We start from the raw sequence: 57,671 nt of genomic DNA on the forward strand, positions 1-57,671 counted from the left end.
GTGAGGGCATTGGGATCGATGGCTTTATTGAAAAACCAGTTAATCAGTCAACCTTGTTTGATATGCTGCAAACTTGTTTGAACTTAGATGTCAAACGCAGTGAATTGATGGAAATGACTTGGTCGGGCGATGAGACCATAGATTTGTCGAATGTCAGCGTCTTGTTAGTTGAAGACAATAAACTCAACCGCCAAGTGGCCGTTGGATTTTTGAAAGAAGCAAATGTCCAAATAGATATCGCTGAAAATGGCATTGAGGCAATTGATAAGGTCATGCGGAATAATTACGACCTTGTATTAATGGATATTCAAATGCCAGAAATGGACGGATTAACTGCCACGCGAGAAATCAGAAGTTTAGATAAATTCAAAAATTTACCTATCATTGCAATGACAGCTCACGCTATGGCGGGAGATTCGAAAAAGAGCCTTAACGCTGGTATGAATGACCATCTTACCAAACCTGTCGATCCAGACGAGCTTTATCGGGTCATATATAAGTGGGTAGATAACGCTAAAGTTAAACCAGCTGCCGTTAGTGAAGAAACTACGCCCGAACTTTCTGAATTACAGTCGTTGAGTTTGTTAAATGTGACAAAAGCGCTTAAGCAAATGCAAGGGAGAACAGCGCTTTATTTAGACTTAATTAAGACCTTTGTTGAAGAAAATAATACGACAGCACAAACACTTGAACATGCTAGTTCAGCTGAAGATAGAGATGAGTTGTATTTAAAAGTTCACTCGTTGAAGTCAAATGCTGCGTATATTGGTGCAGACGATTTAGCAACGACCGCAGCACAACTCGAACAAGCAATTACCAATAAACAAGAGCATCAAATGTTATTGGTTAAAACCTGTAATAAATTAACCAATTTAATGCAGCAATTAACTCCATTTGTCGAAAGTTTCTTTAAACAAGAGGTGGATTTAGGTTCTTTTACTCAAATTGAAGTTGACGAAATGTTGGAAAAAATTGCAGAGCTACTGCAAGAGTCAAATGCTCAGGTTGAAGATTTTATACCTAAATTACAGCAGTTGCAGTATCATGTCGAAAATAGAAACGTTATTACTGAACTTATTCAGTGTATAGACGATATAGAATATGATGCCGCAATCGCTTTAATTGGGGAGCACCGACAAGCATTTGAGCTGTCAGCTTGATTTGGTTATGAATAGAATAAAACAAGACTTTAGTATTTTAATTGTTGATGATGATAAAACTAACCGCCGAATTTTAAAGGAGTTAGTTGAAGACGAAGCTAGGGTTTTGTTGGCAAAAAATGGGGCGCAAGCCATTGAAAAAGCGACTGACCTGTTACCTGATTTGATCATTCTAGACATTGTTATGCCAGATATGGATGGCTTTAAAGTTATTGAACAGCTAAAAAATAAACGGGAAACCCAGCATATTCCGATTATTTTTGTAACTGGCAATACCTCAATGGAAGCGGAAGAAAAGGGGCTGCGTTTAGGGGCAGTGGATTATATATCTAAACCTTTTCACGCCGGTATAGTTCAAGCCCGAGTGCATACTCAATTGCAATCTTCAGCTCAACGTAAAATGTTGGATGAGCTGGCACGTTATGATTCACTTACCGGCATACCGAACCGGCGATTTTTTGATGAAGTTATTGAGCGAGAGTGGCAAAATTGTGCGCAAGTACAGCAAGCTATTACGTTAGCAGTTATTGACGTTGATTTTTTTAAGAACTTTAATGACACCTATGGCCATTTGGCGGGCGATAAAACCTTAAGGGCTGTGGCGCAAGTGCTGCAAAGTCAAATGGTAAGGCCGCGTGATTTTGTTGCACGTTTAGGTGGCGAAGAGTTTGTTGTTGTATTACCAGAGACTGATAATCGTACTGCCGAGGATATACTACATAAGTGTATTAACGCAGTACGCGAGTTGGATATTAGTCATTCTTCATCCGATTGCGAAACTTGTGTCACCATCAGTATTGGCAGCTACACCGAACTGCCTGAGCAAAATTCAAATCCACTCGAAGCATTAGATATTGCGGATAAATGCCTATATTTTGCAAAAGACAGTGGACGAAATCAAATTCATAGTCAACAATTTAAGCAAGAACCGATTGCTGATTTTCATATCGTTTAAGTAAATTACTTGCTTATCTATCTGGTTATGAAAAGGAAAAGGTTGATCTAGTGGAATCTATTCTGATTGTTGATGACGAAAAACTTAACCTAAAGACGTTAAGTGCTTTATTAAAGCGCGAATATGTCGCTATTTTAGCGAAAAATGGTGAGCAGGCGTTAAGTAAAGCAGAAAAGTTTCAACCTGACTTAATTTTGTTAGATATTTTAATGCCAGGTATGGACGGCTTTGAAGTGCTAAGAAGACTCAAAAGCAATCCTGATACCAGTGACATTCCGGTAATTATTCTTACTGGTACTACGGCTATTGAGAAAGAAGAACTCGGACTTAACCTCGGCGCTTGTGATTACGTGCACAAGCCTTTTAATTCGGCTATTTTAAAAGCGCGTATCCGTACTCACATATCACTGCAGAAGCAGAAACGTAACTTAAACAATTTGACCGAGCAGCTAAAGCGAGCAAATGACGCGAAGAGCCGCTTTGTTGCCAATATGAGCCATGAAATACGCACGCCCCTTACCTCAGTGTTAGGATTTGCTGAAGCGCTAAAAAATGGTGAGATTAGCCAAGCAGAAGTAGACACCGTCATTCATCATATTGACAGAAATGGCCGCCACTTATTAAGTCTGATAAACGATATCTTGGATTTTTCTAAAATTGAAGCAGATCAACTTGAATTAATGCCTGCTAGGGTCGAGTTATTTGAGTTAATTGAAGACATAGAAACGCTAGTGTTGGGCATGCCAAAAAATCAACAGGTCGAATTTAAGCTTGAGTGTGAATTTCCATTACCTCGGCTGATATGGATTGATCTAATTCGGGTACGCCAAATATTGGTAAATTTGTTATCGAATGCATTCAAGTTTACCAAAGAGGGTAGTGTAACTTTAAATATTAATTACGATGCCCCTCAGCGCATTTTAAAGTTTCACGTGATCGACACTGGTATTGGTATAGAACAAGACAGTAAAGACAAATTATTTCAACCTTTTGCGCAGGCTGACTCTAAGGTGCAGCATCAATTTGGTGGTACTGGTTTGGGATTAAATATTAGTGCCTATTTAGCCGAGAAAATGGCAGGGAATTTATCATTAACCAGCGAATACAACAAAGGTAGTACATTTACTTTTGAAATGAATTTGATTGAATTAGACGACAACGACCTACTATTAGAACAACCTAGCTTGCTTTCATCTGTCGATAAATCGAGTGTCTCTAATTCTTTAACTGGCAGTGTATTAGTTGCCGAAGATAATCCATCTATTCAAAAACTTGTTGAGGTGCTGTTAAATCACCTAGGCATAACTGTGACTTTGGTCGATAACGGCGAACAGGCGATTGAAAAAATTATCGAACAACAATTTGACGCTGTGTTAATGGATGTTCAAATGCCGGTAATGTCTGGTACCGAAACTGTCGCTATGATACGTCAGTTGGGTTATACCGATTTACCGGTAATCGCTTTATCTGCGCATGTTGTTCGCGGAGAGATCGACAAATTTTATCAAGCTGGATTTGATGATTTTGTAGCAAAACCAGTTGAGCGAAAGCATTTGTTGTCAGTATTACTGAAACATTTGACCGCGCATCAAGCGATTGAAATTAATAAATTAGATATTACTTTGCCTAGTAATGTTGAAGATCAGTTAACGAGTGAGTTTGTAAAAGGTTTACCTGAACTTGCCAGCGCATTAGATAAGGCTTCAAAACAACAAGATTTACAAGCGTTAGGGAAAATAACCCATAATTTGAAAGGCTCAGCCAATACTTTTAACTTTGTCGATATCGGCGAGTTAGCGAGTAAAATTGAGCAATCTGCTATACAAGGCCAAAGTTGGCAAAGTATAGCAGCTGATGTAGAAAAGCTTATCCAGTTAACTAGCCGTGCCTAAACGACTAATCGCTCGAATATCTTCAGCAGACAAGTTACCCGCCGCACTTTTTAATCCGACAATCGCTTTAATATATTGGTAACGAGCACTGGCTAAGTTTCGTTTAGCATCGTAAACCACTTTAGTACTATTGAGCACATCAACTATAGTACGTGTTCCTACATTAAACCCAGCTTTAGTCGCATTTAATGCACTTTCAGCTGAAACAACAGATTGTTTTAATGCTTTTATCCGCGCAAGTGTCGCTTTTACATCGTTATAGGCACTACGTACTTGTTTTATAACACTGCGTTGAGTTTGTTCAAGTGCTTGGCTAGCCGAGACGTATTGATGCCTTGCCTGACGACTCTGAGCAGTGGTGGCTCCACCAGAGTATATAGGTACAGTGACCGAAACTGTCCATGTTATGCCAGTTTCATCACCTTGGTGAGTCGGGCTGTCAATATCTGTCCAACCATACCCTGCGTCTAAGTTGGCTTCAGGTAAATGATCCGAAGATGCGATGTCGATATCTTTTTTAGCGATTGCAACAGCAATTTTTTGTCCCAATAAACTTGGGTTGTTTGCTGCTGCAATATTTAACCAATCGTCGACATTTGTTGGGGTTAGCTCTGGCGGCGTAAAGTTCTCGGTATTGAGTGGGTCAACCGTTTGATAATACTGTCCAGTAATTTCACGTAACGCTTCTTTGGCGAGTTCTATTGCGTTAGTCGCTGATATTTCTTGAGCGACAGCTGCGTCAAACTGTGCTTGTGCTTCGTGTAAATTGGTAATCGCAGAGATACCAACTTTTAGTTGCTGTTTGGTTTTTTCTAGCTCACGCTCTATCGCTTGTTTTTCTGCTTGCACAAAGGTTAGGGTGTCTTGCGCTTGTAATAGATCTAAATAGGCAGAAACCACTCTATTGGTTAAGTCAAACTCTGCTAAGGTTAAAGTAAATTGCCCTTGCTGAATTTGTTGTTCACTTTTTGATAAATTTAACCAGTTAGAATGTTTATACAAAGATTGGCGTAAATTTATCCCTGCTCTTTGTGTTGTTGTATCAGATACATTATTTTGATCGTGCACTAAACTTGCATTTAATTGTGGTAGTAAACTCGAGCGAGCTAACGGATTGGCTTGTTTAAGTGCCATAAAATTCGCTTGTGCTTGGCGTATGCTCGGGTCTTGTTCTAACGCGGTTTGATAAATTTCAGTTATTGAGTTAGCAGAGGCTAGTGGTGTCAATAAAATAGTGACTAAACTCGTAAATATGGTGTTGCGCAATCGCATGTTTTTTCCCTGTTTAACTGTGTGTATTAGCTATATTATTTTGGCTATGTCAAAATGCGTATTTATAAACTGGTTTTGAGACCAAGCTATTATGCCTTGGTTCCAACTAATTGTTAAAGTGTAATTTAGTTAAAGGTTGTAGATGCGCAAATTAATGGATGACTTTCCTTATAGTTTAAAAAAACACGACGTTGAGGTTGTCAGTAAAAAAAGTTTGTTTTCGCGATTTTTTACTGTATCTCTAGTGTCATTTAAACATAAATTATTTGCCGGTGGCTGGTCTGACACTGTTGAACGGGAAATATTCGAACGTGGTGATGCGGTAGTGGTTTTACCATATGATCCTGTGCTCGACAAAATTGTTATGGTGGAGCAAATTCGTGTTGGATGCATGGAAAATGCCCAGCACCCTTGGGCTTTCGAGTTAGTTGGTGGCATGATAGAGCAGGGGCAAAGTATTGAAAGCGTTGCGCTGCGTGAAACTGAAGAAGAAACAGGCTTAGTCGCAACCGATTTAATTGCGATGCAAAGTTATTTATCAAGTTGTGGTGGCACCAGCGAACGTATATTTTTATACGTAGCCAAGGTGGATTCTACTCAGTGCGGTGATATTTGTGGCTTAGACTATGAACACGAAGATATTAAAGTGCACCAGTTTGATTGTGAACAGGTATTTCATTGGTTAGAAAATGGCAAAATCGACGCTGCAGCTGTCGTTATTGCCCTACAATGGTTTAAACTAAATAAACAGCATGTTTTAAATAAATGGGCGCAGATTAGTTAATGAATGCACGAAGAAAAAAATACGTACCAGACATAGCGGAACTTAACCGTGTTTGTGAGCATAATTTTATGCTGTTGGCGCGTATGGTAAATTCGTGGGAGCAGGCTGCTGTAAGCCAATTTGAAACCAGTCCGTTTGCAGTCTTTCAGATAAAAGTAACTGAAACGAGTAAATTTACCACGCATGTTGAAATGCGTCAGTTGTCGGCGAGTATGCCGGATTTAATGCAGCCCAAGGTACTCATTCGTGTATACCATGATGCGAAAATGGCCGAAGTTATTTCTAGCCAAAATGCATCGCGTATTCAACCTAGTTATTTGTACCCAAATCCACAAATGCATCAACCAGACGAAAAAATGCAAATAAACCAGTTTTTAAATGAGTGGTTAAAGTATTGCCTGCAATGTGGTTTAGCCATGCATAAACAGGTGTTTGGATAAATGCCGACCACTTTATTGCAAATTACCGATTGCCATTTAAAAGTAGATAAAGGCACGCTATTTCACGATATCAATCCATATCAACGACTAGCTAAATGTTTGGACTATGCCTACCAGAAACAAGCGAACTCTGCAAATAACGTCGGCGCGATTCTATTAACCGGTGATCTGGTTCAAGACGAAGTGGCTAGCAGCTACCAGCAGCTTGTTGAATTGGTTAATCAGTATCAATGGCAAGTGCCGATTTGTTTAGTACCGGGTAATCATGATGTGCCAGAGTTATTTACAGAGGCCAAACAAGCGATTGGCGCGCACAACCAGCCTTTACTAAAGATCGCTAATTGGCAAATTGTTTTGTTTGATAGTTATGCCGCTGACGGAAAAGGCGCAGGCAAGGTAGATGAAGTGCAAGTCGATAACATCTACCAGCTACTTAAAACTCACCAAGCAGATTATTTACTTGCTGTGCTACACCATCATTTAACACCTTATGGTGGTTTTATCGATAAATACCCCTTGCAAGATTCGCAATATTTTTATAACTGGTTAGACGAACAGGCAAAAAGCAAACAGAATAAACTAAAAGCCATTGTCCACGGCCATGTGCACTCAACTGATTGTAAATATTTAGCGATAACACCAGTATTTGCTGGCATTGCCAGTTGTTTGCAGTTTGTTCATGCAACTGAAGCGCTCAACACTAAAGAGTTTGGTTTGTCACAAATACAATTATTTGAAGATGGTCGTGTGACTAGTACTGCTATTTATTTAAACGACTAAATTTATGATTGGCACTAAATAATATCAATGAAAAAAATAATTTATCTTCACGGCTTTTTAAGTTCACCCTTATCACTCAAAGCACAACTAACTATAGAGTATTGCCAACAGCATTATGCCGATTCTATTCAAATTGTTGCGCCGCAACTAGCTAATTATCCAGAGCAAGTCGCCGAACAATTGGCTGAGTTGTTTGAAGATAAACAGAATATTCTAGGTTTTATTGGTAGCTCATTAGGTGGATATTTAGCAACTTATTGCGCTAAACAAACTGGCTTACCTGCGGTAGTTATCAACCCAGCTGCTTACCCTTATGATTTATTGGCTAATTATCTAGGTGAGCATCAGCATCCGTATAGCAAAGAATTTTTTACCATAGACGACAGTTTTAATTTGTCTTTACGCCAATTTGACGTTACAAAGCAAGAGTTGCAAGCTTTAAAAATTTCAGTATGGTTACAAACTGAAGATGAAACTTTAAACTATCAAGAAGCACAAGATAAATACCAGTATAATGAGTTAAACATTCAAGCTGGCGGTTCACATGCTTTTGATGACTATATCGAGCATTTGCCAGCCATGTTGCAATATCTGTTTAATTCACAAGCTTAATTAGAAGAAGATTATATGTCTCAACAATATAACGCAGAAGCGATTGAAGTATTAAGTGGTTTAGAGCCAGTGCGCCGCCGTCCGGGCATGTACACTGACACCCAAAGGCCAAACCATTTAGGTCAAGAAGTTATAGATAACTCGGTTGACGAAGCTATGGCGGGTCATGCTAATCAAATTAAAGTGATTTTGCATGAAGACCAATCGTTAGAAGTTTCGGATAATGGCCGAGGTATGCCGGTTGATATTCACCCTGAAGAGGGTGTACCGGGTGTTGAACTTATTTTAACTAAGCTACATGCGGGTGGTAAATTCTCGGGTAAAAACTATCAATTCTCTGGTGGTTTGCACGGGGTTGGTGTTTCTGTTGTAAATGCATTATCGACTCGAGTTGAAGTGACAGTTAGACGTGACGGCACGGTTTATCAAATTGCCTTTGAAAATGGCGATAAAGTGTCTGACTTAACTGAAATAGGTACTTGTGGTAAACGCAATACAGGTACCAGTGTGCATTTTTGGCCTGATGCGAGCTTTTTCGATTCTGCTAAATTTAGCGTTAGCAAGTTAATTCATGTACTCAAAGCCAAAGCGGTTTTATGCCCAGGTTTAGAAATTGAGTTTCAAGACAAAATCAACAAAGAAACACACAAGTGGTGTTTCCAAGATGGTTTACGCGATTATTTAACCAGCTCAGTTGAAGGATTTGAAACTCAACCTAAAGTACCATTTACCGGTGAGTTCGCCAGTAAAACCGAAGGCGCAGAGTGGGCGGTTACTTGGTTAATCGAAGGTGGTGAAGGGGTTTACGAAAGTTATGTAAACTTAATTCCTACGGCGCAAGGCGGTACGCACGTTAACGGTTTACGCCAAGGTTTGTTAGATGCAGTACGCGAATTCTGTGAGTTTAGAAACTTAATTCCACGTGGGGTAAAACTGACGCCAGAAGATGTCTGGGACAGATGTAGTTATATTCTGTCGGTAAAAATGCAAGATCCACAATTTGCCGGTCAAACGAAAGAAAAGTTATCGTCACGCCAATGTTCTGCTTTTGTTTCTGGCGTCGTTAAAGATGCCTTTAGTTTGTGGTTAAACGAGCACACTGATGTGGCTGAGTTATTGGTTGAGTCGTTTATTTCCAATGCGCAAAAACGTATGCGTGCCGCGAAAAAAGTGGTGCGTAAAAAAGTCACTTCAGGCCCAGCATTACCAGGTAAATTAACTGATTGTAGTTCGCAAGACTCAGGTCGCTCCGAGCTATTTTTAGTGGAAGGTGACTCGGCGGGTGGTTCAGCTAAACAAGCGCGTGATCGTGAATTTCAAGCCATCATGCCGCTGCGCGGTAAAATTTTGAATACTTGGGAAGTCGATTCCGGTCAAATATTATCCTCACAAGAAATTCATGATATTTCTGTCGCCATAGGCATGGATCCTGATAGCACGGATTTGTCTGGTTTGCGCTACGATAAAATTTGCATCTTAGCCGATGCTGACTCGGATGGTTTGCACATCGCGACTCTGTTGTGTGCTTTATTTGTTAAACACTTTAAACCTATGGTGGAAGCAGGACATGTATACGTAGCTATGCCGCCACTTTACCGCATTGATGTGGGTAAAGAAGTTTATTACGCGCTGGATGAAGACGAGAAAAACGGTATTTTAGACCGGATAGAAGCCGAGAAAAAACGCGGTAAAGTTAATGTTCAACGCTTTAAAGGTTTGGGTGAAATGAACCCATTACAATTACGCGAAACGACAATGGACCCAAATACTCGTCGTTTGGTGCAATTAACCATAGATGAAAGCCCAGCCACTTTTGAGTTAATGGATATGTTGCTGGCGAAAAAACGCAGTGGCGATAGAAAAGTTTGGTTAGAGCAAAAGGGCGACCAAGCGGAAATTTTGGCTGCAAACTAAGCTAACAAAACACGCATTGATATGCGTGTTTTTTCTTTCAGTGGAACTTGTCTTAGAGGATATAGGCAATGAAGCTAGTTGAAGTAATCACCAAGGCTGAAAATAAACAGAAGTTACAATCACTGTTAACGTCAGCCGGCTTTGAGAAATTTTTTCAATACGAATTAAATAACAGCGAATATTGCAGTGTGCGTTTAACTGTGGGTGACGATAAACGCCAATTGTTAACTGATTCCATTTTAAAAGTGATTAACCCCGCCGATGTACAAATAATTGTCTCTCCTATTGAAACTGTTATTTCAGAAGCAGACGAGGAAGAAGTTGAAGTTAAAAAGTCGCCAAATTCAACTCGCGAAGAGCTTTATTCGCGTATTGACAGTGGCACGCAACTAGATAGCAACTTCTTGTTTTTTGTTATTGCCTCTGTTGTTGTCGTGTCAGTTGGTTTATTAGAAAACAATGTCGCTGTCATTATCGGCGCTATGGTAATAGCACCTTTGTTGGGGCCTAACGTTGCGTTAGCATTTGCATCCGTTTTAGGTGATAGAGATTTATTAGTTAAATCGATAAAAATTAATTTCGCCGGTTTGTCGTTAGCTGTGCTTTCTGCCGTGATTATTGGCTGTATTTGGCCTGTAACTGATCCCAATTCGGAACTTATGGCGCGTACTAATATTGGTTATGACGGCATTATATTGGCGCTGGCATCGGGCGCAGCCGCTGTATTGTCGTTAACTAGTGGTGTTTCAAGTGCGTTAGTTGGGGTTATGGTTGCGGTTGCTTTATTGCCTCCGGCAGTGACCTTTGGCATGTTGTTAGCTTCGGGACAAACTTACTTAGCTTCGGGTGCTGCACTGCTTTTTGCCGGTAATGTAATCAGTGTTAATTTAGCCGCGAGTTTAGTGTTTATTCTAAAAGGGATTAAACCAAGAACCTGGTTAGAAAAACGTAAAGCCAACCAATCTATTAAGTGGGCTTTACTGTTTTGGAGTGGTGCTTTAGTCATATTGTTGTTGGTCATTTACTTTCGTAAAATTGCGGTAGAACTTTAAATTTCAATTAAAATACTGTTGTCTAACACTTCAATTTTATTCGGCTGAATGGTCAACCCTTGAAAATTCAGCTTTTTAAAATCTAACAACACGATAATCGGCAACGACTGATTAAATGCTTGCTGTAACCAAGTATTAATATCCTTTTTATTAAAACTCGACTCTTTAATATTTGCGTGAATCAGCCTTGGTTCAATAATCTGCAGCTTCTGGCTCGATTTATCATAAGCAATTTCCCCGTCAATCGACACTGTACCGCGAATAAAGTTATTTTGTTGTTGCGCATTAATATGCGCGTTTACTTGCAGTCGTTTATTTTTGCCCTTGATGACTAAATTGGCTTCTGTTAGCTGTATATCTGCGTATTCATAGTTAAAAGACACAGGAAAATAAGCGGTCAATAAGCCATTAATTTGCGATTCAGTTAATTGAATTGCAAAAGAGTGAGCTGAACTAGTTATCAGCAACAGGCATATGCTAAACAGCCATCTGGTTAATTTCATATGTAAACTGACTTCCTTATTCAAAATCTAACATTTCGCCTTCTTCGGTTAACGCATCGTTCATTTGTTCAATGTGCTCTACTACTTCACCTGGCGCTTCAAAATTAGCAACGTGGTACATGGCTTCACCTTCTTGAACCAGCGGAATATTTTGTTTGCCAATAATAACGCCACTGCGAGGGGCTAATAATGGTTCAACAAAGCTACCGCTCGGACTACAAATTTCCGCAAGGATTTCGCCTTTTTTAACTCGTTCTCCGAGTTTTTTCATATCCCGTACCATGCCACTGGTATGTGCGCGAACCCAACTACTTGAATAAGCAACAAAAGGTTCTATTTTTTCTGTTTTGGCTTTTTTGCGTTTTGGCACCATGCCAAGTTCAGCCATTACATTCATAATGCCTTTGATGCCAGCACGAATTGACAATTCGTCAAAGCGTAATGCTTGGCCTGCTTCATACAATAAAATTTTGGTGCCTTCTTCGGCCGCAATTTGTCTGAGTGAACCGTCACGTAAGTCAGAGTTTAACAACACAGGTACACCAAAAGCGCGAGCCAACATTTGGGTTTCTTCATCGGCTAAATTAGCCCTTACTTGTGGATAGTTACTGCGATGAATAGCGCCAGTATGCAAATCTATTCCATAGTCACATTTATGTACAATTTCATTTAAAAACATGTGTGCTAATCGCCCAGCTAGAGAACCTTTGGCTGAGCCTGGAAAACTGCGGTTTAAATCACGTCTGTCTGGCAAATAACGGCTTTGATTTAATAAGCCATAGACATTAACCACGGGGACCGCGATAAGTGTACCTTTGCTCAATTTGAACGATTTTTGTAACAATAAACGGCGGATAATTTCTATACCGTTTAGCTCGTCACCATGTATAGCTGCACTAATAAATAAAGTGGGACCCGGCCTACGAGCGCGTATAACTTCTACCGGCATGTACAAATTTGTATCTGAATACAAACTAGCAACGGGTAATTCAAGTTTTACTCTTTTACCTAAGCCAATATTATGTTCGCCAATTGTGAGAATGTCGGCCGTTTTCATGTTTAGAACTCTGATAATTAAAGCGGGATAATTAACGTGGTTATAGCAGATATTAGAAAAAAAGAAATTATAACTTGTGTAAATAAGCGCTAATTTACAGCGACTTACTAAAATTTGCAGTTGTGAGATTGAGAAGAGAAGGGCAATAAGCAAAAAAGCTACCTGAAACATGCATCTTCAGGTAGCTTAGGTATAACTTAACCGTTAATCCATAAATGAACCAAAATAGACAGGGCATAACCAAGTGCAATTGCCCAGCTCCATTTTAAATGGCCAAAGAAGGTGTACATGCCTTTAGATTGACCCATTAAGGCAACACCAGCAGCTGATCCTACTGACAACAAGCTACCACCAACACCTGCAGTCATAGTCACTAATAACCATTGAGTAACATCCATAGGCGGATTCATTGCAATAACGGCGTACATTACCGGAATATTATCGACGATTGCCGATAAAACACCCGCGGCTATATTGGCATATGTTGGATCCCAATTGGCATACATAGCGTGTGAAATCAGGGATAAATAACCCATAAAACCTAAACCACCGACACACATAACCACACCAAAAAAGAATAACAGGGTATCCCATTCTGCTTGGGCTATTTTAGTAAATACATCAAAAGGTACAACTTGACCTAAACGTTTTATGGCTTTTTCATCTTTACGTTTTTCCGCTTCCGAGCGTTTTTTCGCAAGTGATCTCGGTAAACTTCTACGTAGATAATAACCAAAGAATTTTAAGTAACCTAAACCTGTCATCATACCAAGCACTGGTGGCATACCAAATGAGCTATGAGCAATCACAGACGTTGCAATGGTTAAGATAAACAAAAACACGATGCGTTTTGCACCACGTTTCATTTCGAATTCTTCACGTATAACTTGGCTAGGCGCTGAGCTGATAAACAAGCTCATTATGGTTGCTGGAACGACAAAATTAACAACAGATGGAACAAACAATACAAAGAATTGTTCGAAGCGAACCAAGCCTGCTTGCCAAACCATTAGTGTAGTGATATCACCAAACGGGCTAAACGCACCACCTGCATTCGACGCAACGACTATGTTGATACAAGCAATATTGATAAAGGTTTTATTGCCTTTTGCAACCTTCAATACTATTGCACACATCAACATTGCTGTGGTTAGATTGTTGGCAAAAGACGAAATTGCGAATGCCATAATGCCGGTTAACCAAAATAAGCTACGTAAACTGAAACCTTTAGAAATCATCCAGACTCGAATTGCATCGAATACTTTACGCTCTTCCATTGCGTTTATGTAGGTCATAGCCACCAACAAGAATAACAACAACTCGGCGTATTCTAATAGATTGTGCTCAAACACTTCTTTGGCAACTTCTTGCATGTCGTGTTGCGTGTATATCCAACCCAACATAAACCAGATAATACCAGCGGCAACCAGTACAGGTTTAGATTTACGCATATGCAAATAGTCTTCAGCTATTACTAAGCTGTAGGCCAAGACGAAAATGCCAACAGCTAAATATCCAATCATATGATTTGTTAAATCTAATGCGGAATCATGACCTGCTGCGGCTGCCCATAAATTTGGCGAGATAAAAGCTGCAACTGCAGCAAAAACGTAAATTAAAAAATTACGTTTAGTTTGATTGTGTAAAGTTGGATGTGACATATCGAATGTTACTGCCTCAAACATTTGGTGGAACTTAGGTTTATGGCGCGCGACTTTACCACAGACGATAGTTTGAAGGTACGGCTAATTTGACATTTTTATGAATTGTTTTGTTTTAAAATGGTGCAGTGCACCAAAATGTATTTTTATTTGAGTTTATTGAATTTTATTGTGTATATATTGTTGTTTTGCTTTGTTTTAGTGCGAAAAGAAATGTTAAAACCTTAGCGCAGGGCTGTGAGAATATTTAGCCGAAAAACTTACAACAAAAATGTAAAGATTGCGTAAACTTAAGCTGACACGCTTTAAAAATTTTCCCATTTGAATAGGATAGCAAAAAGTATGACTATAAAATTAGGTAAGTGCCACTTAATGGGTAAAAAATTATTGTTCATTTGTATTTGCGCTGCACTGACTGGGTGTCAACAAACAGCGGAATACCAGCTATCTCAACAAATAAATCAACCAGAAAATTGGCAAACAGATATCTCGGCCGATGTTGAGGAAAAGCAGTATTTATATTTAGCGGATTGGTTGAAATCTTCGTTGTTAAAATCTTTGTTAGAGCGTGCGTTAGCTGAAAATTTTGACGTACAACTGAAAAGATTGGAGTTGGAAAAAGCTCAGCAGAGATTAATTCAAGCTGGCAGTAGTTTGTGGCCGGATGCAGATTTATCGTTTGGCAGCTCTCGTTCAAGCTCTAGCAGTGGTGAACCATCGACATCACACAACCTGAGTTTAACCGCAAGTTATCAGATTGACATTTGGGGGAAACTCTCCCGCGCAGAACAAATTGCGCAACTTAGTTATCAAAAGGCCAAAATTGAATTAGAAAGCGCTGAACTGAATTTAGTTAGCCAAGTAACTCAATTGTGGTTTAACAAGGCTGCGCAGGTACAAACTTATAAGTTGTTACAAAAGCGCTATGCTAATGTGCAAAGTAATTTAGATATTATCGAAAATGGTTATAAAAGTGGTTTAAATTCGGCGTTGGATGTTTATTTAACCCGCAATAGTTTAGAAAGCGAAAAATCAACGCTTGTTCAACAACAACAGGCAATTGAAGCAACCAACCGCAGATTACAAGTATTATTGGGTAATTATCCGCATAAAGATTTACAAACTGATATTAACCTTGACGATTTATCTTATTCATTTCCAAATGAGCTGCCGTCAGAGTTGATCAAAGCACGCCCTGATATTAAACAAGCTTGGATAGATGTATTGATTGATGATGCGTCGTTGGCGATAGCGCATAAAAATCGTTTTCCTGGCATACGTTTATCTGCATCTATTTCTGATTCACAAAACAGTTTGTCTGATTTATTGAGCAATGGTTTGGGTTGGTCGTTGGCTGCTTCTATCACTCAACCTTTGTTTCGAGCTGGTGAGTTAAAAGCAGAACAAATGATTGCTGAATTAAATCTTAAACAGACAGAAGTTAGTTATGTTAAAGCATTATATACAGCGTTTGAGGCTGTTGAATTAGCTTTGGCTGAATATCAAAGTTTGCGTCAACGTTTAATCCATAGCGAAAATTCGAAGGTGAATGCTGAAAAAGCTGAACAATTGGCATTTGAGCAATACCTTGCCGGTATAAGTAGTTATGCCACTTACCTAGAAGCGCAGCGCCGCGCATTTAATGCTAATAGTGATGTTATTGGCTTAAAGAGAGATATTATTTTAAATCAAATTGAGCTCCACCAAGCACTTGGTGGAGATTATGCTGTTGCTAGTTTACGAGGAGACTCGGGTGTCGAATAATTCTAAAAAATATGTTTTGCCTGTCATTTTAGTAGTTGTGATCGCAGCGATTATTGCTGCTTTAAATATATTTAAACCACAAGCAAAACGCGGCGCGCCACCACCTGTGGTTAATATTAGTGTTGATGTAACTACAATTAAACCTGCACCTTATCAAATTGAAATTGAATCTTATGGTTTGATTGCACCACGCATTCAAACTCAGTTGTCTTCTCAGGTTAGTGGCAAAATTATTTTTGTTGCTGATGCTGTGCGCAGTGGTGGCTTTTTTAATAAAGGTGACTTGTTGATTGAAATTGAAGACGTTGATTATGTCGCGTCAGTGCAAGCTGCTTATGCAAATATGGTAGAAGCAGAGCAAGCATATAAACAGCAACAAGCCCAAGCGGAACAAGCAAAACAAGATTGGCAAAGATTAGGCAAATCAGGTGAACCGTCCGACTTAGTATTGCGCAAACCACAGCTTGCTGCGGCAAAAGCTAAGTTTGATTCAACCAGTGCACAATACAAAAAAGCTCAACTCGATTTAGCCAGAACCAAAATTTACGCGCCATTTGATGGTCGGGTATTATCCCTTAAAGTTGATGTTGCTAAAGTTGTTGGGACAAATGCCGAACTTGCCGATATTTATGCAACGGATGTTTTAGAGGTCAAACTGCCGATTAAAAACAATGAAATTGCTTTATTGGATTTACCTGAGCCAAATAAAACAAATGTTAAAACTAAAGCGAATATTCTCAATACATTATTGAGTGAAACAAATCCGCAAGTGTGGTCGGCAGATATTGTCCGTACCAGTGCTGCAATTGATAGCAATAGTCGTCAACTCAATGTGGTCGCACAGATTAAACAGCCATACGCAGTAGAGCATGCTGATAAAATGCCGCTTAAAATTGCTCAATACGTCAAAGCTAAAATTTTTGGTAAAACCATAGATAACGCAATAGTGCTGGACAATCGAGTTATCTATCAAGGCCAGTATGTTTATTTGTATGAAAATGGCACTATCGTGCGCCAGCCAGTTGAAATTCAATGGCAAAACGCAGCTGTATCTGTCATTGCTAGTGGTTTATCTGGCGGTGAACAATTGGTTACTACTTCACTAGGTCAATTACCTTCTGGCACTCAAGTTAAGTTGCGCTCTGAGCAAGCTAACCAAGGTAAACCGTCAAAACGTGGTGAGGGTCAGCAATGATAGCTTGGTTTGCGCGAAATCATGTGGCGGCAAATATATTGCTTATTTGTATCGCATCAGCCGGTTTGTATAGCTTACTCAATCGTATTCCGCTTGAGGTTTTTCCAACCTTTGCGCCTGATACCATTAGCGTCAATGTGACCTTACGCGGTTCAACACCGGAAGATTCAGAGCTTGCGGTGGCTAGCCGTATTGAAGAGTCGTTAATTGATTTACAGGGGATTGAAGAAATTCGCAGCCGCAGTACTGAAGGTGGTGTATCAGTAACTGTGGAAGTTGAAGAAGGCTATGATCCACGTATATTGTTAGACGATGTTAAAATGCGTGTTGATGCGATTAATACGCTACCAGTTGAAGCTGAAAGACCCATCATCTCGTTAGCTGTGCGTTTACGTGATGTTATTGATGTGACTATATCTGGCAATGTTTCTGAGCGGGAAATTCGCCAATTAGGCGAACGTGTACGCGACGACTTACTCCGTATCGATGGTATTACTCAAGTTGAACTAGAAGCTGTGCGCAATTATGAAATAGCCATTGAATTAACTCAAGATACCTTACGCAGTTACGACTTAACTCTAAGCCAGGTGTCAAACGCAATTCAAAATAGCTCTCTGGATTTATCCGCAGGTAATATTCGCACTTTAGGTGGGGATATTCTAATTCGTTCTAAAGGGCAGGCTTATCGCCAAGATGAATTTGCTCAAATCGTTCTTAAACAACATGAAGATGGCAGCATTTTAACTTTAGGTGATATTGCAAAAATAACTGATGGTTTTGAAGAAACTTCGTTACGTACGCGTTTTGACGGTGAATTAGCCGCAACTGTTGGGGTAATGCGTGTCGGTAATCAAAGTGCGATTGAAGTTGCGGATAAAGTTAAAGATTACATTGCATCTATGCAAGACAAGCTGCCGCAAGGAATTACTTTGAGTTATTGGGATGATGACTCAGTTATTGTTAAAAACCGTGTTGCCACTTTGGTAAGTAATGCGGTGCAAGGCGGTATTTTAGTTTTAATCTTGTTAGGGATGTTTTTGCGTCCATCTGTCGCATTTTGGGTATTTTTAGGTATTCCAATCAGCTTTTTAGGCGCATTTGCCTTGATGCCTATAATTGGTGTGACTTTAAATATTATTAGTTTGTTTGGTTTTATCGTTGTGCTCGGTATTGTGGTTGATGATGCGATTGTCACTGGTGAAAACGTCTATAAACATTTAGAAAAAGCTGAAAATGGTTTGCAAGCCGCCATTACCGGCACACAAGAAGTTTCAGTGCCAGTTACCTTTGGCGTGCTGACTACAGTTGCGGCTTTTGTTCCTTTATTGTTTATAGAAGGCGGCAGAGGACAGATATTTGCACAAATTCCTATGGTGGTTATACCCGTACTGCTGTTTTCGCTAATTGAATCTAAATTTGTACTACCAGCGCATTTAAAATATTTAAAAGTGCGCTCACAACGCAATAGCCAGAACAAATTTTCTCAGTTTCAACAAAGGTTTGCGGATGGCTTTGAGGCGAGTATTCTCAAATATTATCAGCCAATTTTGAAAAAGTGTTTATCAAACAAATCCACCACAATTGTTGGTTTTGTTGGCATATTGATGATCATTATCGTTGCCGCACAAACGGGTTATACCAAATTTACTTTTTTCCCAAGAATCCCTTCTGAAACTGTTACTGCAAGTTTAGCCATGCCAAGTGGTACGCCATTTGAAGTCACGGATAGACATATTGAGCGCATGACCAAACTGGCGCAGGAGATTCAGAAAAAGTACATAGATCCGGTAACAGGCGAAAGTGTTGTTATTCATATTTTGTCGCAAACCGGCAATGGTGGTAATGCTGCAAACGGTCGTGTGCGTTTTGAAATTATGCCACCGGAAAAACGCTCATTAGCTATTACCAGTCAAGATTTGTCGCGAGAGTGGCGCAGTGCGATTGGCGAGATTGCCGGTGCAGAAGAGCTGACTTTCCGTTCGGAAATTGGCCGAAGCGGTGATCCTATTTCGGTACAGCTACGAGGTAACGACTTTGTGCAACTAAATAAAGTTGCTGAAGCAATAAAAGAGCGATTGGCGACCTATCCGGCGGTTTTTGATATTCGTGACTCTATGGCTGACGGTAAAGAAGAGTTACAAATTGAGCTTAAACCAGAAGCGCACGTGTTAGGCATTAGCCGCTCTGACGTTATTCGCCAAGTGCGCCAAGCCTTTTTTGGTATCCAAGCGCAGCGTATCCAGCGTGGTCGTGATGATATTCGGGTTATGGTGCGTTTTCCAATTGAAGAGCGGGATTCTATTGCGCAATTATCATCTATGTTAATTACCACTAGTTCTGGCACTCAAGTGCCGCTAGCGCATGTAGCCTATTTAGTACCGGGTAAAAGTCCAACTGCGATTTATCGTATTGATGGCAACCGAGTATTAAATGTCCTAGGTGATGTGGATAAAGAACAAGCGAATATGACTGTACTGATTGCTGATTTGAGCCAATACATTAAAGGGCTAGTAGAGCAATATCCAGGTGTAACCTATATGTTAGATGGTGAAGCTAAAGAACAAGCCGAATCATTTGCATCTTTAAACTGGGGTTTGATTGGTGTGTTGTTTACCATATATGCACTGCTGGCAATTCCACTTGCTTCGTACACTAAACCTTTGGTGGTGATGTCAATTATTCCATTTGGCGCAATAGGTGCCATGTTAGGTCATTGGTTAATGGGCATGGACTTAACCATAATGAGCATATGGGGATTATTGGCATTACTTGGGGTTGTAGTGAATGATTCTCTGGTGTTAGTCGACTACATAGGCAAAGTTAGAAAACGCGGTATGGACGTATACGAAGCCGTGTTAACCGCTGGTTCTGCTCGTTTTAGACCGGTTATTTTAACTTCATTAACCACCTTTTTTGGTTTGTTGCCTTTGTTGTTTGAAAAATCGACTCAAGCACAATTCTTAATTCCTATGGCGGTTTCACTCGCTTTTGGGATTGTTTTTGCCACGTTAATTACCTTGTTGTTGGTTCCAGTCAACTATTTGGTTGCCTACCAAATTCAAGAAGGGATCAAACGTGCAAAACTAGCTTGGGCACAAGCTTAGGTTAGTTTGTTCATTGTGGTGTAGGGCAATTAGCCTACACCACAACATTTCTTAAATTTCTTACCTGATTGACATGGGCAAGGGTCATTGCGGCCTAACTTCAAACTAATAAAGTCACTTTTGCCTTGTTGGTAATACCATTGATTATCTTCAAAAATAAAATCAGATAATTCGTTCAATTGCTGAAATTGGTTTTGCACTTTATAGACAGCGGTAAATTCAACTTGTTGCTGTTTATCATTTAACACTGTGTGCTGATGCACTTGTAAGTGCAGGAACTGAGTTTGTTCAGCAAAAGCTTGAATATCTTGTTTGAGTTGGTTGTCACGTGTTGCCGGGGCTTGTGTCTGATACAAATAATCAACTGCTTTGGTTGCATATGCACTGTAGCGAGAGCGCATTAATTGTTCGGCATTTTCTACGGTTTTTTCAGCTTTGATATAAGGTTGGCAGCAGGCTGAAAAAAGCTGCTTGCTGCCGCAAGGACAGAGTTGTTGGTTTAAATCACTCATATGAGTTTAAGTTATAAAGTTTTGGTTTGATTCAGGCATTGTACAACGTCGAAAATATTTTGCTGTATTTTTACTAAATAGGGATCAAGCGCTTTTTGCTCTGAATACACATAATTAAGTTTATGCGCACATTGACGATTGTTAATTTCACCGACCATAACACCAGACTGGCCTTCGTTAATGATTTCGACAGCGTAAGTACCGAGTTTGGTTGCAAGAATTCTATCGTAAGCAACAGGCGCACCACCGCGCTGAATGTGGCCAAGTATACAAGGGCGACATTCAATGCCGATTTGTTTGGTTAAAGTTTCGGCTAAATCTGTAACACCACCTGGCCATAAATGTTCGGCGATGACCATGATAATGCTGGATTTACCTTTTACTTTGCGCAGGCACTCAACGTGTTGCACTATGCTTTCTAGTTCTAAATGAGGGTCTTCAATACTTTCAGGAAAAAGAGCTTGTTCTGCACCACTGGCAACTGCGCTGGCCAATGCAATAAATCCAGCGTAGCGACCCATAACTTCAACTAAAAATATGCGCTCAAATGCATCGGCAGTGTCGCGTAATTTATCAATTGAGTCTAAAGCTGTATCTATCGCAGTTTGATAGCCTATGGTGTTATCTGTGCCGCTAAGGTCGTTGTCTATTGTGCCAGGTACACCTATTACTTGGCCATCCCAGTGTTTAGACAGCCTATCTAAACCACGTAACGAACCATCACCACCAATGACAATAAATGCATCAATTTCATTGCGGGAGAGGTTGTTTACCGCTGTGGTTAACCCTTTGTCTGTGGTAAAGGGCTCGCAGCGGGCACTTTTTAATATGGTGCCACCGAGTTTTATAATATGCTGAACGCTTTCAACTGTTAGCTCTTTATACTCATTTTCAATTAAGCCATTGTAGCCGTGTTTAAAGCCAATGACCTGATGGCCGTAACGATTGGCGGCCAAAACAATAGCGCGTACACATGCATTCATGCCTGGTGCGTCACCACCACTGGTTATCACTGCGATTTTTTTTCTCATACTCACTGTCCAATATTAAGCCAATGATACGCAAACTACTCGTCTCATTAACAATGTAGTTGAGAATTGAAAAAATGGTATGGATCTAAATCAAATTTACTCGGCTATTTCTTGCAAAATTTGCACGCACCAATCTTCGATGCGTTGTTGACTCAAATCAAACTGACGTTCGTCATCTAAGCTCAAACCAACAAACTGGCTTTTATCTTGGGTTAGAGCTTTTGACGCAGTAAACTCGTAACCCTCATTTGGCCAAAAGCCGATAATACGGCAATTATTGTGTTTGATGGCTTGGTAAAGCATACCTAAAGCGTCCTGAAACCAGTCACCATAATCTTCTTGATCGCCTTGGCCATATAGCGCAATGGTTTTACCAGATAAATCTAACTCGGCAACCTCTGACCAAATTGATTCCCAATCTTCTTGCAATTCACCAAAATCCCAAGTTGAGATGCCAAAGATTATATAATCGTATTGCAAACAGTCGCTTAACGGAAAATCTTTAATATTAAAAATATCAACAATGTCGTCGCCGATAAATTGTTGTATTTTTTCTGCTGTCATTTCGGTATAACAGGTGGTAGAGCCGTAAAATAAACCAATTTTCATATTATTTCATAACCCGATAATAAAATTCGCGCTATAGTATCAAACTCGAAGGGAGAATAGGGCAATAATATGCGACCATCTGCGCAGGCGATAATCACTTCACCAATTGGCAAAATTGCTGTGATGAATAATGAGCAAGCATTAACCCATATTGATGTGCATGCAGACAGTGTACCTTATGTGGTGATAGGAGCGAATAATCTGACAGCTGAGATAGTTGGCCAGCTAACTGCATATTTTGCTAAAAAGACCAATCAGTTTGATTTACCTATGCAAATTTCAGGTACTGTGTTTCAAGAAAAAGTTTGGCAAGCGTTAAAAAACATTCCGTTTGGAGCCTGTTTAACTTATGGTGAGTTAGCCAAAGAGGTGAATACCAGCGCTCGGGCTATTGGTGGGGCATGTCGTAATAATCCTATTCCTATTGTAATTCCTTGCCACAGAATTGTTGCCGCTAACGGCATAGGTGGTTATTCTGGTCAGTGGCGTTTAGGCCATAAAGTTGATGTAAAGCGTTGGTTGTTAAAGCATGAGCAAAGCGAAAAAGCCTGAGCAAGCTGAATTAGATTTAATTGAGCGATTTATTCATTTTTTATTATTTGAAAAAGGCTTAAGTGAAAATACTCGCCAAGCTTACCAGTCTGATTTAATTCAATTTGCCAGTTACTGCGCTAATGCGCCATGTGATTTTTATGCTGTCACGCAAGAACTGGTGCAAGCTTATCTTGTGTATTTAACTGAAAATGGCGTCAAACAGCGTAGCGCTGCACGCAAATTTAGTAGTATCAAAAAATTTTATAAATACCTGATTGGTGAAAAATTAATTGAGCGCGATCCGTGCCAGTTTGTTAAGCCCCCCAAATTATCTATCTATTTACCTAAAACCATTACTGAACAAGACGTCAATGCACTATTAGATGCGCCGAGCGAAGAAGATACCATTGAGTTACGCGACAAAGCCATGCTCGAATTATTGTATGCAACAGGCCTGCGGGTAACCGAGCTAGTGGGTTTAACCTTTCAACAAGTAAATGTTGAGCTTGGAGTGGTGCGGGTAATAGGTAAAGGCAATAAAGAACGTTTAGTGCCGATGGGCGAGTTGGCGCAAGATTTAATTACCAAGTATTTAGCTTACTCGCGTCCCGAACTGAATAAACAACAAAGTGAAGTATTGTTTTTAAGTAACCGCAGTGTGCAAATGACTCGGCAAACCTTTTGGCATCGTATTAAACATTATTGTTTACGTGTGGGTATTAGCACAGAAATTTCGCCGCATACTTTACGCCATGCTTTTGCTACCCATTTAGTTAATCATGGGGCTGACTTGCGCGTTGTGCAGTCGCTATTAGGCCATAGTGATTTATCCACCACTCAAATTTATACCCATGTGGCTAAATTACGATTGCAGCAGTTACATCAAGCCCACCATCCAAGATCTGGTTGACCCCAATTGAAAAAAATCTATTACAACAATTGATTTTTCCGGTTTGAGACCAATGTCTATTTATACCATTATTATCTCAACCTAAACGCGGGATAAGATTTAATTAAGTAAATTGGAGAACTTATTATGAGCATTGATATTGGTATTAACGAACAAGATAGAGTTGCAGTTGCTGAAGGACTAAAAAGATTATTAGCCGACTCTTATACCTTATACCTACAAACACACAATTTTCATTGGAATGTAACAGGCGCACAATTTCGTGAACTACATTTAATGTTTGAAGAGCATTACACTGAACTAGCTGTCGCGGTAGATGATATCGCTGAACGTATTCGTACTTTAGGTGTATATGCGCCAGGCACATATAAAGCATTTGCACAGTTAAGTTCGATTGAAGAAGTAGACGATATTCCAGCTGGCAGCGCTATGGTTGAGATATTAACCAAAAGCCATGAGCAAGTTGTGAAAACAGCACGTCAGGTATTAAAAACTGCGCAAGACGCTAATGATGAGTCAAGTGCGGCATTGGTGTCTGATAGAATGCGAATTCACGAAAAAACCGCGTGGATGTTACGAGCAATGAACGCTTAATCGCTTGTTTATTTAATAGTAGGGCAAGTGACCTAGGTTTGGTTACTTGCCTAATTTGCATCAGGAGTGAGTTTAGCTATTTTGTTTGTGTTTACGCATTTCCAAGCGTTTTTGCCAGTTAGACTTAACATTAGAGCGCCACAATACGTTCATAGTTAAATAGCCGATAACTGAAAATGTGACTGCACAAATAGCACTTCCGGTCATTAATGCAGGTCCTATAGTCGACATACTTTCAACTAAAAAATTCCAACTTAATTCAAAATTAAAGTCTTGGCTTTCTTGGCCCAAAACAAATGTACCAAGTAGGTAGCAACCGAAAAATATCGGTGGTATGGTGAAAGGGTTGGTTATCCAAACTAAACCTACTGCCAGCGGTAAATTTACTCTAAATAAAATTGCTCCAGCTGCGGATAACCACATTTGAAATGGAACTGGAATAAAAGCATTAAATAAGCCAACAGCAAATGCACCTGCAACAGACTTTCGATTCAGGTGCCAAAGGTTTGCATCGTGCAACAGAGTACCAAAAATCTTCAGTGATTTTTGATTCTTAATTGTATGGTGATCTGGCAGATACCTTTGGATAAATTTCTTTGGCATAAATTGTTATAGTCCACTTATATTAGGGTTAACACATGGAAGCGTGCCTGCTAAGTTTTATTGTTGGGAATATTCTAGCCAACAACTTGCCGATTCTATTCAACGTAAATGAATTATTAGTGACAATGCTACTAATTGGTTGTGCAATTATACTGCGTTACTACAAAATTGCATCTGTGCTAATTGGCTTGTGTTCAGTATCAGCATTTATGCAGTGGCAAAGTTTATCGCCAATTGTTGCGAATAATCAAGCCCAAAGCCTAGTGATTCAGGCACAAATTGACCAATTATCTGTACAAAGCTTAGCTGGCGGCAAAAGCCAACAAAAAGTTAATGTGACTGTAAATTGTATCTATCAGACTGAAATTTGTTCTCAAGCATTTTGGCTGCCAACAAGCAAATTACGTTTGAGTTACTATCGCGCTGAACCGTTACTGCAATTAGATCAGTTGGTTAAACTTAAAGTTAAAATTAAACCTGCGACAAGTTTTAATAATCAGGCTGGTTTTGATTTTAAAAAATGGCTGTTTGGACAAAATATTTTTGCTACAGGTTATATACAGCAGGTTGAAGTTTTATCTGACCAGCCATCACTCAAACACATATGGCACAGCCAGTTGCAAAAGCTGTTTGTAGATTTTCAATTTGGCGATTTGATGTTGGCTTTGACAACTGGCGACAGGTCTTGGATTGAACAAAACTGGGACGTTTTGAAAAATACCGGCACGGCACATTTGTTGGCAATTTCTGGGCTGCACATAGGACTGGTTTTTCTCTGGTGCTATTGGTTAGTGTTGTTGATTTTATTGCCCATGCGTACCTCACATTATTTTGCTTATCAAACATTAGCCAAAGTGACCGCCTTGATGATGATTTGGTTGTTCGTATATTTTTGTCAGCAATCTATTCCAATAATTCGCGCTGCAATATTTATCAGTGTTTGGGTGAGCCTCAGTTTGTTCAGGCTAAATTGGTCTAGCCATCAACGTTTTGTTGTTGCTTTGTTTGTTGTATTACTGCTGCTACCCTTAAGCCCGCTGAGCATTTCGTTTTGGTTAAGTTTTATCGCCGTGGCTTGCGTATTGTTAGTTTGGCGCTGTATGCAACTATTTTCGCTAGACCAACACAATCTTTGTTTACGCATTATTTATCTGCAAACTGGGATTAGTCTTTTACTGTTACCCACCCAAGTGGTGTTTTTTCAATTAATTCCCACTGGTAGTTTATTGGCTAACTTAATCGCGATTCCTTGGGTCTCTTTTATTATTTTGCCGCTATTAATGTTGGCATTGATGTGCCTTTTGGTAATTCCGGCTTTATCTTTGCCGTTGGTGTGGCTTGCCGACAAAAATTTAACTTGGTTGTTTGAAACTTTAGCTTGGTTTGAAGGCCATTTTGTTGCGTTAAACGCAAGCCAACTATCGCTGATTTTTGTTGTATTAATCCCAGCCGGATTTTTGTTTGTGTATTTATTAAGATATATGGCATTTGTTAGACGAAAGCTCATGTTGGCTGGGCTGGCGCTTATTCCGCTAGCAATTGCTGTAAGTTTTCAACTACAGCAGCATAACAAAGGCTGGCGTTTACATATGTTGGATGTTGGTCAAGGTTTGGCCATATTGTTAGAGGACGGAACATCCGCTGTGTTATACGACACTGGTGATAGGTTTAATTCGGGCTTCAATTTGTTCGAAGCTGTTGTGCAGCCGGTTATAATCGCTCGTGGTTTATCGCTTGAGCAGGTCATAGTAAGCCATGCCGACAAAGACCATGCAGGTGGTTTAGAAGCAATTGGCAGAATATGGCCAAATGCACACATATATCAGGGCAAAGTCGGCTGTGAGCAAGTCAACCAACAAACTTGGTTAAATTTAACTTGGTTTAGTTGGCAAAATGTTTTGGCCGATAATAAAAACAATGCGTCTTGTGTCGTTTGTATCTCAGATCTGCAACATAAAGTGTGTTTAACCGGTGATATTGAACAGCAAACTGAATCTTGGTTATTAACACAAAGTCAGTTCAGCCAATTGTTACCCTTGGATGTGCTGTTAATTGCCCATCATGGTAGTCGAACTTCAAGCACGGAAAACTTCATTCAAGCGAGCAAAGCCGAATATGCCTTGATTAGTCGCGGTGCCTTTAACCGTTTTAACCATCCACACCCACAAGTTATTGAGGTTTTACAGCGAAATTCTAAAGTTGTTATTGATTCGGCTGTGGATGGCCAAAGCATATTTTATTTTAATCCAGAAGCTGAAATTGAGGTTAAAAGCGAGTTAGCTGGGATTTGCTTACCTTGGTATAAACAATCAATTAAGCAGGCCTCTGGCAAATTAAGCGCATTTAGGGATGATCTTTTGTAATGCTGCGATTAGAATAGCCGCACTTGACTATCTAAATGATTGAATATGCATTCTGTTTCTCCCACACAATCAAAAGCTTTGTTTAGGCGCTTATTAACTTATACAACTCAATACCGTACCGGATTAACTTTTGCCATTATCGGCATGTTGTTGTATGCAGGCATAGATGCTTTTTTCTTTTCGCAAATTCAAACTTTTATCGATGAAGGTTTAACCCAGAAAAACTACGATTTGTTATTTACTATGGGCTTGGCCATTCCAATTGTTTTTATTGCTCGTGGGATTGCTAATTTCCTCGCAACTTATAGCTTGAGCTGGGTTGGCACTAATGTTGTTTGTGCTTTACGCCAAGAGGTGTTCAATCATTTAATGAAAGTACCAGTGAGTTTTCACGATCAAACCTCAACAGGTGACCTCATCGCAAAAATAACTTTTGATATTGAACAAATTCAAAATGCTTCAAGCAAAGCTTTAATGACCTTAGTCCGTGAAGGTGCATTTGTATTAGGTTTGTTGGTGGTAATGTTTTATTTGAGCTGGCAACTGTCATTAGTGTTTATGTTAATCGGGCCAGTTGTTGGTGTGATTGTGAGTTATGTCAGCAAAAGATTTCGCACTGTCAGCCGCCGCATTCAAAAAGCAATGGGTAATGTCACTACCTCTTCTGAACAAATGTTAAACGGCCATAAAGTTGTGGTTATGAGCGGCGCGCAACAATTAGAAGCCGACAAGTTTTCCAATATTAATAATCAAACCCGTCAGCAGCAAATGAAGTTGGTCAGCACTAAAGCCATTAGTGTTTCTGTGATACAAGTAATTGCATCTTTAGCTTTGGCATCTGTGTTATTAATTGCCAGTGATCCTGAATTTTTAAGCACCTTAACCACAGGTACTTTTACCACAGTATTAACTTGTATGATGACCTTGTTACGACCGCTTAAATTATTAACGACAGTCAATGCTGATTTTCAACGGGGTATCGCTGCATGTGGCAGTGTGTTTGCTTTGTTAGATGAAGCAGTTGAAAAAGATGAAGGCAAAACCGAACTCAAACGTGTTAATGGCCATATTCAACTTAAAGATGTTAATTTTACTTATGCTGGCAAAAATGAACCTGCATTGAATAATATCAACTTAGATATAGCCGCTGGCTCAACCGTTGCGTTAGTTGGTAAGTCGGGCAGTGGTAAATCGACTATTACCAGCTTATTAACGCGCTTTTATGATTTTGAACAAGGGCAAGTATTGATTGATGGTCAATCAATCAAAGATGTCACGCTGGCATCTTTGCGTGCACAGTTTGCTTTGGTGTCGCAGCACGTTATTTTATTTAACGATACCATCGCCAACAATATTGCATATGGTATTGAAGGGGATGTCACCCGAGCACAAATTGAAGCCGCAGCAGAAGCAGCCTATGTAACAGATTTTGTTAAAGATTTACCCGAAGGGTTAGACACACATATTGGCGAAAATGGTATGAGTTTATCTGGTGGGCAAAGACAAAGAATTACTATCGCAAGAGCAATCCTGCGCAACGCCCCCATATTAATTTTAGATGAAGCAACTTCTGCGTTAGACACCGAATCTGAACGCAGAATTCAACAAGCAATTGATGAGTTGAGTGTTAATAAAACTGTGATTGTGGTTGCGCATAGATTATCCACCATTGAAAAAGCCGACAATATTGTAGTGCTCAATCAAGGACAAATTGTTGAGCAGGGCACGCACACAACTTTATTAGAGCAGCAAGGTATTTATCGCCAGATTTATGATTTGCAATTTGCTGGTGGCGCGTGAATTGGATTGAACGCGGCTGGTATAAACAGCACAAAGGCACCTACTTACTTTTGCCATTAACGCTGATTTTTTGGCTCTTGTCTGCGCTGCGCCGATGTTTATTTAAGTTAGGGATAAAGAAGTCTTACCGCAGCAGCAAACCTGTTATCGTAGTTGGCAATATTACCGTGGGTGGCACAGGTAAAACGCCATTTGTAATTTGGTTAGTTGAATATTTACAGCAACAAGGTTTAAAACCAGCGGTTATTTCGCGTGGCTATGGTGGGCAAATAAAGCAGGGTGCTCATTTAATAACAGTAGAAGATAGTGCTGAATTAGTTGGGGATGAAACATGTTTAATTGCCGATCGCACTGGTGTGCCTGTGGTGGTAGGGGCAAATCGAGCTGATTGTTGCAAATTGCTTGAACAACAGGCTGATGTCGACATTATCATTTCAGACGATGGATTGCAGCATTATGCACTGCAGCGGGATATTGAAATAATTTTGCTTGATGGCAATAGGCTGTTAGGTAATGGGTTATTGTTACCTGCCGGGCCTTTGCGGGAAGGTGCTTGGCGGCTTAACAGTAGTGCTTTGGTGATTACCAATGGCCAAGTATCTAATCCCTTCACCACAGATTATTTTGTGGTTGAGCCTCAAGGATTAAAAGCGGTTAATCCAAAATATAATAATAAAGTTTTTTCTATTGATACCGCTTATCATGCGGTATGTGCAATTGGTAATCCACAGCGGTTTTATGACTCTCTTGCGCAAGAAAATATACAAATACTTGAATATCATCATTTTCTCGACCATCATAAATTTAACGCAGCTGATTTTGATTTTTTAAATGAGCAGCCGGTGATAATGACTGAAAAAGACGCGGTTAAATGCCAAAATTTTGCGAAAGACAATTGGTGTTATTTACCAATAGGCATTCAACCCAACCAAAACTTCGTTGAAGAATTAACAGCTAAACTTAAACAAACTCGGAAAAACTATGGCATTTGATACAAAATTGCTCGATATCCTTGCTTGTCCAATTTGTAAAAGTGGCTTGCATTACAAAAAGGATTTAACTGAATTATGGTGCAAAGCTGACAGATTGGCCTATCCTATACGTAATGATATCCCTGTGTTGATGGAGCCCGAAGCTCGCGCACTAACATTGGATGAGGTTCAATCATGAGTTATACCATAGTCATTCCTGCTCGATACGCTTCTACGCGTTTTCCTGGTAAACCTTTAGTCGACATGGCGGGTAAAACCATGTTGCAACGCGTTTATAAACAATGCAAAAAAACCAAAGCCAATAAAATTGTGATTGCGACCGATGACGAGCGTATATTCGCCGCCGCACAAAGTTTTGGCGCTGAAGTGGTCATGACAAGTAATAACCATGATTCTGGTACCGCACGTATTGGTGAGGTGATTCAGCTACTGGGTTTAAAAGAAACAGACGTGATAGTTAACGTGCAAGGTGATGAGCCTTTCATTCCACCAGCAATTGTTGACCAAGTCGCCAATAACATGGCTTTGTACACAGAAGCCGATATGGCAACTTTGGCTGTACCAATTGAAGACAAAGAAGAATTGTTTAACCCAAATGCGGTTAAAGTGGTGATGGATAAAAATGGTTATGCGCTGTATTTTAGCCGTGCAGCCATACCTTACGATCGAGATCGTTTTGCAAAAGCTGATACCAGCGATGATATTGCACGCCATTATTACCGCCATATTGGCATTTATGCCTACAGAGCTGAGTTTGTTCGCCAGTACTTAAACTGGGAAGCAAGCCCGCTAGAAGAGCTTGAGTCGTTAGAGCAATTGCGTGTGTTATGGCATGGTGAAAAAATTCATGTTGGTGTTGCTACTGAAACGCCACCTGCAGGTATAGATACGCCTGAAGATCTTGAGCGTGCGCTCGAATACATTAAAAATAAGAAAAAACAAAAAGAGAAAGAAAAGGCTTAAACCATGGATAAATCCAAACAAGATCAAATTGAAGCGGCAACTTTCCGTCGTTTATTATCCCACTTAGACAATAATAAAGATGTGCAAAATATCGACCTGATGATTTTGGCCAATTTCTGCCGTAACTGTTTAGCTAAATGGTATAGTGCTGAAGCGGAAAAGCTCGGTGAATCAGTTGATTATGAAGCTGCGCGTGAAGTTGTTTATGGTATGCCTTATTCTGAATGGAAAGACAAACATCAACTACCAGCAACGCCAGAACAAATGGCGGCTTTCGAAGCAAAACAAGCTGCTAAAAAATAAGTAAAATTTACGACTAAGTTTAAATAAAAAAGCCACTTTAACTAAATTGTTAAAGTGGCTTTTTTGTTAGAGGGAAACTGTTTATTTCAGTTTAGCAAAATTACTTGTCCAATAGTGTGGCTATTTGCGCACTTGCCATAATGAAAGGACCTGTCCCTTTTGGATCGTCAGCTAAGACTGGCTCATCCATATAGTAGTTATAGCTACCATCACGACCAAAACCTAAACCAGCAACAAAACACATATTGGTTAAACTCACGCTTCCGTCTGGATGTGGTTCAACAAATACATCTAACATGCCTTGATACGCTTTGATTGCGTTTGCTTTGTATTTTTTCGGTAAATAACCTTTGTTAACTGCTTTAGCTAAGAAATAGGTGTACATAGCTGTTGCTGATGATTCTTTATAGTTACCAATTTCATTTGGTTTGTTTGGTATTTGATACCAAGTACCAGATTCTTCATCTTGGAATTTAACTAAATCAGCGGCAAACTCTTCGATTATGTGTAATAACTTTTTACGGTTTTCTTTATCATCGGCTGGTAAAAAGTCTAAAACATCTACGCTTGCCATAGCTAACCAGCCCATACCACGCGCCCAAAACTCTTGTGATAAGCCTGTTTCAGGATTTGCCCAATATATTGATTTAGACTCGTCCCAGCCATGGAAATACAAACCTGTGTTTGGATCACGTAAGTATTCGCGGCTTACTTCAAATTCATGGATAACTTCATCAAATGATGCACCATCTTCAAATAAAGCTGAGTATTGCGCTAAGAAAGGCATACCCATGTAAACACCATCTAACCATAATTGATGTGGGTAGATTTTTTTATGCCAGAAGGCACCATTTGAAGTTTTTGGGTGATCTTTTAATTGATCACGCAAATGGTCTGCTGCGATACGATATTTTTCTTCACCGGTTTGTTCATACAAGCGCAAAATCATTTTACCAGAGTTGATTTTATCGATATTAAAATCAGACTTTTTGTAGGTAATGATTTTGCCATCTTCAGCGATAAATGAACCAACAATAGTTTGTGCAGCTTGGCGATATCTAGGATCTAAAGTCGCTTGGTACAAGTCGTCAAACGACATAGCTAACAAACCTGTTGTATAGGTATATTTAGAAGGGCGGTGACGCATTTTGTCATAACCACCGTTTACATAGTCATACGCTTTACGACGCAACTCTGAATCGGCTAAGCGCTTGGCAACGTCTAATGCTTTTGCACTGGTTAGTGGCATAGCATTTTCTTTTGCTGCTAGCGCTGTAGTTTTATTTACACGTATGGTGCGAGTTAAACGCTCACTGGTTTGTTTTAAGTAAGTTTCAAAATCAGCAAGTGAGGTAACACCGTTCGGCTCTTTATCCCAAGCTGCTGCAAAATAATAACTTAAATCTTTGCTGTTACTTTTGCTAACAATTACATAATTGTTTTTGTCTTGGGTGATTTCTTTGATGTTCATTTTTTTAATGAACAATGCCATGCCTAAGTTGTCATTATTTAAACTTTGTTGGCCATAAGAAGCAAAATAAACCCATGCAGTACCTTGAATGTCAGTTTCACCTTGGATCCATTGTGTACCTTTATGTTTAACTAAACCAATCGCTAGATCATCAACTTTCTCTGTGGTCGATAAATCAACTTTAACTAGACGGCTACCAGCTGTCATAGCCATTTTGGCAGTTAAGTCAACTTTTTGATCCTTTACTTGCCAGCCTTTGTAATTGATTTGAATAGATGAATAAATTGGACCATTATCGACAATTTGTGCTTGCCAGTTATCAACTTTAGATACGCGTTCAACTTCGCTACCATTCCAATAACCGTAGCCACCCATACCTAGAGATTTACCTACTTTAAGTATGTCCATGCCCCAATCTTGCATTTCATGGTAGCTTTGGTAACCGTCTAAACCAACTTTGTGCAGTGATATTTCATCTTTAGTTTTACCAAAAATATCAAAGCCGTTGCGCCAGTCTAAATAAATACGGTAGCCAACTTGATCTGACTCAATGCCAATACCTTCATAACGAATATATTCGCCATGATCTGTGTATTGTTCAGGCACAACTAATTTAGTCACGTTTTTAAATTCGCCACCAATATATTTAGAGCCTTTCCATTCGCCGCCTACTTTATGGGCTAAATCGCCTTGCGTACGTTTTACAAAATTAGCCGGTTGACTGGCTTTTTTGATGACAAGCTCATGACTTTGGCCGATGGCAAATTGGTTTAAGATAGCTAGATGATCAATTTCGCCATTTTGGTCCATGTCAATTGCTTGACTTGGCACCAACTGATTATTTTCATTGTAAACAGCTAAATTTTTCGCCAATGGCACTCTGGAGTCGATGCCAAGAGCAGGGAAGCTAAAATAGGTAATCTCATCGTTTCGTGCGAATTTTGATGGATTTCTCAATGTCATTTTAGCGACATAATCTAAATTATCTGTTGCAGTGGTGGTCGCGTTTGATGCTGAACTCTGCGTATTACCACAACTCACTAGGCCAGTGGACATTGCAGTTACTGCAGATAACAACCACATGTTACGAAATTTATTTCCCATGGTTTCACCTAAATGTTAATCAAATTGATCTTTTGTTAGAGTTTATGAAGCTAATTAAAGCTTCTCAAGTAAATACGATACTTGGTTGCATATACTATAGTGCTAATTTACAATAAATGCTACCGGTGGCATTTATTTTATTTTAACATTGTGTTATCTATTTAAAAAAGATAACATCAAAAATGATGCTTCTAGTTTACAAAATACGGTTAGCATAAAGAAAATAACCAATTAGTGACCTAATATTAGTAATTAAAACAGTTTAGTGTGTCTTTGGTATTTATGCTACCGGTGGTAATAATTGATTGGAGAGTGTGCAAATGAGCAACAGTGATATTTCAGCGTTTGATTTAACTGGCAAAACTGCGCTAGTAACCGGCGCAAGTAGGGGCTTAGGCCAAGCCATAGCTATTTCTTTGGCAAAAGCGGGTGCAAAAGTTGTGTGTAGCGCATCAAGTGTGAATGGCTGTGAGCAAACCGTAGAAAAAATTCGTCAGTTAGGTGGAGAGGCTATTTCTGTTGCTGCTGATTTAAATGATGCTGATTCAGTTACAGCAATGGCAGAACCAGCAATTGCTTGGCAAGGCCAAGTGGATGTATTGGTAAACAATGGCGGTACGATAGCGCGTTACCCAGCAGATGAATTTCCACAAGACGAATGGTTAAAAGTTATTAACGTTAACTTAAATTCAGCATTTTTGTTAAGCCAAAAAATCGGTAAACAAATGATTGAACGCAAACAAGGCAAAATTATTAATATCGCTTCAATGCTTTCGTATACGGGTGGTATTACAGTACCAGCTTACACAGCAAGTAAACACGGTATTGCTGGTGTAACTAAAGCTTTGGCCAACGAGTGGGCACAACACAATGTGCAAGTAAATGCGATTGCGCCAGGTTATTTCAGAACGGATAACACTCAAGCTTTGCAAGATAACGCTGAGCGAAATGCTGAAATTCAAAAGCGTATTCCTGCAGGTCAGTGGGGTGAGCCAGAACAACTAGGTGGTGCTGCGGTCTTTTTGGCATCGAGCGCGAGTGATTATGTAAACGGTCATATTTTGGCTGTTGATGGCGGCTGGTTAGCCCGCTAATTAAGCTTGGAGATAAATATGACTACTGAATATACAAATCGTTATGCCATTGGCAGAGAAGAAGTAAAAACTTTTACAGCAGATAAACTAAGAGAATCTTTTTTAATCGATAACATAATGGCAGAAGACAAAATTGTTTTTGTTTATACCCATTACGACCGTTATATGGTTGGTTCTGCCGTACCTAAATCTCAAGCATTAAAATTAGAAACAATAGATGCGTTGAAAGCTGAGCACTTTTTAGATCGCCGTGAAGTTGGTGTGATCAACGTAGGCGGTACTGGACAAATTACTGTTGATGGCAATGTCTATAAGCTAGAAAACAAAGAGGCTTTATACATAGGTAAAGGTGCAAAAGACGTTGTGTTTGAAAGTGATAGTTCAGATACACCTGCTTTGTTTTACATCAACTCAGCACCAGCCCATCAAGCTTTCCCAAACAAAAAAGTAGGGATGGAAGATGCGAATATTTTGCATATGGGTAGCAAAGAAACCTGTAACGAGCGCAAAATCCATCAGTTATTAATCAACGGTATAGTTGAAACCTGCCAATTACAAATGGGTGTTACTTGTCTACAAGTAGGTAGTGTTTGGAACACTATGCCAGCTCATCAACACGACAGACGAATGGAAGCTTATTTCTACTTCGACTTACCTGCAGATCAAGCTGTTTGTCACTTTATGGGTGAGCCGAAAGAAACTCGCCATATTTGGGTTCACAATCATCAAGCGGTTGTTTCACCACCTTGGTCAATTCACTCTGGTGCCGGTACTTCAAACTACGCATTTGTTTGGGGCATGGCGGGCGAAAACCTAGCATACGATGACATGGACAAATACGGTCCGTCTGAACTGCGATAGAGGTGCAATATGCGTTATTTTTCAATAATTAAATCAGCCTTGTTGCTCAGCTTGTTGTTTTTAACAACCAGCTGTAAACAGCAAGATGATGTAGTCGTGCTGCGTATGGGTCATACATTAGATATGGAACACAGTGTGCACAAAGCTATGGTGCACATGGCGGACAAATTGCGTGAATATTCTAATGGCACTATGGAAATTAAAATTTATCCAAACGCCCAATTAGGTACAGAGCGGGAAATGGTTGAGCTTCTACAAATTGGTAGCTTGGCTATGACCAAAGTATCGGCTGCTGCGATAGAAGGTTTTGTGCCGGATATGAAAGTTTACAGTGTGCCTTATTTATTCCAAAGTCGTGAACACAGATGGAATGTATTACAAGGTCCTGTTGGGCAACAATTGTTAGATTCAACCCGTAAAGCACGTTTTGTAGGTTTGGGTTATTACGATTCAGGTAGCCGTAGTTTTTACATGACCAAAACCAAAGTTGAGCAACCAAAAGACTTATCTGGCCAGAAAATACGTGTAATGGAAAGCCAAATGGCGGTTAAGATGATTGACGCATTTGGTGGTGCTGCAACACCTATTTCATTTGGTGAACTGTATGCAGCTTTACAACAAGGTGTTGTTGATGGCGCAGAAAACAATCCGCCGTCTTTTTACTTGTCACGTCACTATGAAATTTGTAAGTACTATGTGCTAAATGAACATACATCTATACCTGATGTAATTTTAGGTAGTGCGCATATTTACGATGGCTTAAACGAAGAACAGCAAGGCTGGCTGAAACAAGCGATTGAAGATTCAATTGAACTGCAAAAACAACTCTGGTTAGCGGGTGAGCTAGAAGCGTTAGCTGAAGTCGAAAAAGCAGGCGTTCAAGTTATTTACCCAGACAAAACACCTTTCTTACAGGCTGTGAAACCTTTTCATAAGAGCTTTGATGGCACATTAATTGGTGACTACTTAGCTGATATTTCAAAGCTTGCAGAAACGCAATCAAATCTTGATAGCACAAGTTCTATTCAACAAGCGAAGGTACAACCATGAAAGCAATATTGGATGGTATTGAAAAAGTTTTAGTATATTTGCTGACAGCATTGGTTGCCTTGATTGTTGCGGGTGTTTGTTGGCAAGTGATCTCTCGTTATATTTTACAAGCGCCTAGTTCTGTAACTGAGGAATTAGCGCGATTTTTATTAATCTGGATAGGTTTGTTTGGTGCGGCTTACGCATATAAACAGGACTCTCATCTAGGGTTAGATATTTTAACCAACCGAATGCAAGGTTGCCGTAAATTCATCGCAACTCTGTTTGCACATTTATGTGTGTTGACTTTCTCGGTTGTTGTTATGTGTATCGGTGGTGTTGCCTTGGTTAAGTTAACCCTAGATCCGGCACAAACCTCAGCCGCTTTAGAGGTTCAGATGGGTTACATATATGCTGCTGTGCCTTTATCAGGTTTATTAATCAGCCTATTTGCAATAGAAAAAATTATCAATTGCAAACAAACTCAAGTTTGTGAGCAAGGGGAATAATGATGGAATTTTCAGGTTTATTGTTACTCGCAGTATTCTTCTTTTTGTTAGCGCTGAATGTACCAATTTCATTCAGTATTGGTTTAGCTACCTTAGTGACTATGCTTTACAGCATAGATTTTATTCCCGCCGCAACAACAATTGCACAGCGTTTAGCTGGTGGTATTAATAGTTTTGCTTTATTGGCAATTCCTTTCTTCGTATTGTCCGGACTCATTATGGGGCAGGGCGGTATTGCTCGGCGGCTAATTGAATGTGCTATGGCATTAATTGGTATGCTACCGGGTGGCTTAGCTTTAGTTAACGTAATGTCTTGTACTTTATTTGGTGCGATTTCAGGCTCAGCGGTTGCAGCAACCAGTGCAATTGGTAGTTTTATGATCCCACAAATGGAAAAGAAGGGTTATGATAAAAACTTTGCAGCTGCATTAACTGGTGCTGCAGCAACTACTGGTATGTTGATTCCGCCAAGTAATATCTTAATTATTTACGCGATCGCCAGTGGCGGTGTTTCAATTGCTGCATTATTCGTAGCTGGTTATTTACCAGGTATTATGGTTGCTTTAGCCTTAATGTTGGTTTGTGCGGGTTACGCAAAAATTAAAGGTTATCCAACAGAAGACCGTTTGCCACTGAAAATTGTAGCGGAAAAAGTTTTAGCGGCTGTTCCAAGTTTATTACTTATCTTTATCGTTATCGGCGGTATTATTGCTGGTGTGTTTACCGCAACTGAAGCGGGTGCAATCGCGGTAATTTACTCTTTGATTTTGAGTGTGTTCTTCTATCGTGAAGTTGCGATGAAACAACTTCCGGGTATTTTACTTAAATCAGCTGAAACCACAGCTATTGTAATGTTGTTAATCGGTGCATCTTCTGCGATGTCGTGGATTTTATCTTATGAAAATATTCCACAAACCATAAGTGAATTTTTGCTGCAGTTGAGTAATAATCCATTCTTGATCCTATTAATCATCAACTTAACGCTAATTGTGGTTGGTGCATTTATGGATATGACACCAGCGGTACTGATTTTTACTCCAATATTTTTACCAGTTGCAACTGAGCTAGGTATGTCGCCGTTGCACTTCGGTATTATGATTGTGCTTAACTTATCTATTGGTTTATGTTCACCGCCGGTTGGCTCGGTTCTCTTTGTTAGTTGTGCCGTGGCTAAAACGTCCATTGAGAAAATAATTAGGCCACTTATGCCTTTGTATATCGCTATGTTTATCGTATTGATGTTAGTGACTTACATTCCAGGTATCAGCGAGTGGTTACCTAAATTCTTCGGTTTACTTTAATCTATACTGCTCTACATAAATAAACGCTTGGTTTTGGATTCATTTGTTCAACCAAGCGTTTTTTAATTCTGAAATTTATTACAAATCCAATTTGAGTTAATTTAACTTTTTGTCTATAAATATTTAACTATAAGTTGACCAATTGCCACCGGTGGCATATAGTGTCTATATAGTTTGAATTAAATGCAACGCATCAATTATTCTTGAATTTGTTCAAGTAACTAATAAAAACTGGGGTGAATATGACGGACTTTAGTAAACGTAAAACATTAAAAGCTATGGGCATAGCTTCAGCGGGCGCTATGACTTTTGCTGGTTCTAGTCTGACTGGTTGTAGCCAAGTCGCCGATATGGTTCCTGTTAGTGGTTCGGAGCAAGCAGATAAGTGGACTCGCGAAGTTAAGCGTATTAAAGGCAAAATTAATTTGCCAGTTATTCCAAATCAAGACTTTGTAATTACTGATTTTGGCGCAAAAGCAGATGCTAATTTTGTCAATACAGCGGCAATCGCTAAAACCATTGAAGCTGCCAGTAAAGCTGGTGGTGGTCGTGTTGTTGTACCTGCAGGTACTTTTAGAACTGGTCCAGTGCACTTAGAGTCAAACATCAATTTACATGTTAGCAAAGGTGCAACCCTTGCTTTTATCCCTGAACCTGAATTGTACAAACCATATGTGTTTACCCGTTGGGAAGGTACAGAGCTAATAGGTTATTCTCCTTTAATCTATGCGTTCAAAAAGAAAAATGTCGCGATTACCGGTGAAGGTATCTTAGAAGGTGGTGGTAGCAACGACACTTGGTGGCCTTGGAAAGGTAAATGGAAAAAGTCTGATTGGGAAATCAGTGACGTAGAAAATCAAAAACACACGCGTGATGCGGTACAAAAAATGGCAGAAGATAATGTGCCAGTTGAACAGCGTGTCTTTGAAAATAACTACTTACGTCCACCTTTCATTCAACCGTATTTGTGTGAAAACGTATTAATCGAAGGTGTTACTGTTCGTAATTCTCCATTCTGGTTATTGAACCCTGTGTTATGTACCAGTGTGACTATACGTAAAGTACATTGTGACAGCTATGGGCCTAACTCTGATGGTTGTGATCCTGAATCTTGTAACTATGTGTTAATTGAAGATTGTATCTTCGACACAGGTGATGACTGTATCGCAATCAAATCAGGTCGTAATGCTGATGGTCGTCGTGTTGCTATGCCATGTCAAAATATCGTTATTGAAAACTGTCAGATGAAAGCGGGTCATGGCGGTGTGGTAATTGGTAGCGAAATTTCTGGTGGTGTACGTAATTTATATGCACAAAACTGCCAAATGAGCAGTCCAGATCTTGCGCGTGGTATTCGTATTAAAACCAATTCAATCCGTGGTGGTTTGTTAGAAAACTTAAACTATCGCAATATTGAAATAGGCCATGTTAAAGACGCGGTTGTGGTTAACTTCTACTATGAAGAAGGTGACGCTGGTAACTTTATTCCAGTACTAAAAGATATTCATATTGATAACCTAAAAGTTGAAAAAGCAAAACGCGCGTTTGTTGTTAGAGGTTATCCACATACACCAATTTCTGGCATTAGTTTAACTAACATTGATATCAAAGAAGTGACTAATGACAGTGTAATTGAAAATGTTAAAGGTTTAATCCAGTCAAATATTATGGTGAATGGCAAACCATTTACTATTTAATTGGCTTACTCGTTTTTGTCGTTCCATGTGTGTGTTGTACAGTGTGCCTAGCTGCGCAAGCGGCTAGCGCACTGCTTTTTTGACCTAGTTTATACAATTTGATGGGAGTTGCCTGGTGCAGTTAATAAACAAAGTAAACTTAAATGTATTGTTCCCAAAGGTTTTAATTGGCTGTGTATTTCTGTTGTTAACACAGGTACTACACGCACAGGAAACACAACAGACCCAAGTATTTATTATCGGTGATTCAACCGCCAGCTTTTACAAAGCAAATAAATATCCTCGTACAGGCTGGGGGATGCGTTTGCAGCAACATTTAGCTGATTCTGTAACTGTGCATAATTTGGCCGTTTCAGGCCGAAGCTCTCGAAGTTTTATTAACGAAGGTTACATTTATCCTATTTGGGAACAAATAAATGCAGGTGATTATTTATTAATTCAATTTGGTCATAATGATCAGAAAAAAAATAATGACCGCAATACCTTACCTTTTTCAAGCTACCAATTTTATTTAAGCTATTACATTAATAAAGCACGAGAATTGGGTGCAACACCTATCTTATTAACTTCTATTAGCCGCTATAAATATGATGAGAATAATCAAGCTGTCGATACACATAAAGATTATCCAGTCGCTATGCGTCAGTTGGCTACAGAACTTGAAGTACCTTTGATAGATTTAACTGTGAAAACAACTGAGTTATTGAATAAACTCGGACCGGTAAAGGCAAAAGAATTATTCTTGTTTTATCAGCCAGGTGAATACCCTTCGTATCCGAAAGGCGTTTCCGATGGTACGCATTTATCTGAGTGGGGCGCTGATCAAGTTGTCGGTTTATTTGTAGATGATCTTAAGCAATTAGCTCCGGAGTTGTTCTAATGAAAATGCCTTTGTTAACAAGCGTTATTGCTTGTGCTTGTATTGTTCTTACCGCGTGTAGCAATAAGATTACAGCTAGCCAAGTGAATAATAATGAATTAACCGAGTTATATGTTGTGAGCAACGAGTCTGAAAAGAATAAACTGGTTGATGATGGGAAATACGCTTTTACTGAAATCCAGCAGGCCGTCAACTTTGCGCCAACCCATGGTGCAACTATTTATATTGAACCTGGTGTGTATCAACAAAGGGTTGAAATCAATAAACAAAATATTAGTTTAATTGGTAGAGATCGTGACAACACAGTTATTGAATATGGTTTGTACGCTGGATTTATTGATCCAGAAAAAGGTAAAAAAATTGGCACGTTTGGCACAGCGACCTTTCGTGTGACCGAGGCAAACTTCACAGCGAAAAACATTACCATAGCCAATAGTTTTGATTATCCAGCTAATGAAAAATTGGATAAAACAGACTCTAGTAAAGTAAATGGTGAACAAGCAGTTGCACTGCAAATATCAGGTAACGCAGACAAAAGTTTATTTATTAATGTGTCTTTATTAGGTTATCAAGATACGCTATATGCCGACAGCGGCCGTAGCGCATTTATTGACTCGAAAATAAGTGGTCATGTCGATTTTATATTCGGTGCAGGTACAGTATGGTTTGAAAACAGCGAAATTCAAAGCCGTCGTCGCTATAAAGATGTAAAATACACTGGTTATATCACAGCGCCGAGTACCAGAATTCAAACACCTTATGGTTTTATTTTTTACAACTGTAAATTGACCAGTGAAGAGGGGGTTACTGATGGGTCTGTGCCGCTTGGTCGGCCTTGGCATCCAACGACGACCTTTTCTGATGGACGATATGCTAACCCGTATGCAGTGGGTAATGCTGTATTTATGCGAACTTCAATGGGCGCTCATATTGCAACTGAAGGGTGGAGCTCAATGGGTGGTACAGCTAAAGACGGTGGTAAAAAAACACAATTTCCCCCAGAAACAGCCCGTTTTTTTGAATACCAAAATACAGGTACAGGTGCAGAGTATGACAGAGAAATCACACCTGAAATTAGACGTCAGTTAACTGATTTCGAATTTGAACAATTTTATAGTAAATCAGCTGTTTTGAGTGGCTGGTTGGATTAATTTATCAAGAAATGCCACCGGTGGTATTTCTTGTAACAGATATGCAATTTTTATAGAGAGATGTGTTTATGAGATTAAATGAACAGAACCTTGCCGCTAAACTTGATTCATTACCTGCTAATGTTCAAGTTGCTCGCTATTCACGTAGTGCAACTAAGATTGGCATTGTGCACTTAGGTTTAGGCGCGTTCCATCGTTCACATCAAGCATTATTCACTGAGCGCGCGATGAACGAGTGTGGTGGTGATTGGGCCATCTGCGCTGTATCAATGCGAAATGAAACGCTGCAACAGCAACTTTCAGGACAAGATAATTTGTTCACTGTTGTTATGAATGATAAAGATACTGATTACCAAATTGTTAGCGCAGTTAAAGAGGTGTTGGTTGCTAAAAATCAACTTGACCAAGTGTTAGCGCGTTTGACTTCTGCTGACACTAAGCTGGTATCTTTAACTGTAACTGAAAAAGGTTATTGCTTAAATTCAGCTGGTGATTTAGATACCGAATTAGATGCTATAAAAGCTGATTTAGCCAATCCGTCAGCTCCTACCACTGTAGTTGGCATGTTGGCTTATGGTTTGGCACAGCGTCACGCCGCTGGTACTAAACCGTTTCACGTAGTTGCTTGTGATAACTTACCTGGCAATGGTGAAAAACTTAAAACTGCAGTGGTGCAATTTGCCAAAGCGGCTAATGCAGAGTTAGCAGAGTGGATTGAGCAAAATGTTCAGTTCCCAAATACTATGGTGGACTGTATTACTCCGCACACTGAAGATAAAACTGTGCAATTGGTTAAAGATGACCTGGGATTAGAAGATTTAGCGCCGGTTAACCGTGAAGCTTTCCATCAGTGGGTTATTGAAGATACTTTACCTGCTGAGCGCCCAGCGTGGGAAAAAGTTGGAGTTATCTTTACCAATGATGTAGAAGCATTTGAGAATACTAAGTTAAGAATTTTGAATGGCTTGCATTCTATTCTTGCCTATATGGGACCTTTGTTAGGTTACAAGAGTGTTTTTGAAGCCGTTTCTGACAGCCGCTTAAAAGCGTTTTTACAGTCAATCGCAGCACAAGAAGTTATTCCAACTATTGAAGCGCCAGTTGGGCTTGATCTGCATGAATATGCAGCGCAAATTGTGCGTCGTTTTGAAAATCCAAAAATTTGTCACTTGTTAGAACAAATAGCTTGTGACGGCACAATTAAAATTCCTGTTCGTACATTACAACCAATATTAGATAACCTCAAAGCCGGTCGTAGCAACAATAATAAGTTGTACTACGTGGTTGCCGCTTGGTTATTGTTCTTGGTCAATAAAGTTGAAACCGAGCAAACCATTAACGATCCAAAAGCGGCACAATTACACCAAATTATTTCAAATTTTACTGGAGATATTGCTCAAGACGTTAAAACGTTTATGACAGCGGAAGGTTTGTTGCCAGAAGCTGTACGTAGTAACTCTGAAGTTATCAACAAAGTCACGGAAGCTTACAAAGTAATTTTGCAGCACAGAACTGATATCCGAGCTGCATTGCCAATGTAAAGGAATAGCTATGAAGCGAGTTTTATGTTTTGGTGAAGCAATGATCGAAATGGCGCCCGAATTATCAGGGCGCTACAAATTAGGGGTTGCAGGAGATACATTAAACATGGCTGTTTATTTAAAACGTTTGGCTGGTTTGGCCGACGTTAATTGCCAAGTTGATTACGTATCTGCAGTTGGTCAAGATCAAGCTAGCCAAAAGATTATAGATTTTTGTTGGGATGAATTACTCGGTATAGAGCATTTGTATCGTTTGTCAGGTTACAGCTGTGGGTTATATATGATCTCAACGGATGAATTTGGTGAGCGTAGCTTTAGTTACTGGCGTAGTAACTCAGCCGCTAGGCAAATTATGCAGCCACTGGCGATGCAACATAGTTTAAATAACTTGCTTCAATCAGATATATTTTTCTTTTCAGGCATTAGCTTAGCGGTAATTACTGAACAAAGTCGCGACAATTTCTTTGAGCTGTTACATAAACTTAAAGAAAGTGGTGTGACTGTTGTTTTTGATCCTAACTATCGTCCAGTGTTATGGCACAACAAACAAGAAGCTAAAGAGGCTTTTATTCGAGCGTTTAAATGTTCTGATATCGTATTGCCGGGAATGGACGATTTACGTGAAGTATTTGCCTGTTACACCAGTAAAGATGTTTTGGCGTTATTTGAGCAGTTTGCTTGTCGTGAAGTCATTATCAAAAATGGCAGCCAAAGTGTTGTGGCTAAATGTGGTCAAGAACTAACAGAGTTTACCATTACTCCGGTTGAAACTGTTGTAGACACAACTTCGGCTGGAGATTCGTTTAATGGCGCTTACATTATGGCGAGAATTCGTGGGGATTCAGTCATTGAAGCAATAGACTTTGCCGCACAGGTTGCAGCTGAAGTGATTCAGCATAAAGGTGCCATTATACCCAATCAGGCATTGAAAAGTTTTTATTTAAACACTCAGTCTGTCAATAGTTAGCTTGTTGCAAATAATACAATATAGGGATGATGTAAACCCTATATTGTCTCTCTTTAGTCGCCTTCGTTTTATACTTTGTGGGTAATTCTTTCTTGTTTTAGTTCAATACGCGCCTTGCGTTTATTCACAGTATCTATTAATAAAAGCAGCATGGGTACTGCGATGAGGACTACATGCGAGGTGATCGCCAGCCAAGCTATATCTAACAACACACTAATAGCCTGTAAGATTACACTGACTACTATACTCAGGGTAAGGCTTTTAGTCGTCAACCGCTTATTCGACTTACCGGAAAGAATAACCTTTAAGCCCATTTGGCAATGGGGGCATAAAATTCTCTGCCGTATGTTATTTCTGTCTAGGTCGTAGGTTTTTGTTTCATTTATTTGTTGTTGGCAACTAGGACACTGCAACTGCATAACAACATCACCTCGCGATAACAAATGGTTGAGTAATACCAGAACTGCGAAATATACAAATTGTTATATATCATAGTTTTATCAAATGTTAAAATTATTTTAACCAGAACTCTGGATGAGAAATTAGCTAATACCTTGTCATTTAATAAAGTTTATTCATAACTCATCTGGGGGAGGTAGTTATTCTTAGAGCAAGGTGAATTGGCATATGTAATAGCAGGCTATTACTAGTGAATTCAATGCAGCTATCAGGATAAATAGCTCCTAGAAAGCAAGCTGTTATCTAGAGTTAAGGCGAGTTTAAGCTTGGTTGTGTATGGTTGACATTGTGCTGGATATGGCCGTAACAGGGTAGTTTAGAAATAACTACCCGGTTTAAATAAGAGTTGTTGTTCAGCCTGCATTGATAAACTGAATTGAAATTTTCTCTTCGTCTGCTATCTGATCGTCTTCTGCATATAATTCAGTATCAATTTGGGGGGGCTCAATACTTGGCTTGTCAAAGGCTATATCACCTTCTTCGTTTTCGAGTTGGCTGGTTGAGCGCAAACCTTTAAAGTCGTATAAAGTTGGATCTGCTAAATGTGAACGGCTGACATTTTGCACTGCATTAAACATAGTTTCCAAACGGCCTGGATGTTGTTTATCCCAACCTTGCAGCATTTCTTTAATGACTTTACGTTGAAGGTTTTCTTGTGATCCACATAAGTTACATGGAATGATTGGAAACTCTTTAATACTCGAATATTTAGCTATATCTTTTTCACGACAATAAGCTAGCGGGCGAATAACAATGTGGTCTTTGTTATCACTGATAAGTTTAGGAGGCATGCCTTTTAATTTACCGCCATAGAACATGTTTAAAAATAGCGTTTCTAAAATGTCGTCTCTATGATGACCCAAGGCAATTTTTGTCACTCCTAACTCTTTCGCCGTCCGGTATAAAATACCTCGACGCAGTCTTGAGCAAAGTGAACAGGTCGTTTTACCTTCTGGCACTTTGTCTTTAACTATGCTGTAAGTGTCTTCTTCAATAATCTTATATTCAACGTCAATTGAGTCTAAGTATTTAGGTAAAACATCTTCTGGGAAACCAGGTTGTTTTTGATCTAAGTTAACAGCAATAATCTCGAAGTTAATCGGCGCTCTTTGACGTAAAAACATCAAAATATCTAACATAGTGTAGCTGTCTTTTCCGCCGGATAGACACACCATAACTTTGTCACCATCTTCAATCATGTTGAAGTCTTCAATGGCTTTACCAACACATCTACGTATTCTTTTTTGTAGTTTGTTGAAGTTATACTGGTTTTTTGCGGTTAAAGTTTGCATGTTGCGCCTCACTAAATTAGAGGCGCGGATTATAGCAAAATTCAGGAAGGTGTTAATCTTTACTTTTGTTTAGCGTGACTGGGCTTTGAAAACCGTAGGGTTTTAATGCTAAAACATCACAGTTAACGCCATCCAATAGGTGCTCGGCTGTATTACCTAATAATGCGGCAGAAATACCACTTCGGCCTATAGTTCCTAATACAATCAGCTCTGCGTCTAACTCCCTAGCGTATTGAGTAATGGAATCTTCCGGTAAGCCTTCGGCTAAAATACAATTGTCTTCAACAATATTGAAGGCTTCTGCGTATTTTAGCGTCGAGTTTAAATGATGTTGGCGTATAGCTTCGCGATAAGCTGTTGGATCAAATTCAGGGATCTCCACAGCTAAACTGACGGCACCTGCAGGGTAACAATTGAGTAACTTTAAATTGGCTTGCAGCAGGGTTTGCATGTACTGGGATGTACTAATGATATTGTTGTTCAGGTCAATATGTTGCTGTTCATGGCTCACACTATTAATCGCAGCCAGTATAGTGCCATTTTCTGGCCAATCATGCTCTTTAACCAAGAGTACTGAACAAGGACATTTGCGCAGCAGGTGCCAATCAGTTGGGGTAAATATGACCGCACGTAATACGCCATGCTCATGAGTAGCTTTAACCACCAAATCATATTTGTATTGAATAACTTGTTTAATGACAGCTTCGAAGGGACGGTTGTGCCATTCAACTAAAGGACGAATTTGTGAGACTTGATTGGCAAAGGGTTCTAAGACGTCTTCTAGCCATTGTGTGCGCTCTTCTACCATACAGCGGCGCATCAACTCGCGCTCTTCAGCCGACAGCATAGTCGTCATCTCATAAGAAAAATCGTATACCGCGAGATAGGCAGTTATGGTTGCACCTGTTTTATGTGCAATGGCTACGGCGCGTTGTAGTGCTTTTAATTTTTCGTCGTTAGGCTCAATAACAACGAGAATTTTGTTTACTTCTCTCATCGCTAAGCTCCACAGCTTGTAATTTATTTGAGTTTAGTTCAACCCGCGGCGCTTTGCTTAAAATTTTAGGCAGAATATAAGTTATTTACAGTCAGGTTGTAGACTAAATTCGGCGATGTGTTTGAGGTCGTTGAAAGACTCAATTGTAATGAGTTTACGTTCAACATTAATGATACCAGCTTGATTAAAGCGACTAAATAGGCGACTTATAGTTTCAACCGTTAAGCCTAAATAGTTACCAATTTCGCCTCGAGTCATGGTTAAACTAAATGTTTTAGACGATAAACCACGTTGTTTAAAGCGGTTCGATAACTGGAGTAAAAAGCTAGCTAAACGTGCATCAGCGGTTTTTTTGTTAAGCAAAAACAACATATCTTGATCGAGTGATATTTCATTACTCATTAACCGCAATATTTGTTGGCGTAGCTTTGGCATAGTGGCACTAAGTTGGTCCATTGTATCGTACGGGATTTCGCATATCATTGCCGTTTCAAGTGCTTCGGCAAAACTAGGGTGACTATGTGCTTGAATGGCATCAAATCCGATAATATCGCCTGGCAGGTGGAATGCAATAATTTGTTCTTCGCCACAGTTCGAAACAGTATAAGACTTAAACGAGCCAGAACGAACAGCATATAATGATGTAAAGGTTTGCCCAGCTTCAACCAATTTCTGTTTTTTTTGGTAAGGTTTTTTGCGTTGAATAATATTATCGAGTTGGGTGAGTTCGTTGTCATTCAATGCAAAAGGTAAACATAATTGACTAATGCTGCATTTTTGACACTGGATGCTTGAAGTAAATTTTGCTGTTGTGTCCATTTGCCTACTATCTAAAAATTGCTATCAAGCAATACTAACTCAATACGAATTGCATTACACCCGTCACTAACATGTATATTGCAAATGCAATCAAGCTTATCGCGATAATGTTGCGAACGAGCATTTTATTTAAAAAATGGTGCATTTGCTGAGCGATTGACGCCGATAATAACAAGGCTGGCCAAGTACCCAAGCCAAAACAAAACATAAGGGCTGCAGATTTAAAAGGGTTAGCAGACGCCGCTGCCCATGTGAGTACACTGTAAACCAAGCCACAGGGTAACCAGCCCCAAACCGCTCCGGCGGTAAAGCGACCTAGGTAACTTTTGTCTTTAATCAGGCTCTGTGCTGTGGGTGCCAGTTTAGCCCATAATTTAGCAGAAATTTTTTCAATTTTAGTAATAGAAAAATTCCATTTTGCTATATATAAAGCTAGGTAAATTAATAGCAATGCGGAGAGTATTTTTAAGATATATAAAAAGGGTTTAAAGCTAACCGTTAACCAAAAGCCCACAGCACCAACCAGTAGGCCAATAAAGGCATAACTTGTAATTCGACCTAAACTATACAAAAACGCGTGGCTGAAGCGACCGTTAATGCCAGATGCAATCGCTAAACCCCCACACATGGCTATGCAATGGCCTGCGCCCATTAAACCTAGAATAAATGCTGTGATAAACTCAGGCATTAGATAAAAGCTTATTTATCTTGTGGTTTATCATCGTCAAACAATATGTCATGGCCTTGGCGGTCTAAATCATCAAATTGATTCTTTTTCACCGCCCAAAAAAACAGGACAAGTGCGACAACAATAATCACAATCGCCAACGGAATTAAAACGTAAATTACATTCATCTTTTCAGTAATCTCATTGAGTTGCTAACCACAATTAGTGAGCTTGCCGACATGCCTATCACGGCCATCCAAGGCGTTAATATGCCAAATACCGCCAAAGGCAATGCTAAAGCATTGTAACCAATAGCCCAAACAAAATTTTGTTTTAAAATGCGGTTAAGGCGCTGCGACATCTTAACTAACTTTGCAACACCAATAGGTTGTGAGTTGAGTAAAATCACATCGGCTTTATATTTTGACAGTTCTGCACCTTCATCCATGGCCAATGAGATATCGGCAGTCGCTAAGACAATTGAGTCGTTTACACCATCCCCAAGCATAGCAACGCTGCCGTATTCATCTTGTAGCTGCTGTAGTTTTTGGCGTTTGGCTTCAGGCGTTAAGCCTTTATGAAATTCGATGCCAAGCGTTGCAGCAATTTTATCGACCAACAGGCTATGGTCACCGGACAATATCACTTTCTGTGTCGGCAACTCTTGCATACATTCGATACTGCTGCTCTTAAGTTCATCGGTCAGTTCGATTGCACCTATGCAGGTGGTTTGTCTAAACACGTAAATTTGAGCGTTTTGCCAACGTGCGTTCGGCAGAAGTCGCTCGGCTCTAGAAAATAAACTTCTACTGCCAATTGTATATTCAACCCCGTCTATTGAAACTCGTAGACCTTGATGGGCAATGGTTTCGACAGACTCTAATTTTATACTTGAACTATCTATGTCAGCAAACCCAGTTGCTAATGGGTGACTGGATGCTTTTTCCGCTGCAGCGACTATTTTTAATAACTCATCTTGGTTTATATCTTCACTGCAGTGAACCTGTGCACGTGAAAATTTACCTGTAGTGAGTGTGCCAGTTTTATCAAATGCTATAACCTTTAACTTATCTGCTTGTTCTAGAGCATGACTTTCTCTGATTAATACACCTTGGACTTTCAGCGCATTACTTGCCGCGGAAATGGCGGTTGGCAACGCAAGTGATAGCGCACATGGGCATGTGGCAACTAGCACAGCAACGGCAAACCATAAGCCATTTTCACCGAGTAATTCCCACCCTAGATAAGTTGCGATAGACAAGAATAAAACAGAAATTGTTGCTTGTTTTGCCATTTTATCTGCCACATTGGCTAATGGGCTTTTCGATTGGTTTATTCGTTCTTGATGTTTGGCAATTTGCGCAAGGCGAGTATTTAAATATACAGATTCAACTTCAACTTGAATAATTTGGTTGTGGACTAAACTACCCGCAAAAATAATGTCACCTTGATTCTTGTCAATGGGCAAACTTTCGCCGGTTAGTTGTGCTTCTTCTACCGTACAATGTTTGGAAATAAGTTTGCCGTCGGCTGGTACTTGTTCACCTTGCTTAACTTGAATAATGTCGCCGATTTTGAGCTCATTAGCATGAACTGTACTGACAGTATTATTGTCTAATTTGAATGCAACTATAGGTAGTAGCTTAAGTAAATTAGCTGAGGTGATCGCGGCTTTAGTTTTAACTAGATGTTCTAGATATCGGCTGGTCAGTAGCAAAAATACAAACATGGTCGCTGATTCAAAATACACTTCGCCAGTGTTGCTGTAAGTGGCATATGCACTGGCGATAAAGGTACTGTAAATAGCAAAAACTACCGGTACATCCATGTTTACCGAGCCTTTACTCAGTGCTCGATAGGCAGATGTGAGCAAGGGTAAACCGCTATACAAAACGACAGGTGCAGACAACAATAAACTTATCCAACGGAAAAAATAAGCGAAAGACTCCTCAATCACATCAAAATATAGCGCAAATGCCAACATCATGACTTGCATGGTGAATAAGCCAGCGACTGCTAGTTGTTTTTGGTAGTTTTTGCTGATGTTTTTGTATTCGGTTTCTATCTGACTAATTTTAAATGGCGAGGGGAGATAGCCGATAGATTTTATTGCATTAAAAATTTGACTGAGTGGTATTGTTGAATTGTCCCACAATAACTCTGCTCTAGCATTGGTCAGATTAACCCGAATTGAATCTACCCCGTCTAGTTTAGTTAGATACTTTTCAATTAACCAAGCGCAAGCTGCACAATGCATACCTTGAATGGATATATCTGCCGCGTGTTGTTGGTTTGTCGGATCAATTCGGACAAATTCTTCTTGCACACTTGGTGCATCAAAAGCTTGATATAGGTTATCTGGTTGGTTAGCCTGCTCAACAGGTTTTTCTGCTGAGCTTTGACGGTATTTATAATAACCATCAAAGCCGCCTTGTAAAATTACATTGGCGACAGCTTGGCAACCTGTACAACAGACCGCTTTATTTTCGCCATTTACCTGAATGGTTAACCGGCAATCTAGCGGAATTGGCTCGTTGCAATGATAACAACTGCTCATAAATTACGGGGTAATTAAAATTTTACCAGTGTAGGGCAGTGCTATGGTTTTTTGCACTTTCCACTTTTTATCATGTGGCTCTATGGTTAATTGCCATTTACCTACAGTCGATTTATCTAACAGTGCAGAAAATTTACCGTCGGCACGGCGTGTTGCCATAACACTTTGATCTTTAGCTGACTGAGTCGCATGATAAAAGGAAACAATTAAGTTTGCTGGCTCTGGTGCTTTGCGGTTTGCGTTTAAATCCAACAATATGCTGTCGTCTGTTACTTCGGCAAAAATAGCTATGCCATATTCTGCTGCGAGTTTTTCACGATCAAATTCCTGGTTAATGGCTTTACCTTTTTTGTAGTAGTCATCAACGACCATTTCTACTTTATATTCTCGGTAAATCGATAAGCGCACAGCGGCAACCAAAACTGGAATAAGAATTATCGCAATTAAAACCCAAGGCCATGGTTCTTTGTACCAAGGTCTGCTATCAACATCAGTCATATATATTTCTCTGTTTATGTGCCCGTGGGCAAAAAAAAGCCCCGCTAAAGCGAGGCTTTTCCTCTACTTATCTGTTTAATTTGACAAACTATAAACGTAAGCAGAAATTAAGTGAACTTTGTCTTCACCTAAAATATCTTTCCAAGCTGGCATAACACCCGCACGGCCATGCGCAAGCGTTTCGCTGATTGCTCGCTCTGAACCACCGTATAACCAAATATCATCGGTTAAGTTAGGCGCACCAAAGGGGAGGTTGTGCGCAACACTACCTTTACCGTCAGCCCCATGACAAGCAGCACAAACGGCGAATTTAGCTTCGCCAGCTTTAGCTAAGCCAGCATCTACGTCACGACCACTTAAACTGATAACATAAGCAGTTACTTGTTTTACACCGTCTTCACCAAGTGAGTCTATCCAGCCAGGCATAGCTGCTTTACGGCCGTGTAAGATAGTCTCTTTGATTTTTTCTGGGCTACCACCGTATAACCAATCATTGTCAGTTAAGTTCGGGAAGCCTGTACCACCACGCGCATCAGACGCGTGACACTGTGAACAGTTTTGCAAATATAGACGTTTACCAATTTCTAAAGCTTCTTCATTTTTAGCTAAAGCATGAACGTCTTGAGCTGCAAATTGTTTGAAGATTGGACCAAAAGTCTCTTCCGCTTTAACCAATTCTTGATCGTATTGAACTCGAAATCCGTCAGCTTTAGCTTGTTCTACCGCTTCGCGTGATTCAGCCAAGCTGGTAATACCTTGGTTAGAACTTTTCCAACCTAAGAAACCTTGATAGTTACCTAAACCAGGGTAGGCTAATAAATAATATGCAGCCCACACTGCGGTTAACCAAAACATTTTGGTCCACCAACCCGGTAACGGGTTGTTTAGTTCTTCAATGCCGTCGAATTCATGGCCCATTGACTTGCCTTCTTCAACGCCAGCATAGTTTTTCATGTTCAGGTATAAACAAGTAAATACCAGAACCAAACATAGGATAGATAGAATTGCTACCCACAAACTCCAAAAGGTACTCATGATGAATCCTCTAATCTCTGTGAACTTGTTGTTCTTCTTTGCCGCTATTCTTTTTATCTACATCTGAATCATCCAGAATAGAATTAGCCGCATTATCAAAACGTTTTTTACTCTGCTTACTATAAGCCCACCAAATAATGCCAATAAACACTATTAACACTATTATGGTGTATATGCCGCGATAAGTACCGTAATCCATAACTATTTTAAAGCTGTACCAAGTGTTTGTAGATATGCAATCAATGCATCCATCTCTGTTTTACCTTGTACTGAAGCTTTTGCTTGCGCAACATCTTCGTCTGTATAAGGCACACCATAATAATCTTTAAATACAGTTAATTTTTTCGCGATGAGTTCGCCATCTAATCTATTTTCTTCAAGCCAAGGGTAACCAGGCATGATAGATTCAGGCACAACATCACGCGGATTAATCATGTGGACTCTATGCCAATCGTCAGAGTATCGACCACCAACACGCGCTAAATCTGGACCTGTGCGCTTAGAACCCCACAAAAATGGATGTTCCCAGACAGATTCACCAGCAACAGAGTAGTGACCATAACGTTCTGTTTCAGAGCGGAAAGGACGGATCATTTGGCTATGACAACCAACACATCCTTCGCGAATATAAATATCACGACCTTCCATTTGTAATGCTGTATATGGTTTTAACCCTTTAACTGGCTCAGTGGTATCTTTCATGAACATTAAAGGGGTAATTTCAACTAAAGTACCAAAGCTAATCGCAATTACCGCAAAAATTGCCAGTAAACCAATATTCTTTTCTACTATTTCGTGTTTATTAGCCATGATTATCTCCTATGCGTTCGCTACTACAGGTTTAGTGGCTAAACCTTCATCAGCTACTTTCTCTGATTTAATTGTGCGAATTACGTTGTACAACATAGTGAGCATACCGGCGACAACACACAATCCACCCATCCAACGCATAATGTTGTAAGGTTTCTTCTGCGCAACAATTTCAATAAAGCTGTATGTTAACGTACCGTCAGCATTTACTGCACGCCACATCATGCCTTCCATAACACCTGTGATCCACATAGCTACTATGTATAAAACAACACCAATAGTTGCTAACCAGAAGTGAACGTTTATCAACTTAATGCTGTACATTCTTTCACGACCAAATACTTTAGGAATTAGGTGGTATAAAGAACCAATTGAAACCATAGCAACCCAGCCAAGCGCACCAGAGTGAACGTGACCAACAGTCCAGTCAGTGTAGTGTGATAACGCGTTTACTGATTTGATTGCCATCATAGGGCCTTCGAACGTAGACATACCGTAGAATGAAAGCGAAACAATCATAAAACGTAAAATAGGATCGGTACGCAATTTATGCCAAGCACCTGAAAGTGTCATAATACCGTTGATCATACCGCCCCATGAAGGTACGAATAAGACAACCGACATCACCATACCTAGTGACTGAGTCCAGTCTGGAAGTGCAGTATAGTGTAAGTGGTGAGGGCCAGCCCAAATATAAAGTGATACTAGTGACCAAAAGTGAACAATAGATAAACGATAAGAATAAACAGGACGCTCTGCTTGTTTTGGTACGAAGTAGTACATCATGCCTAAGAAGCCAGCCGTTAAGAAGAAACCAACAGCGTTATGGCCATACCACCACTGCATCATAGCGTCTACAGCACCGGCATATATTGAATAAGATTTGGTAAAGCTAACCGGTATTGCCATGCTATTACCGATATGTAAAACGGCAACGGTTAAGATAAAGCCACCGTAGAACCAATTCGCAACATAAATGTGTGAAGTTGTACGTTTAACAATAGTGCCAAAAAATACAATTGCATAGGCTATCCAAACGATAGCGATCAAAATATCAATTGGCCATTCTAATTCAGCATATTCTTTAGAAGTCGTGATACCTAAAGGTAAAGTGATCACTGCACTAACAATAATTGCTTGCCAACCCCAAAAAGTGAAGTTTGCTAATTTGTCACTAAAAATACGAGTTTGACAGGTACGTTGTACTACATAATATGAAGTAGCAAATAACGCACAACCACCAAACGCGAAGATTACCGCATTGGTATGTAAAGGACGTAATCTTGAGTAGGTAAACCAAGGTGTGTCGAAGTTTAATTCTGGCCACACTAACTGAGCAGCTATTAGAACACCCGCGGACATCCCAATAAGCCCCCATACGACCGCCATAAAGGCAAATTTTTTGACTATGTCAAAATTGTATATCGGAGTTGCAGAACTTGTTGCGCTCATTTTATATCTTCCAAAGTTCTCAGGCATAAAAACTAAATTTGTTTAAACTTGATAAACCCATCACTAAGTTTGCCAAGCTAAAAATATAGATAATAGCCTTTTTTGCTCAAAAACCATTCAATTTGAGTGGAAAAGCAGCAAAAATATAGTTGACTGACTAAAATCGCGCAAATTGTATGGTTTTTATGGCAAAAAATACAGCCGAGTTTTAAAAAAACATGATTTAGCTCAATAACAAGCGAAATTGCGATATTATTATGTATCTGTTTTTTCGAGCATTTGATTAGATATGCCAAATACATTAAGAGTTATTCTATTATTTGTTTGCATTATTTTGTTGGCTAGCATAGTTTTTTGGCAACCGCAATTGGTGACTTCTCATCAATTAAATGCCAACAACAATTGCCAATTAAATCGACAACAATCTTGTTCTTTGACAACAGAACAAGGCATGAATATAAATTTAACCAGTTATCAAACAGAATTTACACTTGAACAAAAAAATACCGTTGCTTTAACCATAAATAACGCCAAGCATAGCTATGATGACGATTGGCAAGTTCAAGCATATTTATCTGGCATTAATATGGACATGGGTAAAATTCCTCTCAACGTAATACATCAACAACAAGGTTACCTGATTGAGGTGGTGCCTGTTATGTGTGCTGAGGCAAATATGCGTTGGCAGATAGAAATTAATTTGGTTAATGTGCAGCGGTCAGAAATCGTTAAGCAGTCCGTTTTTGCAACTTTTACTACCCATTGGTGAGGATTAGATTGAGTTAAAAAAGTTGCTTGTAAAAACAAGGGTAAACGTTTTACTTTTTTCCTTGTGTTATTTATTTGTAAAGCGTATGATGTGTCAAAGTTTGTTATTTCTTATCGGCCATTATATATGGCTTATGGCATTTTTAGGTTAAATTACACAAAGAGGGTAAACGTATGACCACTGAGTTTGATCCAACTGAACACCCGCATCGCCGTTACAACCCTATGATTGGCGAGTGGATTTTAGTTTCTCCTCATAGAGCTAAGCGTCCTTGGCAAGGCCAATCTGAAGTTTTAGATGAAGAACAAAAGCCTAGTTACGATGAAAGCTGCTATTTGTGTGCCGGTAACAAACGTATAACGGGCGAGTTAAATCCTCAGTACGAAGGCACTTTTGTATTTACTAATGACTTTGCAGCATTAAAAACAGAGTCTCCAGAATTTACAAGTGATGATGCCTTGTTCAAACAAGAAACAACGGTTGGGTGTAGTCGAGTAATTTGTTTTTCGCCAGATCACAGCAAAACGCTACCAGAAATGAAAATTTCTGATATTGAAAAGGTTGTTGACACCTGGCAAGAGCAAACTGCCGATTTAGGCCAAACTTACCAATGGGTACAAGTGTTTGAGAATAAAGGCGCTATGATGGGCTGTTCGAATCCGCATCCACATGGACAAATTTGGGCTCATCAACATATTCCAACCTTACCAGCTAAAAAATGTGATCGTTTTACCGAATATTTCAACAAGAATGGTCGCAATATGATAGCTGATTACGTGCAGCGTGAACTTGAATTAAAAGAACGCATTGTATGTGAAAACACAGATTGGGTTGTTGTAGTACCTTATTGGGCTGGTTGGCCATTTGAAACCTTGTTGTTACCTAAATTTACAGTTTCTCGTATGACTGAGTTGAACCAAGGTCAAAAAGCAAGTTTGGCAGATATCATTAGTCAAATTACCATTCGTTACGACAATTTGTTTAATGCATCTTTCCCATATTCTATGGGCTGGCATGGTGCACCATTTGATGGTAGTGATGACCACCCAGAGTGGACTTTACATGCAACTTTTTTCCCGCCGCTGTTGCGTTCAGCCACGGTCAGAAAATTTATGGTTGGTTACGAAATGATGGCTGAAGCTCAGCGTGACCTAACCCCAGAACAAGCTGCTGACAGATTAAGAAATGTTAGCCCAGTGCATTACAAAAATAAGTGAGTTTGACCATGAGTAGACAAGATTTAGTAACAGGTTTATACCAAGACAACTTTAACGCACAGCCACAAGCTGTGATCCATGCGCCTGGCCGGGTAAATCTAATTGGCGAACATACAGATTACAACGGCGGCTTTG

General features: G+C 39.7%; 55 protein-coding genes (1 of these 55 only partly in view). 34 read left to right on the plus strand and 21 right to left on the minus strand.

Going from position 1 to position 57,671, the window contains the following annotated elements; translation table 11 throughout:
• The 3 genes from WSC_RS0105200 to WSC_RS21905 form a co-directional block, all read left to right on the plus strand.
• Positions 1 to 1,160, plus strand: a 1,160-nt coding sequence (locus tag WSC_RS0105200) for a response regulator (protein ID WP_169315461.1), incomplete at its 5' end; no start/stop codon positions are given.
• Between the two features lie 7 nt (positions 1,161 to 1,167).
• Positions 1,168 to 2,115: a GGDEF domain-containing response regulator gene (locus WSC_RS0105205; RefSeq protein WP_016954855.1), complete on the plus strand. Its 948-nt coding sequence runs from the start codon at positions 1,168 to 1,170 to the stop codon at positions 2,113 to 2,115.
• A 50-nt stretch (positions 2,116 to 2,165) separates the two neighbouring features.
• A complete protein-coding gene (locus WSC_RS21905) occupies positions 2,166 to 4,007 on the plus strand; it encodes a response regulator (protein WP_016954856.1) in 1,842 nt (613 codons plus the stop codon).
• Here the strand turns inward: WSC_RS21905 and WSC_RS0105215 are convergent.
• Positions 3,990 to 5,279, minus strand: coding sequence for a TolC family outer membrane protein (locus WSC_RS0105215; RefSeq protein WP_016954857.1), 1,290 nt, complete (start codon positions 5,277 to 5,279; stop codon positions 3,990 to 3,992). The two genes, WSC_RS21905 and WSC_RS0105215, sit on opposite strands and share 18 nt — an antisense overlap.
• Positions 5,280 to 5,421: 142 nt before the next feature.
• Between WSC_RS0105215 and WSC_RS0105220 the strand changes: the two genes are divergently transcribed.
• The 6 genes from WSC_RS0105220 to WSC_RS0105245 all read left to right on the plus strand — a co-directional run bounded on the left by WSC_RS0105220 (position 5,422) and on the right by WSC_RS0105245 (position 10,861).
• Positions 5,422 to 6,063 carry an NUDIX domain-containing protein gene (locus tag WSC_RS0105220; RefSeq protein WP_016954858.1) on the plus strand — a complete coding sequence of 214 codons (642 nt, stop codon included), beginning with the start codon at positions 5,422 to 5,424 and terminating at the stop codon, positions 6,061 to 6,063.
• Positions 6,063 to 6,503, plus strand: a complete 441-nt coding sequence (locus WSC_RS0105225; protein WP_016954859.1) for a DUF1249 domain-containing protein — start codon at positions 6,063 to 6,065, stop codon at positions 6,501 to 6,503. The genes WSC_RS0105220 and WSC_RS0105225 overlap by 1 nt, the downstream gene beginning before the upstream one ends.
• Positions 6,504 to 7,283: a metallophosphoesterase family protein gene (locus WSC_RS0105230; protein ID WP_016954860.1), complete on the plus strand. Its 780-nt coding sequence runs from the start codon at positions 6,504 to 6,506 to the stop codon at positions 7,281 to 7,283.
• 27 nt (positions 7,284 to 7,310) lie between these two features.
• A complete protein-coding gene (locus WSC_RS0105235; protein ID WP_016954861.1) occupies positions 7,311 to 7,895 on the plus strand; it encodes a YqiA/YcfP family alpha/beta fold hydrolase in 585 nt (194 codons plus the stop codon).
• 15 nt (positions 7,896 to 7,910) lie between these two features.
• Entirely contained in the window at positions 7,911 to 9,809 is a 1,899-nt protein-coding gene (parE, locus tag WSC_RS0105240; RefSeq protein WP_016954862.1) for a DNA topoisomerase IV subunit B, read from the plus strand.
• Between the two features lie 68 nt (positions 9,810 to 9,877).
• A complete protein-coding gene (locus WSC_RS0105245) occupies positions 9,878 to 10,861 on the plus strand; it encodes a TIGR00341 family protein (protein WP_016954863.1) in 984 nt (327 codons plus the stop codon).
• On the opposite strand, the gene WSC_RS0105250 is transcribed toward WSC_RS0105245, so the two are convergent.
• From WSC_RS0105250 to nhaD, 3 genes are all read right to left on the minus strand, one after another.
• On the minus strand, positions 10,858 to 11,364 hold the full coding sequence (locus WSC_RS0105250; RefSeq protein WP_016954864.1) for a DUF1439 domain-containing protein: 507 nt from the start codon (positions 11,362 to 11,364) through the stop codon (positions 10,858 to 10,860). The genes WSC_RS0105245 and WSC_RS0105250 overlap by 4 nt on opposite strands.
• 16 nt (positions 11,365 to 11,380) lie before the next feature.
• Positions 11,381 to 12,421: a succinylglutamate desuccinylase/aspartoacylase family protein gene (locus tag WSC_RS0105255; protein ID WP_016954865.1), complete on the minus strand. Its 1,041-nt coding sequence runs from the start codon at positions 12,419 to 12,421 to the stop codon at positions 11,381 to 11,383.
• Positions 12,422 to 12,618: 197 nt separating this feature from the next.
• On the minus strand, positions 12,619 to 14,082 hold the full coding sequence (gene nhaD / locus WSC_RS0105260; protein ID WP_050996108.1) for a sodium:proton antiporter NhaD: 1,464 nt from the start codon (positions 14,080 to 14,082) through the stop codon (positions 12,619 to 12,621).
• 342 nt (positions 14,083 to 14,424) lie between these two features.
• On the opposite strand from nhaD, the gene WSC_RS0105265 reads away from it, so the two are divergent.
• From WSC_RS0105265 to WSC_RS0105275, 3 genes are read left to right on the plus strand one after another with little or no spacing between them, the layout of a single operon-like run.
• The gene (locus WSC_RS0105265; protein ID WP_016954867.1) at positions 14,425 to 15,846 is read left to right on the plus strand and encodes a TolC family protein; all 1,422 of its coding nucleotides are present in this window, start codon (positions 14,425 to 14,427) and stop codon (positions 15,844 to 15,846) included.
• Positions 15,836 to 17,041, plus strand: a complete 1,206-nt coding sequence (locus WSC_RS0105270; RefSeq protein WP_016954868.1) for an efflux RND transporter periplasmic adaptor subunit — start codon at positions 15,836 to 15,838, stop codon at positions 17,039 to 17,041. Before WSC_RS0105265 ends, WSC_RS0105270 begins: the two co-directional genes overlap by 11 nt.
• The gene (locus WSC_RS0105275; RefSeq protein WP_016954869.1) at positions 17,038 to 20,145 is read left to right on the plus strand and encodes an efflux RND transporter permease subunit; all 3,108 of its coding nucleotides are present in this window, start codon (positions 17,038 to 17,040) and stop codon (positions 20,143 to 20,145) included. Before WSC_RS0105270 ends, WSC_RS0105275 begins: the two co-directional genes overlap by 4 nt.
• Positions 20,146 to 20,174: 29 nt before the next feature.
• Here the strand turns inward: WSC_RS0105275 and WSC_RS0105280 are convergent, their stop codons facing one another.
• From WSC_RS0105280 to fldB, 3 genes are all read right to left on the minus strand, one after another.
• Positions 20,175 to 20,657, minus strand: a complete 483-nt coding sequence (locus tag WSC_RS0105280) for a YchJ family protein (RefSeq protein ID WP_016954870.1) — start codon at positions 20,655 to 20,657, stop codon at positions 20,175 to 20,177.
• Between the two features lie 11 nt (positions 20,658 to 20,668).
• Positions 20,669 to 21,688, minus strand: coding sequence for a 6-phosphofructokinase (locus tag WSC_RS0105285; RefSeq protein ID WP_016954871.1), 1,020 nt, complete (start codon positions 21,686 to 21,688; stop codon positions 20,669 to 20,671).
• Between the two features lie 96 nt (positions 21,689 to 21,784).
• Positions 21,785 to 22,297 carry a flavodoxin FldB gene (fldB, locus tag WSC_RS0105290; protein ID WP_016954872.1) on the minus strand — a complete coding sequence of 171 codons (513 nt, stop codon included), beginning with the start codon at positions 22,295 to 22,297 and terminating at the stop codon, positions 21,785 to 21,787.
• Positions 22,298 to 22,366: 69 nt separating this feature from the next.
• On the opposite strand from fldB, the gene WSC_RS0105295 reads away from it, so the two are divergent.
• From WSC_RS0105295 to WSC_RS0105305, 3 genes are all read left to right on the plus strand, one after another.
• Positions 22,367 to 22,849 (plus strand): methylated-DNA--[protein]-cysteine S-methyltransferase, encoded by a 483-nt coding sequence (locus tag WSC_RS0105295; RefSeq protein ID WP_016954873.1) that lies wholly within the window; start codon positions 22,367 to 22,369, stop codon positions 22,847 to 22,849.
• Positions 22,827 to 23,741, plus strand: coding sequence for a site-specific tyrosine recombinase XerD (gene xerD, locus WSC_RS0105300; RefSeq protein WP_016954874.1), 915 nt, complete (start codon positions 22,827 to 22,829; stop codon positions 23,739 to 23,741). The genes WSC_RS0105295 and xerD overlap by 23 nt, the downstream gene beginning before the upstream one ends.
• A gap of 123 nt (positions 23,742 to 23,864) precedes the next feature.
• On the plus strand, positions 23,865 to 24,335 hold the full coding sequence (locus tag WSC_RS0105305; protein WP_026016683.1) for a Dps family protein: 471 nt from the start codon (positions 23,865 to 23,867) through the stop codon (positions 24,333 to 24,335).
• Positions 24,336 to 24,407: 72 nt separating this feature from the next.
• On the opposite strand, the gene WSC_RS0105310 is transcribed toward WSC_RS0105305, so the two are convergent.
• Positions 24,408 to 24,938, minus strand: a complete 531-nt coding sequence (locus WSC_RS0105310; protein WP_026016684.1) for a DUF2062 domain-containing protein — start codon at positions 24,936 to 24,938, stop codon at positions 24,408 to 24,410.
• 35 nt (positions 24,939 to 24,973) lie between these two features.
• On the opposite strand from WSC_RS0105310, the gene WSC_RS0105315 reads away from it, so the two are divergent.
• From WSC_RS0105315 to WSC_RS0105340, 6 genes are read left to right on the plus strand one after another with little or no spacing between them, the layout of a single operon-like run.
• A complete protein-coding gene (locus WSC_RS0105315; RefSeq protein WP_016954877.1) occupies positions 24,974 to 27,301 on the plus strand; it encodes a DNA internalization-related competence protein ComEC/Rec2 in 2,328 nt (775 codons plus the stop codon).
• A 45-nt stretch (positions 27,302 to 27,346) separates the two neighbouring features.
• Complete coding sequence (msbA, locus tag WSC_RS0105320; protein WP_016954878.1) at positions 27,347 to 29,101, plus strand: lipid A export permease/ATP-binding protein MsbA; 1,755 nt, start codon at positions 27,347 to 27,349, stop codon at positions 29,099 to 29,101.
• On the plus strand, positions 29,098 to 30,093 hold the full coding sequence (lpxK, locus tag WSC_RS0105325; RefSeq protein ID WP_016954879.1) for a tetraacyldisaccharide 4'-kinase: 996 nt from the start codon (positions 29,098 to 29,100) through the stop codon (positions 30,091 to 30,093). The genes msbA and lpxK overlap by 4 nt, the downstream gene beginning before the upstream one ends.
• A complete protein-coding gene (locus WSC_RS0105330; RefSeq protein WP_016954880.1) occupies positions 30,083 to 30,271 on the plus strand; it encodes a Trm112 family protein in 189 nt (62 codons plus the stop codon). Before lpxK ends, WSC_RS0105330 begins: the two co-directional genes overlap by 11 nt.
• Positions 30,268 to 31,056, plus strand: coding sequence for a 3-deoxy-manno-octulosonate cytidylyltransferase (kdsB, locus tag WSC_RS0105335; RefSeq protein WP_016954881.1), 789 nt, complete (start codon positions 30,268 to 30,270; stop codon positions 31,054 to 31,056). Before WSC_RS0105330 ends, kdsB begins: the two co-directional genes overlap by 4 nt.
• 3 nt (positions 31,057 to 31,059) lie before the next feature.
• Positions 31,060 to 31,359 carry a DUF1244 domain-containing protein gene (locus tag WSC_RS0105340; RefSeq protein WP_016954882.1) on the plus strand — a complete coding sequence of 100 codons (300 nt, stop codon included), beginning with the start codon at positions 31,060 to 31,062 and terminating at the stop codon, positions 31,357 to 31,359.
• A 100-nt stretch (positions 31,360 to 31,459) separates the two neighbouring features.
• Here WSC_RS0105340 and WSC_RS0105345 read toward each other — a convergent pair whose 3' ends face one another.
• Positions 31,460 to 33,934 (minus strand): glycoside hydrolase family 88 protein, encoded by a 2,475-nt coding sequence (locus WSC_RS0105345; protein WP_016954883.1) that lies wholly within the window; start codon positions 33,932 to 33,934, stop codon positions 31,460 to 31,462.
• Positions 33,935 to 34,254: 320 nt separating this feature from the next.
• On the opposite strand from WSC_RS0105345, the gene kduD reads away from it, so the two are divergent.
• The 10 genes from kduD (at position 34,255) to WSC_RS21910 (ending at position 44,964) form a co-directional block, all read left to right on the plus strand.
• Entirely contained in the window at positions 34,255 to 35,028 is a 774-nt protein-coding gene (gene kduD / locus WSC_RS0105350) for a 2-dehydro-3-deoxy-D-gluconate 5-dehydrogenase KduD (RefSeq protein WP_016954884.1), read from the plus strand.
• A gap of 18 nt (positions 35,029 to 35,046) precedes the next feature.
• Positions 35,047 to 35,889, plus strand: coding sequence for a 5-dehydro-4-deoxy-D-glucuronate isomerase (gene kduI / locus WSC_RS0105355; protein WP_016954885.1), 843 nt, complete (start codon positions 35,047 to 35,049; stop codon positions 35,887 to 35,889).
• Between the two features lie 9 nt (positions 35,890 to 35,898).
• A complete protein-coding gene (locus WSC_RS0105360; RefSeq protein ID WP_016954886.1) occupies positions 35,899 to 36,939 on the plus strand; it encodes a TRAP transporter substrate-binding protein in 1,041 nt (346 codons plus the stop codon).
• Entirely contained in the window at positions 36,936 to 37,427 is a 492-nt protein-coding gene (locus WSC_RS0105365; protein WP_016954887.1) for a TRAP transporter small permease, read from the plus strand. Before WSC_RS0105360 ends, WSC_RS0105365 begins: the two co-directional genes overlap by 4 nt.
• Positions 37,428 to 37,429: 2 nt before the next feature.
• Positions 37,430 to 38,728, plus strand: coding sequence for a TRAP transporter large permease (locus WSC_RS0105370; protein ID WP_026016685.1), 1,299 nt, complete (start codon positions 37,430 to 37,432; stop codon positions 38,726 to 38,728).
• Positions 38,729 to 38,970: 242 nt separating this feature from the next.
• On the plus strand, positions 38,971 to 40,425 hold the full coding sequence (locus WSC_RS0105375; RefSeq protein ID WP_016954889.1) for a glycoside hydrolase family 28 protein: 1,455 nt from the start codon (positions 38,971 to 38,973) through the stop codon (positions 40,423 to 40,425).
• Positions 40,426 to 40,540: 115 nt separating this feature from the next.
• Positions 40,541 to 41,305 carry a rhamnogalacturonan acetylesterase gene (locus WSC_RS0105380; protein ID WP_016954890.1) on the plus strand — a complete coding sequence of 255 codons (765 nt, stop codon included), beginning with the start codon at positions 40,541 to 40,543 and terminating at the stop codon, positions 41,303 to 41,305.
• Between the two features lie 83 nt (positions 41,306 to 41,388).
• Positions 41,389 to 42,456 (plus strand): pectinesterase family protein, encoded by a 1,068-nt coding sequence (locus WSC_RS0105385; RefSeq protein WP_237716288.1) that lies wholly within the window; start codon positions 41,389 to 41,391, stop codon positions 42,454 to 42,456.
• Positions 42,457 to 42,524: 68 nt separating this feature from the next.
• On the plus strand, positions 42,525 to 43,997 hold the full coding sequence (locus WSC_RS0105390) for a mannitol dehydrogenase family protein (protein ID WP_016954892.1): 1,473 nt from the start codon (positions 42,525 to 42,527) through the stop codon (positions 43,995 to 43,997).
• Between the two features lie 10 nt (positions 43,998 to 44,007).
• On the plus strand, positions 44,008 to 44,964 hold the full coding sequence (locus tag WSC_RS21910; protein ID WP_016954893.1) for a sugar kinase: 957 nt from the start codon (positions 44,008 to 44,010) through the stop codon (positions 44,962 to 44,964).
• Positions 44,965 to 45,032: 68 nt separating this feature from the next.
• On the opposite strand, the gene WSC_RS0105400 is transcribed toward WSC_RS21910, so the two are convergent.
• From WSC_RS0105400 to ccoN, 12 genes are all read right to left on the minus strand, one after another.
• A complete protein-coding gene (locus WSC_RS0105400) occupies positions 45,033 to 45,383 on the minus strand; it encodes a hypothetical protein (protein ID WP_016954894.1) in 351 nt (116 codons plus the stop codon).
• Positions 45,384 to 45,776: 393 nt separating this feature from the next.
• Positions 45,777 to 46,715 (minus strand): tRNA 2-thiocytidine(32) synthetase TtcA, encoded by a 939-nt coding sequence (gene ttcA / locus WSC_RS0105405; RefSeq protein ID WP_016954895.1) that lies wholly within the window; start codon positions 46,713 to 46,715, stop codon positions 45,777 to 45,779.
• Positions 46,716 to 46,767: 52 nt separating this feature from the next.
• Positions 46,768 to 47,712 (minus strand): universal stress protein UspE, encoded by a 945-nt coding sequence (uspE, locus tag WSC_RS0105410; RefSeq protein ID WP_016954896.1) that lies wholly within the window; start codon positions 47,710 to 47,712, stop codon positions 46,768 to 46,770.
• An 81-nt stretch (positions 47,713 to 47,793) separates the two neighbouring features.
• The gene (gene fnr / locus WSC_RS0105415; protein WP_016954897.1) at positions 47,794 to 48,531 is read right to left on the minus strand and encodes a fumarate/nitrate reduction transcriptional regulator Fnr; all 738 of its coding nucleotides are present in this window, start codon (positions 48,529 to 48,531) and stop codon (positions 47,794 to 47,796) included.
• A gap of 34 nt (positions 48,532 to 48,565) precedes the next feature.
• A complete protein-coding gene (locus WSC_RS0105420) occupies positions 48,566 to 49,219 on the minus strand; it encodes a sulfite exporter TauE/SafE family protein (RefSeq protein ID WP_016954898.1) in 654 nt (217 codons plus the stop codon).
• Between the two features lie 11 nt (positions 49,220 to 49,230).
• Positions 49,231 to 49,386, minus strand: a complete 156-nt coding sequence (gene ccoS, locus WSC_RS0105425; protein WP_016954899.1) for a cbb3-type cytochrome oxidase assembly protein CcoS — start codon at positions 49,384 to 49,386, stop codon at positions 49,231 to 49,233.
• Positions 49,383 to 51,755, minus strand: coding sequence for a heavy metal translocating P-type ATPase (locus tag WSC_RS0105430; protein WP_016954900.1), 2,373 nt, complete (start codon positions 51,753 to 51,755; stop codon positions 49,383 to 49,385). The genes ccoS and WSC_RS0105430 overlap by 4 nt, the downstream gene beginning before the upstream one ends.
• Positions 51,756 to 51,758: 3 nt before the next feature.
• A complete protein-coding gene (locus tag WSC_RS0105435; RefSeq protein ID WP_016954901.1) occupies positions 51,759 to 52,253 on the minus strand; it encodes a FixH family protein in 495 nt (164 codons plus the stop codon).
• A gap of 75 nt (positions 52,254 to 52,328) precedes the next feature.
• Complete coding sequence (gene ccoP / locus WSC_RS0105440) at positions 52,329 to 53,288, minus strand: cytochrome-c oxidase, cbb3-type subunit III (protein WP_026016688.1); 960 nt, start codon at positions 53,286 to 53,288, stop codon at positions 52,329 to 52,331.
• Positions 53,289 to 53,298: 10 nt separating this feature from the next.
• Positions 53,299 to 53,487: a CcoQ/FixQ family Cbb3-type cytochrome c oxidase assembly chaperone gene (locus tag WSC_RS0105445; protein WP_016954903.1), complete on the minus strand. Its 189-nt coding sequence runs from the start codon at positions 53,485 to 53,487 to the stop codon at positions 53,299 to 53,301.
• A 2-nt stretch (positions 53,488 to 53,489) separates the two neighbouring features.
• Positions 53,490 to 54,098, minus strand: a complete 609-nt coding sequence (ccoO, locus tag WSC_RS0105450; protein WP_016954904.1) for a cytochrome-c oxidase, cbb3-type subunit II — start codon at positions 54,096 to 54,098, stop codon at positions 53,490 to 53,492.
• 9 nt (positions 54,099 to 54,107) lie between these two features.
• Entirely contained in the window at positions 54,108 to 55,550 is a 1,443-nt protein-coding gene (gene ccoN / locus WSC_RS0105455) for a cytochrome-c oxidase, cbb3-type subunit I (protein ID WP_016954905.1), read from the minus strand.
• A 451-nt stretch (positions 55,551 to 56,001) separates the two neighbouring features.
• Here ccoN and WSC_RS0105460 point away from each other — a divergent pair, with 451 nt between their 5' ends.
• From WSC_RS0105460 to galK, 3 genes are all read left to right on the plus strand, one after another.
• Entirely contained in the window at positions 56,002 to 56,319 is a 318-nt protein-coding gene (locus WSC_RS0105460; RefSeq protein ID WP_169315462.1) for a hypothetical protein, read from the plus strand.
• Between the two features lie 173 nt (positions 56,320 to 56,492).
• A complete protein-coding gene (locus tag WSC_RS0105465; RefSeq protein WP_016954907.1) occupies positions 56,493 to 57,536 on the plus strand; it encodes a UDP-glucose--hexose-1-phosphate uridylyltransferase in 1,044 nt (347 codons plus the stop codon).
• 8 nt (positions 57,537 to 57,544) lie between these two features.
• On the plus strand, positions 57,545 to 57,671 hold the 5' portion of the coding sequence (gene galK / locus WSC_RS0105470; protein ID WP_016954908.1) for a galactokinase. Its footprint extends 1,016 nt past the window's final position; the window shows 127 of its 1,143 coding nt (coding positions 1–127); it begins with the start codon at positions 57,545 to 57,547; its stop codon lies off the right edge, out of view.

Origin of the sequence: Catenovulum agarivorans YM01 (assembly GCF_000281085.1) — a bacterium.
Lineage (GTDB): Bacteria > Pseudomonadota > Gammaproteobacteria > Enterobacterales > Alteromonadaceae > Catenovulum > Catenovulum agarivorans.

Coding starts and splice junctions, on each gene's coding strand:
- WSC_RS0105375 (WP_016954889.1), top strand. CDS start 38,971: ATGACGGACTTTAGTAAACGTAAAACATTAAAAGCTATGGGCATAGCT.
- WSC_RS0105285 (WP_016954871.1), bottom strand. CDS start 21,688: ATGAGAAAAAAAATCGCAGTGATAACCAGTGGTGGTGACGCACCAGGC.
- kdsB (WP_016954881.1), top strand. CDS start 30,268: ATGAGTTATACCATAGTCATTCCTGCTCGATACGCTTCTACGCGTTTT.
- WSC_RS21910 (WP_016954893.1), top strand. CDS start 44,008: ATGAAGCGAGTTTTATGTTTTGGTGAAGCAATGATCGAAATGGCGCCC.
- WSC_RS0105295 (WP_016954873.1), top strand. CDS start 22,367: ATGCGACCATCTGCGCAGGCGATAATCACTTCACCAATTGGCAAAATT.
- WSC_RS0105365 (WP_016954887.1), top strand. CDS start 36,936: ATGAAAGCAATATTGGATGGTATTGAAAAAGTTTTAGTATATTTGCTG.
- WSC_RS0105280 (WP_016954870.1), bottom strand. CDS start 20,657: ATGAGTGATTTAAACCAACAACTCTGTCCTTGCGGCAGCAAGCAGCTT.
- WSC_RS0105245 (WP_016954863.1), top strand. CDS start 9,878: ATGAAGCTAGTTGAAGTAATCACCAAGGCTGAAAATAAACAGAAGTTA.
- WSC_RS0105435 (WP_016954901.1), bottom strand. CDS start 52,253: ATGACTGATGTTGATAGCAGACCTTGGTACAAAGAACCATGGCCTTGG.
- WSC_RS0105430 (WP_016954900.1), bottom strand. CDS start 51,755: ATGAGCAGTTGTTATCATTGCAACGAGCCAATTCCGCTAGATTGCCGG.
- WSC_RS0105330 (WP_016954880.1), top strand. CDS start 30,083: ATGGCATTTGATACAAAATTGCTCGATATCCTTGCTTGTCCAATTTGT.
- WSC_RS0105310 (WP_026016684.1), bottom strand. CDS start 24,938: ATGCCAAAGAAATTTATCCAAAGGTATCTGCCAGATCACCATACAATT.
- WSC_RS0105235 (WP_016954861.1), top strand. CDS start 7,311: ATGAAAAAAATAATTTATCTTCACGGCTTTTTAAGTTCACCCTTATCA.
- WSC_RS0105360 (WP_016954886.1), top strand. CDS start 35,899: ATGCGTTATTTTTCAATAATTAAATCAGCCTTGTTGCTCAGCTTGTTG.
- WSC_RS0105370 (WP_026016685.1), top strand. CDS start 37,430: ATGGAATTTTCAGGTTTATTGTTACTCGCAGTATTCTTCTTTTTGTTA.
- WSC_RS0105225 (WP_016954859.1), top strand. CDS start 6,063: ATGAATGCACGAAGAAAAAAATACGTACCAGACATAGCGGAACTTAAC.
- WSC_RS0105340 (WP_016954882.1), top strand. CDS start 31,060: ATGGATAAATCCAAACAAGATCAAATTGAAGCGGCAACTTTCCGTCGT.
- ccoN (WP_016954905.1), bottom strand. CDS start 55,550: ATGAGCGCAACAAGTTCTGCAACTCCGATATACAATTTTGACATAGTC.
- WSC_RS0105250 (WP_016954864.1), bottom strand. CDS start 11,364: ATGAAATTAACCAGATGGCTGTTTAGCATATGCCTGTTGCTGATAACT.
- WSC_RS0105230 (WP_016954860.1), top strand. CDS start 6,504: ATGCCGACCACTTTATTGCAAATTACCGATTGCCATTTAAAAGTAGAT.
- WSC_RS0105345 (WP_016954883.1), bottom strand. CDS start 33,934: ATGGGAAATAAATTTCGTAACATGTGGTTGTTATCTGCAGTAACTGCA.
- ttcA (WP_016954895.1), bottom strand. CDS start 46,715: ATGCAAACTTTAACCGCAAAAAACCAGTATAACTTCAACAAACTACAA.
- parE (WP_016954862.1), top strand. CDS start 7,911: ATGTCTCAACAATATAACGCAGAAGCGATTGAAGTATTAAGTGGTTTA.
- WSC_RS0105465 (WP_016954907.1), top strand. CDS start 56,493: ATGACCACTGAGTTTGATCCAACTGAACACCCGCATCGCCGTTACAAC.
- msbA (WP_016954878.1), top strand. CDS start 27,347: ATGCATTCTGTTTCTCCCACACAATCAAAAGCTTTGTTTAGGCGCTTA.
- fnr (WP_016954897.1), bottom strand. CDS start 48,531: ATGGACACAACAGCAAAATTTACTTCAAGCATCCAGTGTCAAAAATGC.
- WSC_RS0105275 (WP_016954869.1), top strand. CDS start 17,038: ATGATAGCTTGGTTTGCGCGAAATCATGTGGCGGCAAATATATTGCTT.
- WSC_RS0105420 (WP_016954898.1), bottom strand. CDS start 49,219: ATGCCTGAGTTTATCACAGCATTTATTCTAGGTTTAATGGGCGCAGGC.
- WSC_RS0105400 (WP_016954894.1), bottom strand. CDS start 45,383: ATGCAGTTGCAGTGTCCTAGTTGCCAACAACAAATAAATGAAACAAAA.
- uspE (WP_016954896.1), bottom strand. CDS start 47,712: ATGAGAGAAGTAAACAAAATTCTCGTTGTTATTGAGCCTAACGACGAA.
- WSC_RS0105220 (WP_016954858.1), top strand. CDS start 5,422: ATGCGCAAATTAATGGATGACTTTCCTTATAGTTTAAAAAAACACGAC.
- ccoO (WP_016954904.1), bottom strand. CDS start 54,098: ATGGCTAATAAACACGAAATAGTAGAAAAGAATATTGGTTTACTGGCA.
- ccoS (WP_016954899.1), bottom strand. CDS start 49,386: ATGAATGTAATTTACGTTTTAATTCCGTTGGCGATTGTGATTATTGTT.
- ccoP (WP_026016688.1), bottom strand. CDS start 53,288: ATGAGTACCTTTTGGAGTTTGTGGGTAGCAATTCTATCTATCCTATGT.
- fldB (WP_016954872.1), bottom strand. CDS start 22,297: ATGAAAATTGGTTTATTTTACGGCTCTACCACCTGTTATACCGAAATG.
- nhaD (WP_050996108.1), bottom strand. CDS start 14,082: ATGTCACATCCAACTTTACACAATCAAACTAAACGTAATTTTTTAATT.
- WSC_RS0105215 (WP_016954857.1), bottom strand. CDS start 5,279: ATGCGATTGCGCAACACCATATTTACGAGTTTAGTCACTATTTTATTG.
- WSC_RS0105445 (WP_016954903.1), bottom strand. CDS start 53,487: ATGGATTACGGTACTTATCGCGGCATATACACCATAATAGTGTTAATA.
- xerD (WP_016954874.1), top strand. CDS start 22,827: ATGAGCAAAGCGAAAAAGCCTGAGCAAGCTGAATTAGATTTAATTGAG.
- WSC_RS0105390 (WP_016954892.1), top strand. CDS start 42,525: ATGAGATTAAATGAACAGAACCTTGCCGCTAAACTTGATTCATTACCT.
- WSC_RS0105205 (WP_016954855.1), top strand. CDS start 1,168: ATGAATAGAATAAAACAAGACTTTAGTATTTTAATTGTTGATGATGAT.
- WSC_RS0105255 (WP_016954865.1), bottom strand. CDS start 12,421: ATGAAAACGGCCGACATTCTCACAATTGGCGAACATAATATTGGCTTA.
- WSC_RS0105315 (WP_016954877.1), top strand. CDS start 24,974: ATGGAAGCGTGCCTGCTAAGTTTTATTGTTGGGAATATTCTAGCCAAC.
- WSC_RS0105460 (WP_169315462.1), top strand. CDS start 56,002: ATGAATATAAATTTAACCAGTTATCAAACAGAATTTACACTTGAACAA.
- kduD (WP_016954884.1), top strand. CDS start 34,255: ATGAGCAACAGTGATATTTCAGCGTTTGATTTAACTGGCAAAACTGCG.
- kduI (WP_016954885.1), top strand. CDS start 35,047: ATGACTACTGAATATACAAATCGTTATGCCATTGGCAGAGAAGAAGTA.
- WSC_RS0105265 (WP_016954867.1), top strand. CDS start 14,425: ATGACTATAAAATTAGGTAAGTGCCACTTAATGGGTAAAAAATTATTG.